This window comes from Rahnella sp. PD12R (assembly GCF_019200965.1).
Classification (GTDB): domain Bacteria; phylum Pseudomonadota; class Gammaproteobacteria; order Enterobacterales; family Enterobacteriaceae; genus Rahnella; species Rahnella laticis.
In genome coordinates, this window is sequence record NZ_JAHTMS010000003.1 from 1 (window position 1) to 56,695 (window position 56,695).

At 52.4% G+C, this 56,695-nt stretch carries 57 protein-coding genes and 3 pseudogenes (1 of these 60 cut by a window edge); 27 read left to right on the top strand and 33 right to left on the bottom strand.

Translation table 11 applies throughout. The annotated features are described in order from the left end of the window. The 4 genes and pseudogenes from KWG64_RS07085 to fhuE form a co-directional block, all read right to left on the bottom strand. Window positions 1-82: pseudogene (locus tag KWG64_RS07085) on the bottom strand (IS200/IS605 family transposase); the annotation flags it as partial. Window positions 83-278: 196 nt separating this feature from the next. Beyond that, entirely contained in the window at window positions 279-539 is a 261-nt protein-coding gene (locus KWG64_RS07090; RefSeq protein ID WP_218521395.1) for a helix-turn-helix transcriptional regulator, read from the bottom strand. Between the two features lie 445 nt (window positions 540-984). After that, the gene (locus tag KWG64_RS07100; protein ID WP_218521397.1) at window positions 985-1,329 is read right to left on the bottom strand and encodes a nitrous oxide-stimulated promoter family protein; all 345 of its coding nucleotides are present in this window, start codon (window positions 1,327-1,329) and stop codon (window positions 985-987) included. 150 nt (window positions 1,330-1,479) lie between these two features. Further along, window positions 1,480-3,678 (bottom strand): ferric-rhodotorulic acid/ferric-coprogen receptor FhuE, encoded by a 2,199-nt coding sequence (gene fhuE / locus KWG64_RS07105; protein WP_218521398.1) that lies wholly within the window; start codon window positions 3,676-3,678, stop codon window positions 1,480-1,482. Between the two features lie 411 nt (window positions 3,679-4,089). Between fhuE and KWG64_RS07110 the strand changes: the two genes are divergently transcribed. Both KWG64_RS07110 and KWG64_RS07115 read left to right on the top strand, forming a co-directional pair. Then, on the top strand, window positions 4,090-5,733 hold the full coding sequence (locus KWG64_RS07110; protein WP_218521399.1) for a methyl-accepting chemotaxis protein: 1,644 nt from the start codon (window positions 4,090-4,092) through the stop codon (window positions 5,731-5,733). A 19-nt stretch (window positions 5,734-5,752) separates the two neighbouring features. Then, window positions 5,753-7,084, top strand: coding sequence for a sugar ABC transporter substrate-binding protein (locus KWG64_RS07115; protein WP_255562108.1), 1,332 nt, complete (start codon window positions 5,753-5,755; stop codon window positions 7,082-7,084). 62 nt (window positions 7,085-7,146) lie between these two features. Here the strand turns inward: KWG64_RS07115 and KWG64_RS07120 are convergent, their stop codons facing one another. Further along, window positions 7,147-8,538 (bottom strand): aldehyde dehydrogenase family protein, encoded by a 1,392-nt coding sequence (locus tag KWG64_RS07120; protein ID WP_218521400.1) that lies wholly within the window; start codon window positions 8,536-8,538, stop codon window positions 7,147-7,149. Window positions 8,539-8,638: 100 nt separating this feature from the next. Here KWG64_RS07120 and KWG64_RS07125 point away from each other — a divergent pair, with 100 nt between their 5' ends. Both KWG64_RS07125 and KWG64_RS07130 read left to right on the top strand, forming a co-directional pair. Next, on the top strand, window positions 8,639-9,523 hold the full coding sequence (locus KWG64_RS07125) for a LysR family transcriptional regulator (RefSeq protein WP_218521401.1): 885 nt from the start codon (window positions 8,639-8,641) through the stop codon (window positions 9,521-9,523). Window positions 9,524-10,059: 536 nt separating this feature from the next. Continuing rightward, window positions 10,060-10,467, top strand: a complete 408-nt coding sequence (locus KWG64_RS07130) for an H-NS family nucleoid-associated regulatory protein (protein WP_152326686.1) — start codon at window positions 10,060-10,062, stop codon at window positions 10,465-10,467. A gap of 107 nt (window positions 10,468-10,574) precedes the next feature. On the opposite strand, the gene KWG64_RS07135 is transcribed toward KWG64_RS07130, so the two are convergent. Beyond that, the gene (locus KWG64_RS07135) at window positions 10,575-11,123 is read right to left on the bottom strand and encodes an inclusion body family protein (RefSeq protein WP_218521402.1); all 549 of its coding nucleotides are present in this window, start codon (window positions 11,121-11,123) and stop codon (window positions 10,575-10,577) included. A gap of 533 nt (window positions 11,124-11,656) precedes the next feature. Here KWG64_RS07135 and KWG64_RS07140 point away from each other — a divergent pair. Beyond that, window positions 11,657-12,190 (top strand): cytochrome b, encoded by a 534-nt coding sequence (locus KWG64_RS07140; protein ID WP_218521403.1) that lies wholly within the window; start codon window positions 11,657-11,659, stop codon window positions 12,188-12,190. 343 nt (window positions 12,191-12,533) lie between these two features. Here the strand turns inward: KWG64_RS07140 and panE are convergent, their stop codons facing one another. After that, a complete protein-coding gene (gene panE, locus KWG64_RS07145; RefSeq protein WP_218521404.1) occupies window positions 12,534-13,451 on the bottom strand; it encodes a 2-dehydropantoate 2-reductase in 918 nt (305 codons plus the stop codon). Window positions 13,452-13,634: 183 nt separating this feature from the next. On the opposite strand from panE, the pseudogene KWG64_RS07150 reads away from it, so the two are divergent. Beyond that, a pseudogene (locus tag KWG64_RS07150) lies at window positions 13,635-14,396 on the top strand (Fic family protein); the annotation flags it as partial. A 48-nt stretch (window positions 14,397-14,444) separates the two neighbouring features. Here the strand turns inward: KWG64_RS07150 and KWG64_RS07155 are convergent. The 4 genes from KWG64_RS07155 to rhaS (KWG64_RS07170) form a co-directional block, all read right to left on the bottom strand. After that, the gene (locus KWG64_RS07155) at window positions 14,445-15,410 is read right to left on the bottom strand and encodes an ABC transporter permease (RefSeq protein ID WP_370628631.1); all 966 of its coding nucleotides are present in this window, start codon (window positions 15,408-15,410) and stop codon (window positions 14,445-14,447) included. Window positions 15,411-15,454: 44 nt separating this feature from the next. Next, window positions 15,455-16,468 (bottom strand): ABC transporter permease, encoded by a 1,014-nt coding sequence (locus KWG64_RS07160; protein WP_218521406.1) that lies wholly within the window; start codon window positions 16,466-16,468, stop codon window positions 15,455-15,457. Continuing rightward, entirely contained in the window at window positions 16,465-17,979 is a 1,515-nt protein-coding gene (locus tag KWG64_RS07165; protein ID WP_218521407.1) for a sugar ABC transporter ATP-binding protein, read from the bottom strand. Before KWG64_RS07165 ends, KWG64_RS07160 begins: the two co-directional genes overlap by 4 nt. Window positions 17,980-18,046: 67 nt before the next feature. Next, on the bottom strand, window positions 18,047-19,039 hold the full coding sequence (gene rhaS, locus KWG64_RS07170; RefSeq protein WP_218521408.1) for a rhamnose ABC transporter substrate-binding protein: 993 nt from the start codon (window positions 19,037-19,039) through the stop codon (window positions 18,047-18,049). 400 nt (window positions 19,040-19,439) lie between these two features. On the opposite strand from rhaS (KWG64_RS07170), the gene rhaS (KWG64_RS07175) reads away from it, so the two are divergent. The 3 genes from rhaS (KWG64_RS07175) (at window position 19,440) to KWG64_RS07185 (ending at window position 23,238) form a co-directional block, all read left to right on the top strand. Continuing rightward, a complete protein-coding gene (gene rhaS, locus KWG64_RS07175; RefSeq protein ID WP_218521409.1) occupies window positions 19,440-20,258 on the top strand; it encodes an HTH-type transcriptional activator RhaS in 819 nt (272 codons plus the stop codon). A 238-nt stretch (window positions 20,259-20,496) separates the two neighbouring features. After that, window positions 20,497-21,936, top strand: a complete 1,440-nt coding sequence (gene aldA / locus KWG64_RS07180) for an aldehyde dehydrogenase (protein WP_218521410.1) — start codon at window positions 20,497-20,499, stop codon at window positions 21,934-21,936. Between the two features lie 210 nt (window positions 21,937-22,146). Next, entirely contained in the window at window positions 22,147-23,238 is a 1,092-nt protein-coding gene (locus KWG64_RS07185; RefSeq protein WP_218521411.1) for a hypothetical protein, read from the top strand. A gap of 36 nt (window positions 23,239-23,274) precedes the next feature. Here the strand turns inward: KWG64_RS07185 and KWG64_RS07190 are convergent, their stop codons facing one another. Beyond that, a complete protein-coding gene (locus KWG64_RS07190) occupies window positions 23,275-24,033 on the bottom strand; it encodes an alpha/beta hydrolase (RefSeq protein WP_195813123.1) in 759 nt (252 codons plus the stop codon). Window positions 24,034-24,786: 753 nt separating this feature from the next. On the opposite strand from KWG64_RS07190, the gene pqqU reads away from it, so the two are divergent. Continuing rightward, window positions 24,787-26,940, top strand: coding sequence for a TonB-dependent receptor PqqU (pqqU, locus tag KWG64_RS07195; RefSeq protein ID WP_218521412.1), 2,154 nt, complete (start codon window positions 24,787-24,789; stop codon window positions 26,938-26,940). 191 nt (window positions 26,941-27,131) lie between these two features. Continuing rightward, a complete protein-coding gene (locus KWG64_RS07200; RefSeq protein WP_195824254.1) occupies window positions 27,132-29,525 on the top strand; it encodes a glucose/quinate/shikimate family membrane-bound PQQ-dependent dehydrogenase in 2,394 nt (797 codons plus the stop codon). A 60-nt stretch (window positions 29,526-29,585) separates the two neighbouring features. Here the strand turns inward: KWG64_RS07200 and KWG64_RS07205 are convergent, their stop codons facing one another. Further along, complete coding sequence (locus KWG64_RS07205) at window positions 29,586-30,044, bottom strand: acyltransferase (protein WP_218521413.1); 459 nt, start codon at window positions 30,042-30,044, stop codon at window positions 29,586-29,588. 165 nt (window positions 30,045-30,209) lie between these two features. Here KWG64_RS07205 and KWG64_RS07210 point away from each other — a divergent pair, with 165 nt between their 5' ends. Beyond that, the gene (locus KWG64_RS07210; RefSeq protein ID WP_218521414.1) at window positions 30,210-31,013 is read left to right on the top strand and encodes a hypothetical protein; all 804 of its coding nucleotides are present in this window, start codon (window positions 30,210-30,212) and stop codon (window positions 31,011-31,013) included. 118 nt (window positions 31,014-31,131) lie between these two features. Here the strand turns inward: KWG64_RS07210 and KWG64_RS07215 are convergent, their stop codons facing one another. The 5 genes from KWG64_RS07215 to KWG64_RS07235 form a co-directional block, all read right to left on the bottom strand. Then, window positions 31,132-31,401: a hypothetical protein gene (locus tag KWG64_RS07215; RefSeq protein WP_218521415.1), complete on the bottom strand. Its 270-nt coding sequence runs from the start codon at window positions 31,399-31,401 to the stop codon at window positions 31,132-31,134. Window positions 31,402-31,552: 151 nt separating this feature from the next. Beyond that, the gene (locus KWG64_RS07220; RefSeq protein WP_218521416.1) at window positions 31,553-32,584 is read right to left on the bottom strand and encodes a methionine synthase; all 1,032 of its coding nucleotides are present in this window, start codon (window positions 32,582-32,584) and stop codon (window positions 31,553-31,555) included. A 26-nt stretch (window positions 32,585-32,610) separates the two neighbouring features. Beyond that, window positions 32,611-33,594 carry a DUF1852 domain-containing protein gene (locus KWG64_RS07225; protein WP_218521417.1) on the bottom strand — a complete coding sequence of 328 codons (984 nt, stop codon included), beginning with the start codon at window positions 33,592-33,594 and terminating at the stop codon, window positions 32,611-32,613. Between the two features lie 369 nt (window positions 33,595-33,963). Then, complete coding sequence (locus KWG64_RS07230; protein WP_218521418.1) at window positions 33,964-34,209, bottom strand: DUF1272 domain-containing protein; 246 nt, start codon at window positions 34,207-34,209, stop codon at window positions 33,964-33,966. A 122-nt stretch (window positions 34,210-34,331) separates the two neighbouring features. Further along, window positions 34,332-35,753 (bottom strand): MFS transporter, encoded by a 1,422-nt coding sequence (locus KWG64_RS07235; RefSeq protein WP_218521419.1) that lies wholly within the window; start codon window positions 35,751-35,753, stop codon window positions 34,332-34,334. A gap of 136 nt (window positions 35,754-35,889) precedes the next feature. Here KWG64_RS07235 and KWG64_RS07240 point away from each other — a divergent pair, with 136 nt between their 5' ends. Continuing rightward, window positions 35,890-36,795, top strand: a complete 906-nt coding sequence (locus KWG64_RS07240; RefSeq protein ID WP_218521712.1) for a LysR family transcriptional regulator — start codon at window positions 35,890-35,892, stop codon at window positions 36,793-36,795. A gap of 9 nt (window positions 36,796-36,804) precedes the next feature. Here KWG64_RS07240 and KWG64_RS07245 read toward each other — a convergent pair whose 3' ends face one another. Together KWG64_RS07245 and KWG64_RS07250 are read right to left on the bottom strand one after the other, a co-directional pair. After that, on the bottom strand, window positions 36,805-38,181 hold the full coding sequence (locus KWG64_RS07245; RefSeq protein WP_218521420.1) for an amidase: 1,377 nt from the start codon (window positions 38,179-38,181) through the stop codon (window positions 36,805-36,807). A gap of 1 nt (window position 38,182) precedes the next feature. Further along, window positions 38,183-39,022: an MBL fold metallo-hydrolase gene (locus tag KWG64_RS07250; RefSeq protein WP_255562109.1), complete on the bottom strand. Its 840-nt coding sequence runs from the start codon at window positions 39,020-39,022 to the stop codon at window positions 38,183-38,185. Window positions 39,023-39,114: 92 nt separating this feature from the next. Between KWG64_RS07250 and KWG64_RS07255 the strand changes: the two genes are divergently transcribed. Further along, entirely contained in the window at window positions 39,115-40,062 is a 948-nt protein-coding gene (locus tag KWG64_RS07255; protein WP_218521421.1) for a LysR family transcriptional regulator, read from the top strand. A 23-nt stretch (window positions 40,063-40,085) separates the two neighbouring features. Here KWG64_RS07255 and exoX read toward each other — a convergent pair whose 3' ends face one another. Further along, entirely contained in the window at window positions 40,086-40,748 is a 663-nt protein-coding gene (gene exoX, locus KWG64_RS07260; protein ID WP_195824249.1) for an exodeoxyribonuclease X, read from the bottom strand. Between the two features lie 398 nt (window positions 40,749-41,146). Here exoX and KWG64_RS07265 point away from each other — a divergent pair. After that, window positions 41,147-41,788: pseudogene (locus KWG64_RS07265) on the top strand (enolase C-terminal domain-like protein); the annotation flags it as partial. Window positions 41,789-41,871: 83 nt separating this feature from the next. Here KWG64_RS07265 and KWG64_RS07270 read toward each other — a convergent pair. From KWG64_RS07270 to KWG64_RS07325, 12 genes are all read right to left on the bottom strand, one after another. Next, on the bottom strand, window positions 41,872-42,996 hold the full coding sequence (locus KWG64_RS07270; protein ID WP_218521422.1) for a site-specific integrase: 1,125 nt from the start codon (window positions 42,994-42,996) through the stop codon (window positions 41,872-41,874). Beyond that, a complete protein-coding gene (locus tag KWG64_RS07275; RefSeq protein ID WP_218521423.1) occupies window positions 42,980-43,222 on the bottom strand; it encodes an excisionase in 243 nt (80 codons plus the stop codon). Before KWG64_RS07275 ends, KWG64_RS07270 begins: the two co-directional genes overlap by 17 nt. 291 nt (window positions 43,223-43,513) lie before the next feature. Then, entirely contained in the window at window positions 43,514-44,170 is a 657-nt protein-coding gene (locus KWG64_RS07280) for a hypothetical protein (RefSeq protein ID WP_218521424.1), read from the bottom strand. Continuing rightward, on the bottom strand, window positions 44,167-44,655 hold the full coding sequence (locus KWG64_RS07285; protein ID WP_218521425.1) for a class I SAM-dependent methyltransferase: 489 nt from the start codon (window positions 44,653-44,655) through the stop codon (window positions 44,167-44,169). Before KWG64_RS07285 ends, KWG64_RS07280 begins: the two co-directional genes overlap by 4 nt. Then, window positions 44,655-45,287: a hypothetical protein gene (locus KWG64_RS07290; RefSeq protein WP_218521426.1), complete on the bottom strand. Its 633-nt coding sequence runs from the start codon at window positions 45,285-45,287 to the stop codon at window positions 44,655-44,657. Before KWG64_RS07290 ends, KWG64_RS07285 begins: the two co-directional genes overlap by 1 nt. Continuing rightward, complete coding sequence (locus tag KWG64_RS07295) at window positions 45,287-45,742, bottom strand: hypothetical protein (protein ID WP_218521427.1); 456 nt, start codon at window positions 45,740-45,742, stop codon at window positions 45,287-45,289. Before KWG64_RS07295 ends, KWG64_RS07290 begins: the two co-directional genes overlap by 1 nt. Further along, complete coding sequence (locus KWG64_RS07300; protein ID WP_255562110.1) at window positions 45,739-46,095, bottom strand: hypothetical protein; 357 nt, start codon at window positions 46,093-46,095, stop codon at window positions 45,739-45,741. The genes KWG64_RS07295 and KWG64_RS07300 overlap by 4 nt, the downstream gene beginning before the upstream one ends. Window positions 46,096-46,108: 13 nt before the next feature. Beyond that, on the bottom strand, window positions 46,109-46,627 hold the full coding sequence (locus KWG64_RS07305) for an HD family hydrolase (protein WP_218521428.1): 519 nt from the start codon (window positions 46,625-46,627) through the stop codon (window positions 46,109-46,111). A gap of 80 nt (window positions 46,628-46,707) precedes the next feature. After that, entirely contained in the window at window positions 46,708-47,628 is a 921-nt protein-coding gene (gene rdgC, locus KWG64_RS07310) for a recombination-associated protein RdgC (RefSeq protein WP_255562111.1), read from the bottom strand. Window positions 47,629-47,697: 69 nt separating this feature from the next. Further along, window positions 47,698-47,853, bottom strand: coding sequence for a DUF3927 family protein (locus tag KWG64_RS07315; protein ID WP_112198251.1), 156 nt, complete (start codon window positions 47,851-47,853; stop codon window positions 47,698-47,700). Further along, the gene (locus tag KWG64_RS07320; RefSeq protein ID WP_195817290.1) at window positions 47,850-48,275 is read right to left on the bottom strand and encodes a tellurite resistance TerB family protein; all 426 of its coding nucleotides are present in this window, start codon (window positions 48,273-48,275) and stop codon (window positions 47,850-47,852) included. The genes KWG64_RS07315 and KWG64_RS07320 overlap by 4 nt, the downstream gene beginning before the upstream one ends. Before the next feature lie 471 nt (window positions 48,276-48,746). Next, window positions 48,747-49,415 (bottom strand): LexA family transcriptional regulator, encoded by a 669-nt coding sequence (locus KWG64_RS07325; protein ID WP_218521429.1) that lies wholly within the window; start codon window positions 49,413-49,415, stop codon window positions 48,747-48,749. A gap of 88 nt (window positions 49,416-49,503) precedes the next feature. On the opposite strand from KWG64_RS07325, the gene KWG64_RS07330 reads away from it, so the two are divergent. The 12 genes from KWG64_RS07330 to KWG64_RS07390 all read left to right on the top strand — a co-directional run. Then, a complete protein-coding gene (locus tag KWG64_RS07330; RefSeq protein WP_208952392.1) occupies window positions 49,504-49,719 on the top strand; it encodes a YdaS family helix-turn-helix protein in 216 nt (71 codons plus the stop codon). Between the two features lie 25 nt (window positions 49,720-49,744). After that, entirely contained in the window at window positions 49,745-50,251 is a 507-nt protein-coding gene (locus KWG64_RS07335; protein ID WP_218521430.1) for a YmfL family putative regulatory protein, read from the top strand. Window positions 50,252-50,438: 187 nt separating this feature from the next. Then, complete coding sequence (locus KWG64_RS07340) at window positions 50,439-50,627, top strand: DUF4222 domain-containing protein (protein ID WP_152326560.1); 189 nt, start codon at window positions 50,439-50,441, stop codon at window positions 50,625-50,627. Beyond that, window positions 50,617-51,543, top strand: a complete 927-nt coding sequence (locus KWG64_RS07345) for a helix-turn-helix domain-containing protein (RefSeq protein WP_218521431.1) — start codon at window positions 50,617-50,619, stop codon at window positions 51,541-51,543. Before KWG64_RS07340 ends, KWG64_RS07345 begins: the two co-directional genes overlap by 11 nt. Beyond that, the gene (locus KWG64_RS07350) at window positions 51,525-52,229 is read left to right on the top strand and encodes a replication protein P (protein WP_218521432.1); all 705 of its coding nucleotides are present in this window, start codon (window positions 51,525-51,527) and stop codon (window positions 52,227-52,229) included. The genes KWG64_RS07345 and KWG64_RS07350 overlap by 19 nt, the downstream gene beginning before the upstream one ends. Beyond that, window positions 52,226-52,567 carry a hypothetical protein gene (locus tag KWG64_RS07355; RefSeq protein ID WP_218521433.1) on the top strand — a complete coding sequence of 114 codons (342 nt, stop codon included), beginning with the start codon at window positions 52,226-52,228 and terminating at the stop codon, window positions 52,565-52,567. The genes KWG64_RS07350 and KWG64_RS07355 overlap by 4 nt, the downstream gene beginning before the upstream one ends. Beyond that, window positions 52,564-54,870, top strand: a complete 2,307-nt coding sequence (locus KWG64_RS07360; RefSeq protein ID WP_255562112.1) for a phage N-6-adenine-methyltransferase — start codon at window positions 52,564-52,566, stop codon at window positions 54,868-54,870. The genes KWG64_RS07355 and KWG64_RS07360 overlap by 4 nt, the downstream gene beginning before the upstream one ends. After that, entirely contained in the window at window positions 54,867-55,028 is a 162-nt protein-coding gene (locus KWG64_RS07370) for a hypothetical protein (protein ID WP_218521434.1), read from the top strand. Before KWG64_RS07360 ends, KWG64_RS07370 begins: the two co-directional genes overlap by 4 nt. Then, on the top strand, window positions 55,021-55,479 hold the full coding sequence (locus KWG64_RS07375; protein ID WP_218521435.1) for a hypothetical protein: 459 nt from the start codon (window positions 55,021-55,023) through the stop codon (window positions 55,477-55,479). The genes KWG64_RS07370 and KWG64_RS07375 overlap by 8 nt, the downstream gene beginning before the upstream one ends. Continuing rightward, complete coding sequence (locus KWG64_RS07380) at window positions 55,476-55,751, top strand: hypothetical protein (RefSeq protein WP_218521436.1); 276 nt, start codon at window positions 55,476-55,478, stop codon at window positions 55,749-55,751. Before KWG64_RS07375 ends, KWG64_RS07380 begins: the two co-directional genes overlap by 4 nt. Beyond that, complete coding sequence (locus KWG64_RS07385) at window positions 55,748-56,122, top strand: RusA family crossover junction endodeoxyribonuclease (RefSeq protein ID WP_218521437.1); 375 nt, start codon at window positions 55,748-55,750, stop codon at window positions 56,120-56,122. The genes KWG64_RS07380 and KWG64_RS07385 overlap by 4 nt, the downstream gene beginning before the upstream one ends. 14 nt (window positions 56,123-56,136) lie before the next feature. Then, window positions 56,137-56,695: the 5' portion of a phage antirepressor KilAC domain-containing protein gene (locus tag KWG64_RS07390; protein ID WP_218521438.1), read on the top strand. Its footprint extends 137 nt past the window's final position; 559 of the gene's 696 nt are visible here — the first part of the coding sequence; it begins with the start codon at window positions 56,137-56,139; its stop codon lies off the right edge, out of view.

Consider the following 56,695-nt stretch of genomic DNA (forward strand, 5'->3'; position numbering starts at 1 on the left):
CCTTTCTTCGGTACTTCGGCGCAAAAACTATGTGATATTTACAGTTCCATCGCGTGTGCGCTAAGCTCTTTTCGTCCCTCATTGGGACCCCCTTTTGATTTCTTGTTGAACCTTTGCAGTTGCCAGACCGCAAACTGTTTTAACAAATCAAAAGGGGTTTTTATAACTGGCTCAAAGCTGAAAGCTTTACTGAACCCCCAGCCTAGCTGGGGGTTTTCTGTGCACAACAAATTAAAGGGCGCATTTCGCACCCTTAATCTTATTCTCTCAACCTGTTTTTAAATCCGGTTCGCCGCGCGTGGTGGTCGCTGCATCAGCTCATGGGTGGCAGGATGGTAATAGCGGCTCGGCCAGATGACGGACGGGGAAATACCCAGCGCCTGACCGATCAGGATTTCACCTTTCGGCCACGGTCTGGAAAGCGCATTTGAAAGCGTCGAAGAACTCAGACCGGCAGCGCGGGAAACGGCGGCAAGCGTGGTGCCTTTCTTGCGTAACGCAGCAATGATATCGGCCTGATGCCAGTCCTGATTATTCATGACGGTTTGCTCCTGTGCTGGCTTGCGCAGGAAACACGGTGCAGAAGGGCAGAAAAGTGGGGCTATGCGATAGTTTCATTGTCTTGCTCTCTGGTTTGTTAGTTTAACCACCGCCAGAGCTGCGAAACTCTTAATGGTGGTAGCTCAGACAAGGTTCGCAGTACCGGTACAAACCAGAAACCCGGCCAACCCGAGGGTTGCCCTGCCTGAGCCACCATTGAATGTGCAAACACTAAAAGGGTGTTTGACAGGTACAAGGAAGCCCAACACATAATTATCACATATGTGTTTCTGGTTTAGTATTCAGGCTGCGAAACCCGGCTGCGGATTTTGCCGCAGCGGGCGCACTATAGCGTAATACAAAGAAGTAAACCAACAGGCTTAATGCGAAATTGAGGTTTGCTTTCCAGAGAAATCTCAAGCGTTGCAGTGAGTTACATCAGGCTCATTTCTTTGGCCGGTATTTCTCCGGAAGCTCCGGCACGGGGCGGCGATCGTCGATCAGATGGCGGATTGTCAAAACCGGATGACGCCACAGCATACGCGGCCCAGCCCAGCGCATGATTTGCTTCATCTCTTCGCGTTTTGCGGGCTGATAGCAGTGAACCGGGCACTGTTTGCAGGCCGGTTTCTCCTCGCCAAATACACATTTATCCAGCCGTTTATCGGCATAGGCATTCAGCGTCTGATAGTACGCGGCGTCTTCCTGTGCCTGCGGGCAGGCGTGCTGATAAAGGTAGATCATTTTGCGGATAGTGAGTTTTTCGCGGGCGATGCGTTTGCCGGACATAGACGTAACCTGAAAGTTAAGGTGTATTAATAATACCTGTTCAAGATTTCCCCGCAGATGACCTGACTCAATAATTCAGTTCATGAATGCTTTCAGGAAAAAAGAAAGCCGCAGGCACGATACCTGCGGCAGAACGTTCATCGGGTCAAATCAGAACGCGTAAGAAAGGCTGACGGAATAACTGCGCGGCTGGCCGTAAACGGCGTAATCGCTCAGCCATGAGTAATAGCTGCGGTCAAAGAGGTTATCGATATTCGCCTGCACCGCGAGCTGACGCGTGACCTGATAACGGGTGAACAAATTAACCAGCGGAATGCTGCCCTGATACACGCGCACTGTGTTGCCGTCTGGCCCGGTGGCATCCTGGAAGGTCCGGTTTTGCCAGTTCACGCCACCGCCGACGGTGAGATCCGGCATCCACGGCAACTGATAGCGGCTGAACAGTTTGAGCTGCGTCTGCGGCATATTGCTGTTGAGACGCCCGCCGGTGTTATCCCGCGCAACATAGCGCGTGGCGCCGAAAGTCATTTGCAGGTTGTCAGTCACTGCGCCGTTAATCTCGAATTCAGCCCCTTTGCTGACCGTGCCCTGCGCGGCGTAGTAGGCCTGTTCGCTGGTGTCATTGACGAAGTTGTCGCCGTCGGCTTCTGCGACATTATCCTGTTCGATGCGGAAAACGGCGAACGTGGCGGTCAGGCGGTCGTTCATCCAGCTGGATTTCAGGCCGGTTTCGTAGTTTTTCCCGGTGGCTGGTGCCAGATAATGGCCGTCGCGGGTGCGGTAGGTTTGCGGCTGGAAGATGGAGGTATAACTGGCGTAAGCCGACCAGGTATCGTCGATGTCGTAAACCAGGCCGCCGTAAGGCGTGAGGTTATTTTTACTCATGTTGCCGCTGCTGCCGGCGGTGCTCCACTGCGTATAACGCGCGCCGATAATCAGTGAGAGCGGGTCGGCCAGCGAGAACCGGGTCGCCAGATAACCCGCTTTCTGGCGCACCACATCGTCGGCGTTCAGATACCAGTCGTCCCATTCCGGTTCCGCGACGTCGCCGTTCCAGTTGTTGAAACTGCCCATGGTGCCGCTGTCGATCGGGCCGTTGGCGCTGTATGTCGAGTTGTGCTGACGGCTGTAACTGACGCCCGCGACCATTTCATGCTGGCGGCCAAAGAGCTGGAAAGGACCGCTGGCGTAGGTATCCACCGAGTCCAGTTTGCGCGTTCCGCGGTCTTTACTGCCGAATCCGGAAATCCCTTCGCCCGTTGTCGCGTCCGGGAAGTCTTCGATATACAGCAGTTTATCGTCGAATTTCTGTTCGCCGTGCGTGCCGTTGACGCGGAATGTCCAGCCGTTATCGAAATCATGTTTCACGTTGGCGAAGACTTTGCGCGATTGTGTGTTGTAGTGCGTCCAGTCTGCGGAAGTGTTGGTGCTGCGGTCGAAATGCGTGCGTGCGCCGTTGCTGTACCAGGTCGGCAGCCCGCCCCACGTCGGATTGCCGGTATTATTTTCCTGATAATCGTAGCCGAGCGATACCGTGGTGTTATCCGTCACGTCGGCATCGACCACGCCATAAATGAATTTCTTGGTTTTATGGTAACGGTCGAGCCAGCTGTCCTGATCCTGATAACCGGCCACGACGCGGCCGCGCACCGAGCCTTCTTCGTTGAGCGGGCCGGAAACGTCGAGCACGTAACGCTGTTTATTCCAGCTGCCGTAGCTGGCGCTGATATTGCCGGTGAATTCTTTGCTGTCCGCCTGTTTGCGCACCATATTGACGGACGCCGCCGGATTACCGGCACCGGTCATCAGCCCGGTTGCGCCGCGAACGACTTCGATACGGTCATAAATGGCGGTGTCTTCGGCGGCATCGCCAAAGTTCCAGGTATCGCTGACGGAAGAAGGAATGCCGTCGTAGGTGTAATTATTGATGTAGAAACCGCGTGAGAAATAGGAAACGCGTTCGCTGTCGATCACTTCCGTCGAGATGCCGGTGGTGTTATCCATCACGTCGCCCACCGATTGCAGGTTTTGATCCTGCATGCGCTGTTTGGTGATCACGCTGACGGACTGGGGCACGTCTCGCGGCGTCAGCAACATTTTTGTGCCCGCGCGCGTGGTTTTGACGTTGTAATCCTGTGACTCATCGGCGGTTCCGCCCGTCGTTCCTTCCACAACCATATTCTCATCGGCGGCGGGCGCAGCGGACGAGGTGCTGGTGGCGGCTGCGGCGTGAGCAGCGGAAGAAGCCGTCATGACCAGGATCGCCAGTGCCGACAATGAGGTTGAAAGCTTACTTTTGTTCTCCGGCGCAGACGTTTCCGCGCCGTAATCCCTGCCACTGAAAGACATAATGTATCCCGTAAAAACCACATTAATAGAAAGCGCCGCCGCTTCTTTTCATTGTCTTTAAACAGGATCATCTGACCGCAGCCATCAGCCTGAATCGCAAATTTTAAGAAGCGCACGCAATGAGAATGTGAATAGTAATCATTTGTGTTTTATTCGTCTCAAAATCTTTTGTCGTCGTAAAGTAACAAAATATGTTTGCGTCTTTCCGGCAGCATAAATCCCTGATTAAACGTAAACCGTTGCCATCTAAAATCGCCAAAGTCGTCATTGCGGCGCGGACACAGGCGACTGAAATAACTGACTAAACATTCTTCAACGACTGCCGATAAACCGTGCAAAGGGCGATCACCCATTTGCCATGCGATGCTGACGCCTTCCTGTTGGATTACCGCTGTTATCAGAGGAATTGATATGGGATTTACCATCAAGAGCCGGTTGATTGGCATCGTGGGATTGTTATGCGTTCTGCTGACTGTCGCCGCCGTCTGGGCTATTTTGGGGTTGCGCGCCGCCGATCAGCGGGCGATTTCGACCTACCGCACCGAGTTATTACCGTTACAGCATTCAGCAAAATTATACCGTCTGGCACAGATGCAATCGGCGACGCTGTTTGAATCGCTGCGCTACTGGACCGATCCGGCAGAAGTCGATCAGCGTGTCGCGCAGATTGATGCTTACGGCAGGCAAATTGCCACCGAGCGCAAGGCGTATGAAGCCACGTTTGCCGTGCCCGGCAGCGAAAAACTCCGTACCACTTTTCTCGATGACCTGAACGGTTATCAGGCCGCCATCAGCAATGCTGCAAAACTGGTCGCCGGAGGCAATCCGTCCGGTGCGCTGGTCATTATCGAAACGCGTCTGAAAAATGGCAGTCAGGCATTGCAGCAGGATATCGACGGGCTGGATAACCTGATGCGAAGCCATGCCGAAAACAATTACGCCACCAGTTCAGCGGCTTACGCCACGATGCGCAACAGCATGGCGGCAATCCTGGCCGTCGGTTTACTGGTCGCCGGGATTGCGGGCTGGTTACTGGTGCGTTCGATTACCGGCGCAGTGCGTCGCGCACGTCGTCTGGCTGAGTCCATTTCCGAAGGCGGCCTGAATCACCGTCTGGGCGCAATCCCGAAAGATGAAATGGGCGAACTGATGCAGGCGCTGGCGAAAATGGACGCCCGTCTCAGCGGCATTGTGCGCGAAGTCGGGGAAAGCGCGCTGGCGCTGAGCAGCGCAGCCGGGCAAATGGCCGACGGCAACAATGATTTGTCCTCGCGCACGCACGCGCAGGCCAGCTCGCTTGAACAAACGGCGGCGAGCATGGAACAGATGACCGCCACGGTGAAATTCAACGCCGACAATGCCGCGCAGGCCAGCGAACTGGCGCAGACCGTCCGCAAACAGGCGCAGCAGAGCAGCGGAATTCTGGACGATGCGGTGACCGCAATGCGCGACATCGAAGAATCCAGCAATAAAATTGCCGATATCAACCGTGTAATCGACGAAATTGCTTTCCAGACTAACCTGCTGGCGCTGAATGCGGCGGTGGAAGCCGCGCGTGCAGGCGAACAGGGGCGCGGTTTTGCGGTGGTCGCCTCAGAAGTGCGTCAGCTGGCACAACGTTCTGCCACGGCGGCGCAGGAAATCAAAACCCTGATCCAGACCAGCGTCAGCAAAGTCGATGCGGGCAGCAAACTGGTGCTGCGTTCCGGCGAAACGCTTCAGGAAATCAACGGCGGCATGGCGAAAATGGTGGAATACGTGGCTGACATCGCCGTCGCCAGCCGTCAGCAGTCCAGCGGTATCGATCAGGTCAACGTTGCCATCGTGCAGATGGATAGCGCGACGCAGCAAAATGCGGCGCTGGTGGAAGAGGCCAGCGCGGCCAGCCATACCGTGAACGAACACGCGGCACGGCTGGTTGAGAAAATGTCGTTCTTCCATCTTCGTCCGTCAGCACAGCTTGCGCCGGGTGCCGTGGAAGGCGTGCTGGAACCGCTGCCTGCGCTGAATTCGCCGGAAACAACGCCCCGTCAACCGCGTCTGGCGAATGCCTGAGCCGAAAAGGAGCACGAACATGTCAGGTCTCATGCTAGGTCTTTTTCAGCGACGGATCCTCAGTATTTTTCTGCCGCTGGCATTTTGCGCCAGCGCGCAGGCGCAAACCGTGGTCAAAATTGCCACCATCGCCAACGGTGACATGACGATCATGCAGCAGATGTCCGGTGAGTTTGAGAAATCACACCCGGACATCAGACTCGAATGGCACGTTATGGACGACGGCGAGCTGCGCAAACAGGTGCTCAGCGACATGAACAGCGGGCAGGCGAATTTCGATGTGATCACCGTCGGCACGTATGAAGCGCCACTGTGGGGCAAAAAAGGCTGGCTGCAACCGCTCAACAATTTGCCCGCTGATTACAATGTTGATGATTTGCTCAAACCCATCCGTAGCGCGCTTTCCTGGCAGGGCACGCTGTATGCCTTGCCGTTTTACGGCGAAAGCAGCATGACGTATTACCGCAAAGATCTGTTCGCGAAAAAAAATCTGACCATGCCGAAAAATCCGAGCTGGGATGAAGTGAAAGCTTTTGCGGCGCAGCTGACCGATAAATCACAAGGCGTTTACGGCCTGTGCCTGCGCGGGCTGGCGGGGTGGGGCGACAACGTGGCATTTATCACCACGATGGCCAATGCCTATGGCGCGGAATGGTTTGATGAAAACTGGCATCCGCGTCTCGACAGCGACGAGTGGCGTGCGGTGCTCACCGATTACGTGCAGATGATGCATGATTACGGCCCGCCGGATGCGAAATCCAACAGCTTTGGTCAGAACCTGAAACTGTTTGCGCAGGGCAAATGCGCGATGTGGATCGACAGCACCGTCGCCGCCGGAATGGTGATTAACCCGCAGATTTCGCCTGTCGCCGACAGCGCCGGTTTTGCACCCGCGCCGACGGCACTTTCCAGCAACGGGTCGCACTGGCTTTGGGCATGGGCGCTGGCCGTTCCGCAGCGCGCCAGCCACAAAGACGAAGCGCAGCAATTCATCACCTGGGCCACGTCGCAGGCGTATATTCAGGACGTCGCGAAAACCGTGGGCTGGGGCGCTATTCCACCGGGCAGCCGCTATTCTTCTTACGCGCAGGTGAATTACCAGAAACTCGCGCCTTACGCAGACGGTGTAAAACAGGCGGTGGAAACCGCGACGCCGGAACAGCCGACGTTATATCCCGTGCCGTATCAGGGCGTGCAGTACGTGAGTATTCCGGGCTTTGATCAGATGGGGGATGCGGTCGGGCGGAATATTTCGGATTTGATGGAAGGCAAGAAAACGCTGGATGAAACGCTGAGCGCCAATCAGCAGGTGGTCACCACAATTTACGCCGCGACGTCGCAGGGGAATTAAATGCAAAGAATCACAGGATGATGAAATCCTGTGATTCTTATTTTAACCACCGGCTTCAGTGATTACTTGCGGTCAGTCCAGACCGTCTGCACGTTGCAGAATTCACGCAGGCCGAAGTGCGACAGCTCGCGGCCATAGCCACTTTTCTTCACGCCGCCAAACGCCACGCGCGGATCCGATGCGCTGTATCCGTTGATGAACACGCCGCCGGTTTCAAGCTCTGCGGTCATCTGCTTTGCACGTTCTGCATCAGCGGTGAAAATCGTGGCGCTCAGGCCAAAATCACTGTCATTGGCCAGCTCGACCGCGTGGTCTGCGTCACGGGCAACCGTAATCGCTGCGACCGGCCCGAACAGTTCCTGACGAAATGCCGTCATTTCCGGTGTAACGTTGCCGAGAATAGTCGGTGCGTAAAAGTTACCGTTTCCGGCAATTTTCTCACCGCCCAGCAGCAACGTCGCGCCTTCGGACAGGCTGTCCTGAACCTGTTGATCCAGCTCATCGCGTAAATCGAAACGGGCCATCGGGCCGATATAAGTGTCGTCATCCAGCGGATTTCCTACGACCAGCGCCTGGGTAGCCGCCACAAATTTCGCAGTAAACGTGTCGACAACGCCTTCTTCAATGATCAGACGTTTTGCTGCGGCGCAAACCTGCCCGGTGTTCTGATAACGTCCGGCGACGGCGGCTTTCACCGCTTCGTCGAGACTGGCATCGTTCAGAACGATAAACGGATCAGACCCGCCAAGTTCCAGCACGCATTTTTTAACCTGTTTGCCTGCCAGTTCCGCAATCGCCGCACCGGCACGCACGCTGCCGGTGACCGTTACCGCCACCACGCGTGGATCGGCAATCAGTGTGGCAACGGCCGGTGTGCCGACATTGATCACGCCAAACGCACCCGCCGGGAAACCGGCTTTCAGCACGGCCTGTTTCACCCGATATGTGGTGCCCATGACGCTCGGCGCAGGTTTGAGCAGGAACGTATTCCCCGCCAGCAAGGCCGGAACCGCGCCGCGCAGGATCTGCCAGACCGGGAAGTTCCACGGCATAATCGCCAGAATCATGCCGGAAGGGCGGTAATGAATGTGCGCCTCGCCGTTATCGACCAGAGTCGGTTCCGGTGCCAGCATCGCCGGGCCATTTTCGGCATACCATTCGCACAAACCGGCGGATTTCTCCACTTCGGCGCGCGCCTGTTTCACCGGTTTGCCCATCTCAAGAGAAATACTGCGGGCGATGTCTTCGCTGGCCTCGCGCAGTGCGGCTGCCAGGCGGATCAGAAGGGCCGCGCGTTCATTGACGTCTGTTTTGCGCCACTGTTTAAATGCAGAAAAGCCCTGCGCAACGGCGGCTTCAAGTGCCAGATCGGTGTCGTACGCATAATCTGCGATGCGTTCGCCGTTAAACGGATTGACTGAGATTGCATGTGTGTTCGAAGTTGCTGTCGTCATTTCGGTGTCCTCGTTAAACCTGTGCGTTAAGAATAGAGGCTTGCACGATTTAATAAAAATGAATAAAAATAAGCAAACCGTTCACTTTTTGAGAAAGCCAATGAACCTGTCCCAGCTTGAGATGTTCCGCGCCGTGGCCGAAACCGGCAGTATCAGCGCCGCCGCGCAGCGCGTTCACCGCGTGCCGTCGAACCTGACGACGCGCATCAAACAGCTTGAATCTGAACTGGGCGTGGAGCTGTTTATCCGCGAAAACCAGCGTTTGCGGCTTTCTCCTGCGGGCCGGAATTTTCTCAGCTACAACAACCGCATTCTGGATTTAGTCGAAGAAGCGCGCGTGTCGGTGTCCGGCACTGAGCCGCAGGGAATTTTCTCGCTCGGCGCGCTGGAGAGCACGGCGGCGGTGCGCATTCCGGCATTACTGGCGCGCTATCATCAGGAATTTGGCAAAGTTGAACTGGCGCTGAGCACCGGTCCTTCCGGCGAACTGCTGGATAAACTGGTGGAAGGTGAACTGGAAGCGACGTTTGTCGACGGGCCGGTTTTGCATCCGGTACTCGACGGGATCCCGGTTTATCAGGAAGAAATGGTGATTGTGGCACCGCTCAATCACGCGGCGGTGACGCGGGGGAAAGAGGTTAACGGCGAAATTATCTATGCGTTTCGCTCGAACTGTTCCTATCGCCGGCATTTCGAAAGCTGGTTTGCCGATGATGGTGCCGCGCCGGGAAAAATCTACGAGATGGAGTCATATCACGGAATGCTGGCATGTGTGATTGCGGGCGGCGGCCTGGCGCTGATGCCGCGCAGTATGCTGCAAAGTATGCCAGGTAGCACGACGGTCAGCGTCTGGCCGCTGGCAGATAACTACCGCTTTCTGACGACGTGGCTAATCTGGCGCCGGGGAATGCTGACGCGCAATCTGTCTGAATTCATCGGGATGGCGAAAGTCGCTGCGGTCAGCCTTCAACCGTCTGTAAAATAACCTGCCAGTCGAGCGCCAGCTTGAGTAACACGCAGGCCGCGCAGACAAAAAAAATGGTTTTGAACATAATATGAGGGAAACCCTGTTTGTGACCGAAGTCACAGTCTAAGGCGAAAATTGTTAAATCGCGCCATATTTCTTGTGCAGGAAATGCGTTCAGACGGGGAAAAATCGGATAATTCTATCAAAACGCTATTTTCCCCGTGGCGGTTCGCACGAAAAGAAAAGAACTTGTGTCAATCGTACATAATAGCAACATCGGTTATTCACGCTGCGATACTATTAAGAAGATGCCTAAATTTAGGTTAATAATTCGCAACCTATTTCAAGAGGCTAAAGCGGAAAGTGGATAATTTTATTTATTCTCAGACGGCAAGCCCTTATAAAAATAGCGTATTAACATTCAATGAAACTAAACGGCAGGCAAAGGAATTGTGTAATCGGTTGTAATATTATCCTGACGCAATTGATATCATTATTTGTTTGTGTAGAATCAGTGTCACTAATTTAATGATACCCCCTAAAGTGAGCACATCATGGACAACGCGTTAAACGTTTTGAATAATATCCGTACACTTCGGGCTCAGGCTCGCGAAACCCCATTAAGCACTCTGGAAGAAATTCTGGAAAAACTGACCGCTATTGTTGAAGAATCCCGCGAGAACGTGAAAGCACGCAGCGCGCAACAACAAGAACGTGATGAGAAATTACTGAAATACCGCGAAATGCTGGCAAATGACGGCATCGCAATTGATGACCTGCTGGGCCATCAGGCGGCGAAAGAAACCACCAAAGCAAAACGCAAGCCGCGCCCTGCGCTGTATGAGTACACCGACACCGACGGTTCCAAAAAAACCTGGACCGGCCAGGGTCGTACTCCTTCAGCTATCAAAGCCGCTCTGGATAAAGGCGCTGCGCTGGAAAGCTTCCTGATCGCGCGTTAATCGTTTCTCCGTTTTACTGATGTGCTCTGATTGCATGCGCTGTTAAACCAGCGCATGCAATCAGTTGTTAACATCGACGTTCTTATGACACTAAGAAATTACCGATATCAGTTGTTGACTGTAATTGTCGGATCCCAGCTGAAATAGCCAAACAACTCTTCCGCGCCACCACTAGGTCGATAATAGAGAGCAAACTGAACCATGTAATGTTCAGTACCTGTATTACTAATATCCGCCTGAATAAACCAGTAAGATTGTGGTGTGAATGCCACAGGAAAAATGGTGTTCTGCGATGGCAACATCGAACTCTTCGTATACATCTTAAATGTCGGGTTCGTAAATACCTGAGTACCAGTGCCAAACTGTGGCAAACCATATACCAGCACGCTGGAGTCAAAGTTGTTTGACTCAGAAGTACCAGTCCAGCGAATAACGTCGCCCACGTTTGCGGAGAGATTCAAATCAGCAGTACCAGTACCGCTAATTGCGGAAGGGGTTGTCACCACCATATAGGAATACTGGTGACCAATGCCTGTTGGATTCGCAGAGTTCTGGCTGGGACTCTTGCCTTTATAATCACTAATGATGGAATCAGTATCGATGACGACCAGAACGTTGAGGATATTATTACTGGAGTTCAGTTGAAGATCAGACATAGGTAAGCCTCACGATTGATTGCTGTGAATAGTTTAAATAACTACAAATGTTTTTTGCCCCCACGCGAATGTCTGAAAGCGTCTCCCGAAAGAGCGCTAAAAGATAAAATAAATTTATGCAATGAGTGGCAGGAATAAGCGTAGTGCAGAGCTGAATCGGGCACCATGAGCATCATATTTTGGAAGGGCGCTAAAACATCACCGCTAACCATCTGAAACAGATGGTTTATTTTTTCCGCCACTCCGTTCAAAGCGCCGCATTTTTTAACGCTAACTCCTTGTTCGATAATGCCCAATACATAAGTAAATTTGAATTTTATTCGATTGCGCCTAAATAGGATTAACTGCTGTAAATTCCTTTTAAATAATTTTAAATACCGGCTGACGATCTATAAAAGGCAGAGATACTGAAAAACCAGAGATTTTCAGCGGCTGTCTTTGACACTTTCATGACAACACAAAGCTGACGTCTCTTAATGTACTCTTAAGTCTCAACAAGTAAGGTAACGGTAACTTTGTTTACCGGAACTTCTATGCGTACCCGATATTCTTATCCGCAAATTGTGCTGCACTGGCTGGTGTTTGTTTTGGTCGTTCTGACCTATGCCACGATGGATATAAAAGACGCGTTCGCCAAAGGTTCACTGGTACGAGAACTATTAACGCTTACGCATTACAGCCTGGGATTTTGCGTATTATTTCTGATGTGCGTACGCCTTTTTGTTCGCGCGATGTACGTCACACCCGCCATTAAACCCGCTCCGCCGCGCTGGCAACATTGTTTGTCGGCCATCACGCATGGCTTTGTTTATCTGATGTTTATTGGTTTACCGGTTCTGGGCATTTTGTCGCAATATTTTGGCGGCCATGACTGGACGATGTTTAACATCAGAATGCCTAAAAGCTATCTGGCCGATCTGCCATTACAAAAACAGTTAAAAACCCTGCACGAATGGCTGGCGAATGCCGGATATTATCTGAACGGATTGCACGCTTTCGCTGCCCTCTGGCACCATTACCGCCGCCGCGATAATACGTTGATACGCATGTTGCCGGGGAAGAATTAGCGGGCAATAAAAAAGAGGATCCGGAAGAATAAAATTTCCCGCGGTGGATTTTTTATTGGATATCACGTCAGGCGGTTTTATTGAAATAACCTGTTTGATTTATACAAGTGACTGAATTTATGGCTCAACTTAACTCAAATTAAAGCCATGAAAGATATGCCAGAAAAATGAGTTCGCGCGATTTGTAGCCGGCTGCGTGAATCTGAGTTGATCACCTCCCCGCAGGTCGCCTGTTTGGTGTCAGGCCGCTAACCGAAGCACCACAAAATTCCCGCCTTTTGGCGGGTTTTTTGTTTTTATCGTTTGAAGCTTCTCTGGCCTTCAGATTTGGCAGAATCAGACATTATTCGCGGATCTTCTGATACACACACAAATGCGTATACGCAGCCTGTAAAAGCGGAATGCTGATCCCCACACGCGTTGCGCGTTCGACTAAATCACCAATAATCTGGTCGGCCTCGATAGGATATCCCTGCGTCATATCGCGATACATCGACGACGTTTGAGGCGAATTTTTGTCGGTCACCGCTTCCCTGACTTTCGCCACCGCCGTCGCGCGTTCCGCGTAGCCAAAGGCTTTCATGGTCGTTAACGCTTCGCTCACGATGGCCTGCGCAAACTCCGTTCCGCCCGGCGCAGAGGCGACCTGACCGATGTTGCCGCGCATGGTGCAGGTGATGGCACCGAAGCTTGAAAGCAGCAGCCACTTCTCCCACAGATCGCTGATGATGGTTTCCGAAAGGATGGCATCGATACCGGCGCTCTGAAATGCCTGATCGACTTTGAGAATACGTTCGGTTTTCTCGCCGGAGAGCTCGCCATAGATAATCTGGTGCAGTGGTGTCATCTGGTGGATATGGCCGTCGGCATCCAGCGTGGCGTTGATTTTGCACAGTCCGCCAATCAGCGCGTGTTCACCAAACCGCTGGCTGAGCGTTTCCATATGCTTCATACCATTGAGCACCGGCATGACCAGCGTATTTTCGCCAACGACCGGTGCGATATCCTTGATGGCTGCTTCCAGCCCGAAACTTTTCACCGTCAGCAGTATCAGATCATAAGGGCCGGTCAGCTGAGAAGCCTGTACCACGGCGGGTTGCAGGTGAAAATCACCGTGCGGGCTGTGAACTGTCAGTCCGTCTTTCTGCACCGCCAGCGCGCGCTTCTCGCGCAGTAAAAATGTCACATCCTGCCCGGCCTGAGCCAGTCGCGCACCAAAATATCCGCCCGTCGCACCCGCGCCTACCACTAAAATCCGCATATGTTTTCCCCATTGTTTCAAGACATTCAGAAACCAAGCTGTGGGTTTAAACTACGGGAGTCATAGCCTTTTAATCAAGAGGTGGCGGCACAAAGGATTCAGTGGCTGGAGAGAAAAGAAGAATTTTTGATGATTTTGTCGCGTGATACTATTACGCATCACTATTTCTAAAAGGAGCACTGAATGGCAGGTTATCAGCCACCGTACAGTATTACACCTGCCATTCTGAACCGGGTCGTTGAGGTTGGGGAATTACTCGGGCGCTGGGCCGCGCATGCGGAACAATCATCGGTGCTGCTGCGAAAAGAAAACCGCATACGGACCATTCAGGCTTCACTGGCGATTGAACATAACAGCCTGTCCACCCAACAGGTGACGGCTATTATGGAAGGCAAGCGCGTGCTCGCGCCGCAAAAAGATATTCAGGAAGTTCGTAACGCGATCCTGACTTACGAACAGCTACCCATGTGGAAAAGCTATGTTCTCGACGATGTCCTGAAAGCTCACCGGCTGATGATGACCGGCCTGGTGGATGCACCGGGTCACCTGCGTAGTGGTGATGTCGGGGTTTATCGCGATAATCAGCTGATTCATATGGCGCCGCCGGTCGGGCAGCTTCCGCGCCTGATGGCCGATTTGCTGAACTGGCTGAAGGAGACCGAGATTCATCCGCTGATTGCCAGCTGCATTTTTCATTACGAATTTGAATTCATCCATCCGTTTGCGGACGGCAACGGAAGAATGGGGCGGTTGTGGCAAACGCTGATCCTGAGCCAGTGGCGTCCTGAACTCGCCTGGCTGCCGGTTGAAACCCTGATCCATAATCAGCAACAGGATTATTACCGTGTATTGGGTGAATGCGATCGCGCCAGTGACTGCACGGCATTTATTGCATTTATGCTGGAAAAACTGGTTGAAGCATTACGCGAAGGCATTGAAACCCAACTCTCCCCCCACAATCCCCGCCCGTAAGCGGGAATTGCAGGCCAGACGCTATTTCCCCCGCGCTGCCATAATCCTCCGATAGAGCACCGGCAGCGAAATCACCACAATCAGCATCGCGCCGACGATGACTGACATCACGATCCCCGGCACGTTGAGCAGGCTGAGGCCGAAGGTCAGCAGGCCCATCAGGAAGGCGGCAATAATGACGCCCGTCATGCTGCCTGAACCGCCCAGCACGCTGACGCCGCCGAGCACTACCATCGTAATCACGCTCAGTTCCCAGCCGAGTGCCAGCGTCGGGCGCGTACTGCCGAGCCGTGACGTCAGCAGAACCGCCGCCAGCCCGGACATCACGCCGACCAGCACAAACAGCGTCAGGTTGTGGCGCTTCACGTTAATGCCGGAATACCAGGCCGCCACCGGATTATTGCCGATGGCGTAGGTACGGCGGCCAAAATTGGTTTTGTGCAGCAGGAAGTAAAAGACGGCGCCCAGCACCAGAAATAACGCGAACTCAAACGACAGCGGCCCCCAGACATAACCCTGTCCGAACCACGCAAAGCTGGCCGGATATTTATTCAGTGACTGATCGCCGAGCAGCACATACGTGATGCCACGGAACAGGCTCATGGTCCCGATGGTGATCACAATCGATGAGAGATTCAGGCGTGTCACCAGCAGCCCGTTAATCAGCCCGCACAATAATCCCACGCTCAGCCCGACGCCCACCAGAGCCGGTGTCGGCAGCCCGGCCTGCGCGCAGAATCCCATTATGGTGGAACTCAGTGCCATCGTTGAGGCGACGGATAAATCGATTTCACGGGCGATAATCAGCATCGCCATCGGCAGGACAATAATGGCCTTTTCCGTGAAATTGAACGTGGCGTCCGACAGATTCCAGATATTGAGGAAGTACGGCGAGGCGAGGGCGTTCACCACGAACACCAGCAGCGTCACCCCCAGCAAAAAAACCTCCCAGCACATCAGGCGGCGGAAGAACGGTGTTACGGCCATCGGCACACTTTCCCGTGCAGGCGTGCGCGAAGTTAAGGTCTTATTCATGATCTGGCCTCTGATTCAGGTCCTGATGCGTGGACGGAAGGATAATGGCGTAAAATCAGTCTTCCTTTACGTTTATTGCCGCGTTCGTTGAGGATCACCGCGATGACAATCACCGCGCCAGAAATGGCCATCTGCCAGAACGGCGACACTTCAATCACCGGCAGGGCGTTATTGATGACGCCGAGGAACAGCGCGCCGAGCAGGCAGCCGACCACTGAACCGATGCCGCCCATGGTGCTGATCCCGCCGATGACGCAGGCGGCGACAATCTGCAATTCAAAGCCGTTGGCGACGTCCACGTAGGCGACGGCAAAACGTGAAATCCACAGATATCCACAGAAACCCGCCAGAGCGCCGGAAAGGCAGAAGCTGATGAACTGCATTTTGCCCGCGTTGATGCCGGTGTAATACGCCGCCGTGGCATTGCCGCCTGCGGTATACAACGCGCGGCCTGTGCGGCTGTAGCGCAGGAAATACGCCACCAGAATCAGCGCGGCAATCGCGCACCAGCCGAGCAGCGGCAGGCCAAGAAACGGTGCGCGCGGCAGGCTGAGGAAATCAGGGCTCATCTGATGGGCGTTAATCCAGCCGCCGTTCGAGAGCAGGAAAATAATCCCGCGATAAATACTCATGGTGCCCAGCGTCACCACAATCGGCGGAATCCCCACTTTCCACACCAGCAGGCCATTAATTGCACCCATAATCAGGCCGAGAACCGTCGCCAGCACGACCAGCGACCACACCGGAATGTCAGGGTGATGGAAGTTGATCAGCGCAACAATCATGCCGGTGAGCGCCAGATTGGCGGCCATCGACAAATCAATACCTTTAGTCAGCAGCACCATCATCTGGCCGAGCGCGAGAATGATCAGAATCGAGGTGTCGTTGAACATCTCAAGCAGGTTTCCGGCGCCGATAAACTCCGGTGAGCGCGCGCCGACGCCGAGCACCATCAGGACAATCACCACCGCCAGCAACAGCTCACGGTACTTGAGTAAATTCTTGATCATGCCGCCTCCTCGCCCGCGCCGCTGGCGGCACTGACAATCATTTCGGCGGTCGCGTCACCCGCGTTGAATTCCGCCACCATCAGCCCTTCGTGCATCACAATAATCCTGTCCGCCATGCCCATAACTTCCGGCAATTCGGAAGACACCATAATCACCGCCAGCCCGCGTCCGACCAGCTCGGACATAAACTGGTGCACCGCTGCTTTCGAACCGATATCAATCCCTTTGGTCGGTTCATCGAGAATGATGATGTCCGGCTGCGTCGCCAGCCATTTTGCGATCACCACTTTTTGCTGATTACCCCCGGAGAGCGTGCCCACCGGCTGTTTCCAGCTCGAGGCTTTCACCTGCAACCGGCGCGCATAATCGTCAGCCAGCGCCCACTCTTTTTTATCATTGAGCACGCCGCGCGGGTTGAGCTGGCTGAGCTGCGGCAGGCTGATGTTCTGGCTGATCGGCAAATCGATAATCGCGCCCTGTTTCTGGCGCTCTTCCGGCACGTACACAATGCCCGCGCGGATGGCCTGAGAAGGGCGGGTGAAATGATGTTCTTTGCCATGGATCAGAATCTTGCCGCCGCCCGGTTGTGTCACGCCAAACAGCGCCTGCATCAGCTCGGTTCGTCCCGCGCCAACCAGCCCGTAGAATCCGAGAATTTCGCCCTTGCGCAGTGAGAAACTGATGCCAGAAAATTCGGTCGGATGGCTGAGATTCTGCACCTGTAACACCGTTTCACCCGGTTCGCAGTTCACTTTCGGATACGCCTGGCTGACTTCGCGCCCGACCATCATCTTGACCATCTGCGGCTCGCTGATATCACAGATTTTGCCGGAGCCGACATAACTGCCGTCGCGCAGCACCGTGTAGTAATCGGAAATCGCGAAAATCTCGTCGAACTTGTGCGAGATAAACAGGATGGCTTTTCCTTCATGTTTCAGGCGTTCGACAATCTGATAAAACTCCACGATTTCATGCTGCGACAGCGCCGCCGTCGGTTCGTCGAGGATCACCACCTGCGCATCAAACGACAGCGCGCGGGCAATCGCCACCATATGGCGCTGCGCGATGCTCAGTTCTTTCAAAATGGCATGCGGATCGATGTTCACTTCCAGACGTGTCAGAATATCGCGCGCCTGCTGATGCATCGCCGGCCAGTTCAGGCGCTTAAAAATCCCGCCGTAAACGTAGTGGCCGACGAAGATATTTTCGGTCACGGAAAGTTCGTCAAACAGCACGGTTTCCTGATGGATGGCGGTAATACCGACTTTGTGCGCGGATTCCGGATTGGGCAGTTTTATCGGAATCGCTTTATAGCGCAGCTCGCCTTCTTCCGGCTGATAAATGCCGGTCATGACTTTCACCAGCGTGGATTTACCCGCGCCGTTTTCGCCAATCAGGGCCGTCACTTTTCCCGGATACAAATCCACATGCACGTTATTCAGCGCCCTGACACCCGGAAAGACCTTGCTGATGCCCTGTAATGACAAAAGCGGAGTCGTGGAATCTGTCATTTCGTTTCCCCTGTCTGGCTAAGCACAACAAAACGGCTCACCGCAAAACGATAAGCCGCCGTCAGGATCAGAATAATTTCGAAAATTTGTCGATGTTGCTGGCGTCATAAACAAACGGTTCAGCCATCGCGCCGCTGCCGTCCGCGTCCAGTTTCACTTTGCCTAAACGCCCCATGCTGGCTTCGGTTTTGGTGGCGGTGCCTTTGACCAGATCGTCGGCCAGATAGGTTGCCGCGTAGCCAAGATCAATCGGGTTCCAGATGGCAAAACTCTTGGTCGCGCCGGATTTCACCGCGCCCGCCATTTCAGACGGCAGACCGAGGCCGGTGACGTAAACTTTGCCGATTTTGCCCTGATCTTTCACCGCCTGTGCGGCGGCCACAATCCCGACCGAAGACGGGGAAATAATGACTTTCAGATCCGGATAAGATTTCAATAAGCCGATAGTTTCGCGATAACTTTTATCTGACAGATCATCGCCATATGCCACAGTCACCAGATTGACGGAAGGATACTTTGGCAGCACCTTTTTCATCTCGGCAATCCACAGATTCTGGTTGGTCGAGGTCGGTGTGGCGCTCAGTATCGCGACATCCCCTTTTTCGACATTCAGCGCTTTCAGTGCATCGGCGGCCAGTTTGACGTTGGTTTCGCCAATCAGCGCATTGTTGGACGGATTCAGGTGGATCTGACGGCCCTCTTTGGCGACGCCGGAATCCCAGGACACCACTTTAATGCCGCGCTGCATGGCTTTTTTCAGCACAGGCACCAGCGCGTCCGGGTCATTGGCGGAAACCGCAATCGCATCAACGCCCTGTGCAATCAGGCCGTTCAGCACTTCAATCTGCGCTTCGGCGGTGGTAGTGGTCGGGCCGGTGTAAATCACTTTCACATCGCCCAGCTCTTTCGCTGCCTGCTGCGCGCCAACGTTTGCCGCTTCAAAGAAACCGTTGCCCAGTGACTTTGCCACCAGCGCAATTTTCACTTCTGCCGTTGCCGCGCCTGCCAGCAGGATGCTGCTCGCGATCAGGGTGAGGCTCAGTACGTGTTTTAATTTCATTGTTTGTACTCCGCATAAGTCTGCATAAAGTTTAACGACCCAAAATTGCCGACGCGCCAGGCGCATGATCACGACTCTAGGAGGTTGCTGAGGATCTGACCTTTCCGCGAGTGCCAGTTCTGCGCTAACTATGGCAAAGCTGCAAAGGTTTAAGAGAACAACCTCACAAATTGATAACAATCTTGTGTAGACCCACGGAAATGCCCCGAAAAAAACCGATTTCGGGCCGGGAAAAACCGCACTGAAAGAGGGCGTAAACCAGCGTCATACGCCGGATTGCGCAAGATTGTGCCGGGAAAGAAAGGTTTTGTTCAAAAGCGGCTGGCAGATCACAATTTCAGCCCGATGGCGGCGTGAGTGACGACTAAGATATTACGATAATGTTAATAAGGAGTCGGAAATGACCGTGTTACGCAGTAGTGATTATTTCCCTTCAGGAAATTTCCCGGTCGCCATTGAACCCCGTTTCCCGCAGGAAACTTTTCCTGAGCATCATCACCAGGATTTCAACGAAATTGTGCTGGTCGAGCAGGGCACCGGGACGCACGTTTTTAATGACCATCCGCTGATCCTCAGCGCAGGCAGCGTCTGCTTTGTGCGTCACTGCGACCACCATCTTTACGAAGATACCGACAATCTGCATCTGACCAACGTTCTGTACCGTGGCCCGAATGCGTTTCGTTTCCTCAATGGCGTCAGCGATTTATTGCCGCAGGAAGTGGATGGCATTTATCCGGCGCACTGGCGTATCAGCCCGAATCTGGTGACGCAGGCCAAAACGCTCATCGACCTGCTGGCGCGCAAAACCGTCAGCCAGACGCCGGAATCGCAGGCTCAGCAGGAGCTGTATTTTATGCAGCTTTTATTGCTGCTGCGTCAGGGCAGTCGTGATGTTGGTTATCGCGGGCAGGGTGGCGACCTGAATAATTTGCTGGACTGGATGAACGAGCATTATGACGAAGAGATCAACTGGCCGGTGCTGGCGGAACAATTCTCCATGTCCCTGCGCACGCTGCATCGCCAGATGAAACAGCAAACCGGCTGCACGCCGCTCAATTACCTCAACCGCCTGCGCCTGCTCAATGCGCGCAACATGCTGCGTTTCAGCGACAGCTCGATAACGGACATCGCCCATCAGTGCGGTTTCTGCGACAGCAATTATTTCTCAACTCTCTTTAAGCGCGAATTTGGGTATGCGCCCCGCCACGTCCGCCAGTAAATACCCTTCATATTTCGAGCTACAATTTTGGGTATTACGAAGGAAAATACTCAATTTGCAAAAATGTTATGTCGGGCAGACCGACCATGACATTTTTGCCATTTCTCAAAACGAACTGGCAATCACGGAAAGGTAAAAACGTCACGGATAGAACAGGCTGTTAGAACTTTACAAAAAAGAGCTTATTTTTTAACAACTCGTTCATCATCCCTCTATCCGTTCTTTGGAGATTTCTGACATGGCCACAGTTCAAAAACGTATGTACATCAACGGCGAATTCGTTGAAAACACCGGCGGCAAGTGGATTGACGTGGTCAATCCGGCCACAGAACAGGTGATTTCGCAGATCCCTGAAGGCTCTGCCGAAGACGCGAAAAAAGCCATTGATGCTGCCGAAGCTGCGCAGCCGGGCTGGGAAGCCTTGCCCGCGGTAGAACGGGGTGTATGGCTGCACAAAATCGCCGCCGGGATCCGCGAACGTGAAGCCGAACTGACCGAAACCATTATTGCGGAAGGCGGCAAAACCTACGGCCTGGCGCAAACCGAAGTGCTGTTTACCGCCGATTATCTCGATTACATGGCCGAATGGGCGCGCCGCTACGAAGGCGAAATCATTCAGAGTGACCGGCCAAACGAAAACATCTTTGTGTTCCGCAAAGCCATCGGCGTGACTACCGGCATTCTGCCGTGGAACTTTCCGTTCTTCCTGATTGCGCGCAAAGCCGCACCGGCGCTGATCACCGGCAATACCATCGTGATTAAACCGAGTGAAATCACACCGAATAACGCGGTGATTTTCGCTGAAATTATCCACAAAATCGGCCTGCCAAAAGGCGTGCTGAACATTGTGACCGGCTACGGGCCAACCGTTGGACAGGAACTGGCCGCCAACCCGAAAGTCGGAATGGTCAGCCTGACCGGCAGCGTCGCCGCCGGTATCGCCACCATGACCGCCGCCGCGCAGAACGTGACGAAAGTGTCGCTGGAGCTGGGCGGTAAAGCCCCGGCCATCGTGATGGACGACGCGGATTTGGATCTGGCGGTCAAAGCCATCGTCAGTTCACGCGTGATCAATACCGGGCAGGTGTGTAACTGTGCGGAACGTGTTTACGTGCAGGAAGGCGTGTACGACGAATTCATTTCGCGGATCAGCGAGGCGATGAAAAAAGTGACCTTCGGCAATACCGCCGAGCAAAAAGAGCTGGATATGGGGCCGCTCATCAGCGGTGCAGCGTTAAAACGCGTCGAGGACAAAGTGGCGAAAGCCGTTTCACAAGGCGCAAAAGTGCTGCTGGGCGGCAAACGTCACGGCGACAAAGGCTTCTTCTATCAGCCGACGGTGCTGGTGGATGTGAAACAGGACATGCCGATCATGCACGAAGAAGTGTTCGGCCCTGTGCTGCCGGTCGCGACATTCAAAACGCTGGAAGAAGCCATCGCGATGGCCAACGACAGCGAATACGGGCTGACGTCTTCGATCTACACCTCCAATATCAATACTGCGATGAAAGCGCTGAAACAGCTGAAGTTCGGGGAAACCTACATCAACCGCGAAAACTTCGAAGCGATGCAGGGCTTCCATGCGGGCTGGCGCAAATCCGGCGTCGGCGGCGCGGACGGCAAACACGGCTTGCAGGAATATCTGCAAACCCACGTCGCGTATCTGCAATTCCATTAATTTCCGCATGAAAACAGCCGGAGCCGGGGAAACCGGGTTCCGGCTTTTTTTATCTCATGAACTCTGCCATTAATCCCTCAAAATATCCGCTTAAAATAACTTCGATAAATAAAACAAATCCTATCTGATACAATGAGTAATTAGAATCTGATGCACCTAAGGTCTGCATCATGCGTGTCCTGAATACATCCTGCGAGCGAGCACGACAAAATGAGCGTGATACAGAGCCTTATCAAACAAGCATTTGGAACCGGAAACAGTAATGAAGCCGCGAGCTTTCTGGCGAGCGCCTGTAACCGGATGAAGGCGATGGACAAAACCACCATCGCCCGCGAGGTGGAAAGTGCGCTGAAAGGCGTCAGTTTCGGCCGCTCTGATGCAGATAAGGCAAAGGTCAAAACCGTTTTTAAAGACACCGCCGTCACGCTGGAAAGACTGGCCTCGCTGGAAAAACAGGTACGCAGTCTCACCAACGAACTTGCCGTTGCGCGCAATAAACCGGCCACCGTTAATTCTGCCAGTGGTAATACAGAAGAAATCGGGCGAATGAGGGATGAAGCATTTCGCCTGAATGCCCGGATTTCTGAGTTACAACGTCAGGCTGAAATTCAAAGGATCCAGCACGCGGATGAACTGGCGCTGCTCCGTTCACGTCAGCGCAACGCCGGGGCTTCGACCTCGGTTGAGCTGGATGCCGCCAATAAGCTGATAAGCTACACCGGCAGCCAGATGGCTGCGATGGCTGCCGCGCGCGATAAACTGCAACAGCGTTTAAATCAGATGGAAAGTGATACAGAACACCGCGTCGGCGAAGAAGAAAGTAAACGCCATGCCGCTAACCGTCGCGCCGATGGCAATTACGCGCTGCTCGAACAGCAAAAAGAACTCACTTCCGAGGCGAACCGGAAAATCACCCAATTGCGCGTCAGCCTTAAACGCGAAGAGTTTGAAGGGCAGTCGGCGAAAGAGAATCTGGTGAAATTGAAAAGGCTGCTGGCTGAACGGGATGACGAAAACGCCCGTTTAACCGAAGGTTTTCGCCAGAATGAAGAAGATTGCGAAAGGTTAGGCAACGCGCTGGAACGCACGCAGCAGGAGTTCGCGGCGTACAAAGCTAAAAAAGAACGTTTCAGCCGATGGATCCACATGCCCGGTGCCATGATGGGCATCGCCGTCTCGGCGGTCATACTCTATACCGGCGCCCAGCCGGGACATCTCTATGACAGCCTCGCCCCCGCCGCCTTCCTCGGCTGCGTGGTGTACGCGCTATCGCACATGATCGCGTACAGCCGAAAAGCATAACCTCCGTAAAAGCCGGTTCTCACCGGCTGATCAGGCTTATTTCACTGCGCCTTTCGCCGCCTGTTCGATCAGTGCGGCCACTTCTTTTGGATGTGACTCGTACACTGAATGGCTGGCGCCCGCGATTTCAACGGTGTGGCTGTGAGCGCGTTTGGCGTACATCCGTTCTAAATCCGGGTTAATGATCTTGTCGGACTTCGCGACCATGTACCAGCTTGGCTTCACCTTCCATGCCGGATCCGGGATGTTGGCGGTGAACACGCTGGCGGATGTCAGCATCTGTGCCTGCGCTTCGAATTCGGCTTGTTTAAGAGGTAAATCGGCGGCGAAGTCAGCCGGGAAATTCGCCGGGTTGATGTAAAGGAAACCGTCCGGCGTTTTGGCAAAAGGGTGCGCGGAGTTTGGGAATTTCTTGCCGTTTATCGCTTCGGTTTCGCCGTTATCCAGGGCATGCGCCGCGATATAAACCAGCCCCGCGACGTGCGGATCGTTACCCGCTTCCGTAATAATCGCGCCGCCATAGCTGTGACCGACCAGGATCGCCGGGCCGTCCTGCATATCTAAAATACGTTTGGTGGCGGCGACGTCTTCCGGGAACGACGTCAGCGGTTCCTGCACCAGCGTCACTTTATAGCCGTCATGCGTCAGGATGTCGTACACCGGACGCCAGCCCGAACCGCCGACAAATGCGCCATGAACCAGCACGATATTTTTGACCGGCGCGGCCAGTGCAGCCTGAGAACCGAACGCGGCTGCGGCGGCAACCAGTAATGTAGAAGCTAAACGTAAACGCATGGCATGACCTCTTTGCTTTAAATCAGAAGGAACATCGGATGTGTGATTCACTCTGAGCCTGCGGCTCTGACAGGCGGGTGACGGCTTCATGACAAAAACGTCATGTGTGAAAACGTTTTCCCCCAGCAAATCCGCGCGTCACCCGTCATCCGGTTCTATTTGTTTTGTAAAGGCAGGGCGTGGCCATATATCGGAACATTGCGCGTACGAAAATGCCGCGACTTATTCCCGCTTGCGCAAATCGTGGTCTATATTCATTCAGTAAGCGGAATTTTCTGAGGGAAATGAAACAGGATATTCCGAATTATGAGGCGCTGTCTGAACAGAATTTATCGTGTTCTCAGGCTATGCAGGTTTTTTATAAATTACTTTTTAATCAATGCCTTGAATTTACTGTAACCGCTACCATGAAAAATAATTAATAACCCCGTGGTTATCGGGTTAATTTTCATGTGAAACAAGCCGTTTATTTCATATGGGAGAAAAAACGCCACTGGTTGTATATACACGCAGGTTTTGCGCGGAGATTTAAAATGAGATTGGCCCTCAGATGTACTCTGCGTGCGGTATTTTGTTAAAAAGTTATATTTGTAAAGTTGCGTATGTACTAACAGGAAGAAAAAAACTATAGTGACGCCCTTCACCGCTCTCAATCAGATTGGTCGATTTGTGTCTACTTCTAATGTCTAAAATTGAGATGTGCGTCGTCTTTTTTGACTCAGCCTTTTAACTTAAAACAAAAGAACTCATAAAGTGAACGCCAAAACCTCTGCTTTTATCATCACGTTTTTATCAGTTTTGAACCCGGTTTCAGTCAGTTACGCACAGTCAGCGTCGGGCACTTCCGCGAAAGATTCTGACGATTCGTCAGATTCTTCTTCGCTGATGGTCATCAGGCGTGAAAGCACCGGCGGATTATCCGAGCTGGATACCCCTGCGGCAGTCAGCGTGATTGATGGTGACGATTTCAGAAACAGCAAAGCGCAGGTCAACCTGTCTGAAAGCCTCGGCAGCGTTCCGGGTTTACAGGTTCAGAACCGCCAGAACTACGCGCAGGATTTACAACTTTCCGTTCGCGGATTCGGCAGCCGTTCCATGTATGGCGTGCGTGGCGTGCGCATTTATGTTGATGGCATTCCGGCCACCATGCCAGACGGGCAGGGGCAGACGTCTAATATCGACCTGAACTCGGTCGACCGCGTGGAAGTGCTGCGCGGCCCGTATTCGGCGCTTTACGGCAACTCCTCCGGCGGCGTGGTGAACGTGGATACTCAAACCGGTTCCCAGCCCGCCAAACTTGAGGCCGGTACTTATTTCGGCAGTTACGGTTCTTTCCGTAACAGCGTAAAAGCCAGCGGCGCAACCGGCGACGGCACGCACGCGGGCGATGTGAATTATCTGATTTCCGGTTCGCGTTTCACCACCGACGGCTACCGCGACCACAGCGGTACGCAGAAAAATCTCGGTAACGGCAAACTGGGCGTGCGTATCGATGACGCCAGCACCCTGACGCTGATGTTTAACAGCGTGTCCGTGGATGCGAACGATCCGGGTGGGCTGACCGAATCCGAATGGCACGACAACCCGAAACAGGCGACCCGCGCCGATCAGTACAATGCGCGTAAATCGCTGGATCAGACGCAAGTCGGCCTGCGCTACCAGCGTCAGATGGGCGAGAACGACGAGTTCAGCCTGATGACCTATCACGGCGAACGCCATACAACGCAATACCAAACTATTCCTGCCGCGTCGCAGAAAAACCCGCTGAACGCAGGCGGTGTGATTGTGCTGGAGCGTAAATATTCCGGTGTGGATACCCGCTGGAAACATGACGATCAGATAGGTTCCGTGCCGTTCTCCGTCACCGGTGGCCTGGATTATGAAACCATGACCGAGCGTCGTTTCGGTTATGAGAACTTCGATTCTGATGGCGATCTTGGCGTGAAGGGCAATGAACGCCGTAACGAAAAGAACGTGATGTGGAACCTGGATCCGTATCTGCAAACCACGTGGAACCTGACGCCACGCTGGACGCTGGATGTCGGCGCGCGCTACAGCACCGTTAATTTCGATTCGACGGATTACTACATCACCGGCAGCAACCCGGATGACAGCGGTTCACGCCGTTATCACAAACTGTTGCCGATGGCGTCCCTTAACTTCGCGGTGACGCCAACGCTGAATACTTATGTCTCCGCGGGCCGTGGTTTTGAAACGCCGACCATTAACGAGCTTTCTTACCGCACTGACGGCAAGTCTGGCCTGAACCTGGATCTGCAACCGGCGACCAGCACAACGGTTGAAGTCGGCAGCAAATGGCGCGTCGGTAACGGTTTAGTGACGGCCGCCGTGTTCCAGACCGATACCGATGACGAGCTGATTGTTGCCGAAAGCGTCGGGGGCCGTTCGAGCTACATGAACGCCGGGAAAACCCGTCGTCGCGGGCTGGAGCTGTCATTAGATCAGCAGTTCGAAGAGAACTGGCGTTTGAAAATGGCCTGGACGTTGCTCGATGCGACATTCCGCAATGAAACCTGCGGCGCGGGCGACTGCACGCCAGCGGGTAACCGTCTGCCGGGGATCGCACGCAACATGGGCTACGCTTCGCTGGAATGGGCACCGGTTGATGGCTGGCACGCGGGCGCGGATGTCCGCTACATGAGCGATATCGAAGTCAATGATGAAAACAGCGAGCAGGCACCGGCCTATACCGTCGCCAGTGTGAGTGCGGGCTACCGCTTCAACTGGAGCAAAGTGACGCTCGACCTGTTCACCCGCGTCGATAACCTGTTCGACAAAAATTACGTCGGTTCCGTGATCGTCAACGAAGGCAATGGCCGCTATTTCGAGCCGGCACCTGGTAGGAACTACGGTGGCGGAGCTACGCTCTCTTATAGCTTCGAATAAGTTTTATGTTTTCAATCAGTCAAAGAAGTCCGTTTTAATTTTGTAAAAAAGTACCCCCGCGAAGCTGCCAGACGCCTGCACGTGTTAACGCTGGCAGCATTCGCAAGGCATGACGCCCGTGTAAACCGGGTGTTCTTGAAGATTCAGCGCACCTGAATCGACGATTATAAAAATCTGTAAGGTCATCAACTATGGAAACGAAAGCCTCGTTATCACGCATCGTCGTAATAATTACCGCTTTGTTCGCCGCGTTAAGCGGGATTTATCTTTTAGCTGGCGGTATCTGGCTGGCGAAATTAGGTGGTTCTCTTTATTACATTATTGCCGGTGTGATTTCGCTGGTCACCGCGTGGCTGCTGTTCCGCCGTCGCTCTTCTGCATTACTGCTTTACGCCGTGTTCCTGTTCGGCACCACGATCTGGGCTGTGTGGGAAGTGGGCACTGACTTCTGGGCGCTGACACCGCGTCTGGACGTGACCTTCTTCCTCGGCCTGTGGATCCTGCTGCCCGTTGTGTATAACCAGATGATCGCTAAGAACGCTTTCGCACGCGGCGCACTGGCGCTGTCGCTGGTGTTCACCGTGATCGTTCTGGGTTATTCCATCTTCAACGACCCGCAGGTCATTAACGGTACGATTAAAGCGGCAGATTCTGCGCCTGCAAAATCGGATTCCGGCATTCCTGACGGTGACTGGCCTGCCTATGGCCGTACTCAGGGCGGTACCCGTTACTCGCCGCTGAGCCAGATCAACGACCAGAACGTACATAAGCTGGATGTGGCCTGGACTTTCCGTACCGGCGACCTGAAAACAGCGAACGATCCGGGTGAAATCACGGATGAAGTCACGCCAATCAAAATCGGCGATATGCTTTATCTGTGTACGCCACACCAGAAACTGTTTGCTCTGGATGCTGCGACCGGTAAAGAGAAGTGGAAATTTGATCCGCAGCTCAAGCCGAACCCGACTTTCCAGCACGTGACCTGCCGTGGTGTGTCTTACCATGAGACTACGCCAGCCGCGCAAGGCACCGAAACCAACGGCGCAGCGCCTGCGGTTTGTTCACGTCGCATCATTCTGCCTGTCAACGATGGCCGTCTGTTCGCACTGGACGCTGAAACCGGCGCACGTTGCCCGGCATTCGGTAACAACGGTGAGCTGAACCTGCAAAGCAACATGCCTAACGCGGTTCCGGGCCACTACGAACCGACTTCACCGCCAATCATCACTAAATCTGTGATCATTGTTGCCGGTGCGGTAACCGATAACAACTCAACCCGCGAGCCTTCTGGCGTGATCCGTGGTTTTGACGTTGAAACCGGTAAACTGCTGTGGGCCTTCGATCCGGGCGCGTCTGATCCGAACAAGCTGCCTGCTGAAGGCGAGCACTTCGTGGCGAACTCCCCGAACTCATGGGCTCCGGCGTCTTATGACGACAAACTGGATCTGGTTTATTTGCCAATCGGCGTAGCGACTCCGGATATCTGGGGCGGCAACCGTACGCCAAATATGGAACGTTTCGCGAGCGGCCTGCTGGCGCTGAACGCGTCCACCGGTAAACTGGCGTGGTTCTACCAGACTGTTCACCACGATCTGTGGGATATGGACGTTCCGGCTCAGCCAACGCTGGCTGATATCACCGACAAGAACGGCAACAAAGTTCCTGCGATTTATGTACCGACCAAAACCGGTAACATCTTCGTGCTGGACCGTCGTGACGGTAAGCTGATTGTTGATGCGCCTGAGAAACCTGTTCCGCAGGGCGCGGCGAAAGGCGACCACGTGTCTCCGACTCAGCCATTCTCCAAACTGACTTTCCGTCCTGAAGCCAAACTGACCGGCAAAGACATGTGGGGCGCAACGATCTACGACCAGCTGATGTGTCGCGTGATCTTCCACAAACTGCGCTACGAAGGGACGTTCACGCCGCCTTCAGAGCAGGGCACGCTGGTATTCCCGGGTAACCTGGGGATGTTCGAGTGGGGTGGTATCTCTGTGGATACCGACCGTCAGGTGGCTATCGCTAACCCGATCGCTCTGCCGTTCGTGTCCAGACTGATCCCACGTGGTCCGGGCAACCCGATCGAGCCAGATGCTAACGATAAAGGCGGTTCTGGTTCTGAGTCTGGTATCCAGCATCAGTACGGCGTGCCTTACGCGGTTACCCTGAATGCGTTCCTGTCTCCGCTGGGCTTCCCATGTAAACAGCCTTCATGGGGTTACATCTCCGGCGTTGACCTGAAAACCAATGACATCGTGTGGAAAAAACGTATCGGCACCGTGCGCGACAGCTCACCGGTTCCGCTGCCGTTCAAAATGGGTATGCCAATGCTGGGCGCACCGATTTCAACTGCCGGTAACGTGTTCTTCATCGCGGCAACCGCAGACAACTACCTGCGCGCGTTCAACATGAGCAACGGTGACAAACTGTGGGAAGCCCGTCTGCCAGCTGGCGGCCAGGCAACCCCTATGACTTACTCTGTGAATGGCAAACAGTACGTTGTTATCGCAGCCGGTGGTCACGGATCGTTTGGCACCAAACTGGGCGATTACATCATCGCTTACGCACTGCCAGACGAGAAGTAATCCACGTTTGAAGAAAGTGTGAAATGAATGGAAAGGCCGCGAAAGCGGCCTTTTTTACGGCTATAGCAAACGCAGTAGTTTCGCCGGATTCCCCGCGTACACGCCTTTCTCTGTAATATCTTTCGTCACCACGCTGCCCGCGCCGATGACCGCGCCGTCACAAATGGTTACAGCCAGAATGGTCGCGCCGCTGCCGATCGAAACGTGGTTGCCGACCACAATTCTGGCCCATGAATCACGATCCGGATTGGGTTTCCCATCACGGAACATATCGTTAGCAAACATCACGCCGTGGCCGATAAAACATTCCTCACCGACGGTAACGTATTCGCAGATAAAACTGTGCGACTGGATTTTCGTTCCGCGTCCTATTTTGGCGTTCGCCTGAATTTCGACAAAAGGGCCGACAAAAACCGCATCGCCCAGTGTGCAGCCATAGACGTTGGCCGGTTCGATGATCACGACGCCGTTGCCCGTAATCACGTTTTTGACCTGTGCGTTGTGAGATGTGCAGGGCATCCGGTGCTCCTTTAAATTAATCAGAAGGATTCCACTCAACATTTCAGGCATAGTGCCGATGTCTTTTTAGTCTTTTAAAACAGACAATAATTTATACTTTATTGCGGAGTTCGTTTTGTAAGAAACGAATATCACTGAACTCATAAACTTCAGGGAAAATGTGAAATGACAGACATGGATGTAAAAATTGTAGAAGAAAATACGGTGCCTAAGGCGATCAATCGCCTGATCAAGAATGGCTGGGCGGGCGCAGTGGCTTCGGCACTGATCACCGTCGCGCTGGATGTCTATTTCTGGACAAGCGGCGTCAGAAACGTGCTCGTTTATTTAAACCTTATTTATGTGTTCGTAGCCTGTGGTTTGGCATACGGGATTTACCGGCGCAGCCGCACCTGCGCGGTGCTGATGCTTCTGCTGTTTGTACTGGATAAAGTCTACGCGCCTGTTGTTTACAGCAGCAGTAACATTCTTTTCTTTGCCATGTTTATGATATTTTTTTCCGGCGGGGTTGTGGGCACTTTCTGGTATCACTCAAAAGCACGTTCGCAGGATGTCAGCAGCACAAAAGTGCTGCTCCTGACGGCGCTGTGTGCAGCCGTCTGCATCGGATTCGTGGCTGGCGTGAAATACCTGATGACCGATTCCCCGCAGAAAGCCTGGCATGAATTCCATCAGCAACTCGATACAGTCAATGCGAAAGGCAGCTTCCCGGTCAGATTGGATTATTACACCGTCCTGCAAAGCGCCGAGCTCAATGACAAAACCCTCATTTATACCTACACCATCGAAAACACCCGCCTTGCCGATATCACCGATGCCCAACTTGAAACTCAGAGCCGGAATAATTTCACGGGGGCCTATTGTGCGGGCAATATGGTGAAGAAATATGGTTTGAAGGTTGAGTACGTGTATACGCAAGGGTTGACTGAAAAATCATATTCCTACAATAAAAATGATTGCATGAATTAAGGCATTGCCGGACAAAGTTTTCGCTATGTCCGGCACCCCGTCACCAGCGGGTAGTTACGGCAAATCTGGGAGAGTCAGCAAAAGTGTTAAGCCGTGATATAAAAGGCTCGGTCTGCTTCTATGTGAACAGGAATTTAATGGTCGATCCTACAAGATATAAAGCGAATGCGATCTGCAATACCCGGAATAAGCGCCTGACATAGCGCCATTGGTTGCGTTCTCTGGCGTTGGCTTTAGCGATTGAAACATCGGGGTTTTCTTTTTTGTTCCTTCTTTTCTGTAGCTCAGCATAGCCCCAATAGATAAGAAGAAGAACAACCAATATTTTCATAAGGACTGAGCTTTCTATATTGAAATGTGCTTCCCAATGCCAGTTTGTATTGTTCATTCCTTCTCATCTCTTCGGTTGACTTCGAGGGTTTATAACAAGTAATGGCCTTGATATCCATGCTTATTGAAAGGTTATTATGCATTCAGATAGAGACTCCGGGTTAAGCAATTTGCTTACTCAACCCGGACGGCGTTCTTTTCAGGCGGGGTTATTTAGCCAGCAGTTCTTTACGGACGATTTCTGCGCCTGCGCTTAACGCATCGAGCTTGCCTCGTGCGACGCCACGCGGTAACGGGATCATGCCGCAGTTGGTGCAAGGGTAGAGCTTATCGGCGTCGACGAACTGCAATGCTTTGCGGAGTGTCTCGGCGACTTCCTCAGGTGTTTCAATGCTATTGGTTGCCACATCAATCGCACCAACCATCACCTTTTTACCGCGAATGAGTTCCAGCAGTTCGATGGGAACATGCGAGTTATGGCATTCCAGTGAGATAATATCGATATTTGATTTTTGCAGTTTCGGGAAAATCTTTTCGTATTGTCGCCAGTCTGTTCCCAGCGTTTTTTTCCAATCCGTATTGGCTTTAATGCCGTAGCCGTAGCAAATATGCACCGCCGTCTCACATTTCAGCCCTTCAATGGCTCTCTCTAACGTGGCAATGCCCCAGTCATTCACTTCATCAAAGAACACATTAAAAGCGGGTTCATCGAACTGGATAATATCGACGCCAACGGCCTCTAATTCTTTCGCTTCTTCGTTGAGAATTTTAGCGAATTCCCAGGCCAGTTTTTCGCGGCTTTTATAGTGGTTGTCATAAAGCGTGTCGATCATCGTCATCGGGCCTGGCAGGGCCCATTTGATCGGCTTGTCAGTTTGCTGACGCAAAAATTTGGCATCTTCAACAAATACAGACTTTTGACGGCTGACCGGCCCAACGACGGTCGGCACGCTCGCATCATAGCGATCACGAATTTTAACGATCTCGCGTTTCTCAAAATCAACGCCGTTAAGATGCTCAATAAACGTAGTGACAAAATGCTGACGCGTTTGCTCGCCATCACTGACAATATCAATGCCTGCCTGTTGCTGATCTTCCAGACAAAGGCGCAGGGCATCTTGTTTACCGTCGGTTAATTCCTGATCTTGCAATTTCCAGGGTGACCAAAGGACCTCAGGTTGTGCCAGCCAGGAAGGTTTAGGTAAACTGCCCGCCGTTGAAGTGGGTAATAACTTTTTCATAATAGATGACCCTGTATTTTGGTTAATCAAAGAACGGAATTAGCAGTCCACTGCTCAAGAATTGCCTGGTAAGGTTTAATGAAATTATCTTCAGTAAACTTTCCCTGCTCAATGGCTAAATGGCTACGTTCTTCCCGATCATAAACAATTCGTGTTAATGAATAATCTTGTTGATTCAGGCTGGGCTGATAGCATATTCCTGCCGCTGAGTTCGCGTTATAAATCTCAGGACGGTAAATCTTCTGGAACGTCTCCATCGTGCTGATGGTGCTGATCAGTTCGAGATTGGTGTAATCGCTGAGTAAGTCGCCAGAGAAATAGAAAGCCAATGGCGCAACGCTATTTGCAGGCATGAAATAACGAACCTGTAATCCCATTTTGCTGAAATAGTGATCGGTTAATGAAGATTCATCCTGCTGATATTCGATACCCAAAACAGGATGCACATTACCCGTACGGTTATAGATGTTTTTACTTGAAACACTGAGACAGATTACGGGCGGTTTGGTGAAATTTCTTTTGTAACTGTCTGAATTGACGAAGTGTTTGAAGATATTCCCGTGTAATTCGCCGAAATTATCGGGAAGGGTAAACTGGTTTTTTCCCTTATTGTGCGCAGAAAGCAGCACGCTAAAATCATAATCACGTACATATGAGGAAAAATTATTCCCGACAATACCGTCAATGCGTTCGTTCGTTTTTTTATCAACGATATTTGTTTTTAATATTTCAATGACCGGGAAAGTATCGTTTTTGCTTTCAGCGTCAATCTTCAGCTCAACGGAAACAATTTCAAGTTTGACACAATAACGATCGCCTTTAGGGTTATCCCAATGCGCAAGAGAATTGAAACGATTGTCAATCATCATTAAGGCGTTGCGCAAATTCTCCTGGCGTTTCTCACCTCTGGCCAGATTCGCAAAGTTGGTGGTGATACGCGTACTTTCCGAAGGGTTATAATCCTCGTCGAAACGAATGCTCTTAACAGTAAATGCAAACTCTTTATTCATTGTATTCCAGCGCCCTGATGTATGAAATATAACCTGATATGTTGCTTGCCTTACAGGAATAAACCTTTTTCGTTTCTGACTTGCTACATCCTGTAGCCTTCAACATATTTACAGATAACAATTATGTAAAATTCTTGTATGCACAATTTATGCCTGAGTCATTGAATGAGGAAAAGTGATTTAATTTCACCGAACATGAACGATGTTCATGATCAGCCACAGGGCAGGAATGCGACAGAGCGCACATTACGATGATTTATGGCGTTGATGGTGAAGGTCAGAGAGGGGAAAGGAACCGGCTGGCAGCTGATTTTCCATCAGGGCACGCCAGCGGCTTAAACGCTGGCGTTGCCTTGTGCCGGCTAATCATCAGGAAGAAGCACAGCCCGCAGGATTAAATACCCGTGTTGTCGAGGCCGGATTATTGGCGAGTTTATTTTCCGGCCTGCGGGGGCGCGCAACCAATTCTCCGCCACAATTCGGGCAAATTCCGCCCAGTTTTGTGTCGGCGCACGTGACGCAGAAGGTGCACTCAAACGAACAAATTTTCGCGTCAGCCGACGTCGGCAGCAAATCGGTATTACAACACTCGCAATTGGGTCTCAGTTCCAGCATAGAAATTTATCCTCTGTGGGTTCACTTCATGATGAGCAAGCTTCAATTTTCACCGACGTGTATCGTCGTAAACATAACCTGAAAAAGCGGTTTGGGAAAAGGCTTAGCCAGTAGAACGCCCGTCATTTCTCTGCCTGCAAATCATGCCGCTGACCGCGCAACCGACTCACGCTGATCACAACCGCCAGAATGGTAGCAATCACGGCGACCCACAGGCTCAGTTTTACGGCGTGGGCTTCACGGATCACGCTGTTGGCGGCGTAGATGGACAGGATCACGCCGACGACTGCCGCGCCAAGGCACTGCCCGAAGGTGCGCATAATCGCCAGTACGCCGGAGGCGTAGCCGCTGTGTTCGCGCGAGGCATTCGACAGCATTTCGCGGTTATTCGGGCTCTGGAAACAACCGAAACCGAGGCCGCAGACGAAACTTCTCAGGCCAATATCCCAGAATTGCGGATGTTCAGGCAGCTGCGCGAGCAGCAATAATCCCACCCCGAAAACCGCCAGACCGATTGTTGAAATGATGGCGGCAGGATAGCGATCTGCGAGACGTCCTGCGTGGGGCGCGGCGAGTATAATCCCCAGCGGCCACGGCGTGAAAAGCAGGGCGGAGACAAACGCGCTGTAACCGTAAACGCTCTGGAACAGAAACGGCAGCGCCACGAAGGTAATTCCCTGGCTGACAAATGAGGCCAGCGAGGTCAGCGCCGCCAGAGAAAAGCGCGGGGAGGCGAAAATGCCGAGCGGCAAAAGAGGTTTTGTCGCGCGGCGCTGACGCCAGACAAACGCGACGCCGGTCAGAATAGCGATCAGTCCGTAGCTGACCGCCGTGGCTAAATCATCTGCACCGGGGCGTGAAAACGCGTCTGCGGCCATAATCAGCGCACCGAGCATCGCGGCGGATAACACCGCACCCGCAAAATCAAACGGCTGGCGCGTGGCTGCCGGATTCGCCGGAATGACGCGCAGCGCGAGGATCATCGCAATAATGCCCAGCGGGATATTAATCGCAAACAGCCATTGCCAGCTGAGCGCCGATAAAATGGTGCCGCCGAGCACGGGTGCGATGGCAGTGCTGGTGGCGATAATCAGGGCATTCAGGCCAAGAATTCTCCCCAGCAGACGGGTTGGAAATACGGATCGTAAAATCGCCGGGCCAATACTCAGCGTGGCCGCTGCGCCGATCCCCTGCAACACGCGCATGAACACCAGCACGTCGAGAGAGGAAGAGAGCGCGCAGCCCAGAGATGAAAGGGTGAATAGGGCCAGTCCGGCGACGAAAATCGAACGAAAGCCGATATGGCTGGCCATCGCCGCAAAAATCGCCAGTGCCATGGACGCTGAAAGCAGATAACCGTTGGAAACCCACACCGCCGCACCCGCCGAAATATTCAGCGCCCGCGCGATTTGCGGCAACGCGATATTCACCATCGAACCGTCGAAAACCGACATCGTAGCCATCGTCATGACGGCCGCCATCGCAAAACCGCGCTCGCGGCCCGGTAATCCTTCATCGCCGGGTCTGTCTGAAAATAATTCCATAATTAAAACCGTTCTCTCTCACAGGGGATGCAGGAAATATAGCGGGACGCCGGACATAGCGGAAGGCGCAGCATTTGCATTGAATACCTGCACCAAACGCCTTCTCTCCGGTTTCATGGCGCGTTACACTGCACGCATGACTGAACCTGACCTGAACTTACTCATTGCGCTGGATGTGCTTCTCGCTGAAAGAAGTGTAGCGGGTGCTGCGCGCCGTCTGGGATTAAGTGCTTCCGCGATGAGCCGTACGCTCAGCCGCCTGCGCTCGACCACAGGCGATCCTTTGCTGGTGCGCGCCGGACGCCAGATGGTGCTGACGCCATATGCCGAAGAGATCCGCGAACGTGCGCAGAACGCCAGTTTTGAAGCGCGTGCGCTGCTTCGGCCGTCTTCGGCAGAACTCCATTTAGCCCGGCTTGAGCGCACTTTTCTGATCCGCTCCAACGATGGTTTTGTGGTGGCGTTTGGCGCGGCACTGATTGCCGCTGCCGCGCAGGCCGCGCCTTCCGTGTGTTTGCGGTTCACGCCTAAACCGGAAAAAACGTCTAACGCATTGCGCGAAGGGCGGGTTGATCTCGAGATTGGCGTCGTCGGCGATATGGGGCCGGAAATCCGTTTGCAGACGTTGTTCCGCGACAGGTTTATTGGCGTGGTGCGCAAAGGCCATCCGCTGGCGCGGAAAAAGGCGCTTACCGCGCAGGAATATGTTTCGTTCGGACACATTGTTGTTGCCCGCCGTAACGGCACGCACGGTCCGGTGGATGACGCACTGGCCGAAGCGGGGCTGAAACGCAAAATCGCCGCCGTGGTGCCGGGGTTTTCCGCCGCGCTGGCGATTGCCCAAAACTCTGATCTGGTGGCGCTGATCCCCGCGTCATTCCTGATTTCTGATCCCGTCGGGCTTCACGCGTTTGAACTGCCGGTGAAAACCCGCGAAATCACGATTTCACAAATGTGGCACCCGCGCTCGGAAGTCGATCCGGCGCACCGCTGGCTGCGTCAGCTGGTGCTGGGCGTTTGCCGCGAAAAAGTGCCGCAATGAAAACAGGGACTAAATCGCCGGTGTAGTTCCGCACCGGCTAAACACAGACGCCGCTCTAATCAAAATATTTTCATTATTTTTTAATGCGAGCAGCTCCATCCCAACCGGGAAACCATTTTTTGTAAACCCGACAGGGATGCTCAATGCCGGCGCGCCCGTCACCGCTGAAAGTAACGCATTACTTCCTTCCTGCTGCTCTCCAATTTTCACCGGTGGATGACGAACGACGGGATAAATCAAAATATTGATACCGTTTTCGGCGAAAAACCGCTCCAGATCTGCGTAAAGTTGCTTTTGAATTTCCAGCGCCTGAGTGTATTCACCGGAAGATGTACCTTTGTGAAAAGCGCGACTTTTAAATACGGCGTCTAATTGCGGATGGTAAAGCTTTGATTCATAGATAGCCTTCAGTGATTTAAATTTTGCTTCGGTTCTGAGGGCCAGAAATTGTTCCAGCGATTCGGCAAATTCATAAGCAATCACATTCGCTTCATTGACCCGTTGTTCAAGGTCAGGAAACTCAACATGCGACACTTTGCCTGCATGGCGGGTGATTTTATCTGCGGCTTGCGTGATTAAATTCCTGATATCGGCATTCTCTGGCGTGGTTCCCGTAAACCACGCGTCCAGCAAACCGGCGCTGATTTCGCCTTTGAAAGGTGCAATCGGATTTCCTGCGAGTATTTCGGCTGCCAGCCACAAGTCTCCGGCATTTCTCACTAACGGCCCGGCAATATCCTGAGTCGGGGATAAAGGCACAATGCCTTGCATTGCGATGCTTCCCCGCGTTCCTCTCAGCCCGTAAAGGTTATTAAATGCCGCAGGGATGCGGACTGAGCCAGCGGTATCTGTGCCGATTGCCAGCGGAACGTAGCCTGCCGCAACCGCCACGGCGGAACCACTGCTGGAGCCTCCCGGAGAGTAGCCCGCGAGTAACGCATTCTGCGTAAAACCGGTTAGTGATGAAGCGCCGGTGATCCCGGCGGCAAGTTCGTGCATCGCCGTTTTGCCCAATAAAATTGCGCCTTCCTGCCGGAGTCTGGTGATCAACGGGGCGTCCTGGCTGGCGATAATCCCTTCTAACGCAACGGATCCGGCCGTGGTGGGCCATCCGGCCACATCGATATTGTCTTTAATCAGAACGGGAATACCTTCCAGCCTTCCCGGCGTCGCACCACGGGCGCGTTTTTCATCACTGCCGGACGCAGCAAGCCTGGCTTCATTTGCGAATAATCTTGTGATGGCATTGAGCGCCAGCCCGGTTTTATCGGTACTTTCAATGCGTGCAATGGCAAGCTCAACAAGTTCCTGAGAGGTGACGAGCCGATCATCGAGAGAACGCAGCAATGAAATGACAGACGCTTTAGCGTAATCATCCGGTGTCATTCTATTTTTCCTCATAAATTGCTGATGATTTCTGGCCGTGAGTGATCTCCAGAACACGGCCATAAGAAGCGCCCGGGAAATGGGAACTGAACCAGAGCGCGTGATGTTCTTTACACCAGTCTATGGCTTTTATTCTGGACTGTTCCGCCAAAGGCTTATTCTCACAAAATACAGAATTCCAGTGCGGGTACGCAAACTGCACCGGGTTATGCATGACATCGCCGGTAAAAAGCGCGTATTCCCCGGCGGATTGCAGGGTGATGGAGGCATGGTCGATACTGTGTCCCGGCGTGGGCATAAATTTTAAAATTCCGGCAAAAAGGGGTGAGGCCTGGATATCGATCGTTTCCAATTTCCCGTTTTCTATCAGCGGCAAAATACTGTCCTGATATAACGCGTGACGCTTTTCATCGGTTTTGCAGTGTTCTAATTCTGTTGCGGAGCAAACATAGCGGGCATTGGGAAACAGTGGTTTCCATTCACCTTCGCGGCCGTCAGTATTCCACCCGACATGGTCAGTGTGTAAATGCGTCAATAAAACATAGGTGACGTCTTCGGGTGAAAATCCGGCCTGTCTGAAGTTTTGCAGATAATTTGTATTTAACTGATGAAATAACGGAACGTTATTCCTGTTGCGGTGATTACCGGTGGCAGTATCAATAATGATAATATCGCTGGCGGTTTTAATGACCCAACTATGCACAGAGATTTGGATATATTTATCTTCATCGTCAGCCATATCACAAAGGTGATCAGGGAACAGCGACGTTAATTTAAATGATGCGGTTTGCTCGGTGATTTTTGAAATTCTACAATTTCCGACCGTTACTGGAATGTGCATATTACTCCCGATAATGTTGGTGGTGTTGATTGTTAACCCGTAAAAGTCGAAGTATGATTATGCTCATCTGATTATTCAAATTGATTAAAATAATGAAAGATATCAATGAAAATGATTTTGGTAAAATAGACCTTAACTTATTGATCGTACTGGTCATCATGGTGGACGAACGCAGTGTCACCAACACGGCGAAACGGCTACATCTGGGGCAGCCCGCAATGAGTGCCGCTTTAAAAAGATTGCGTGAGATGTTTGATGATCCGCTTTTTATCCGCACGTCTGAAGGCATGCTTCCCACCTCCCGCGCAGAGAAACTCGTCGCGCTTTTCAGGCCAGCACTTCAAAATTTTCATCGCGCTATTTTCGATTTCCCTGTATTCAATCCGGCTGCCGACAACTATAACTTTCGTATTGGGATGAGTGACTGGGTTGAACACTGGCTGATGGCGGACTTACTGGAAATAGTCAGTGCCGAAGCGCCGGGAATAACAATCACCGTATTAGCCTCAGACCCTTATAAAGATTTGCAAATGATCAAAGATGATAAAGCGGATGTGATTATTTCGGTCGGAAAGGATCTGACGCAGGAAGCGGGCAGAGAAAATCTGGTGCAATTTGGTTTTAAAACCGTTTGGGACAGAAAGCAGATTGATATTAAAAAACCGCTGAGCATTGATGATTTTATAAAATATGACCATCTTCTGGTTTCGTACAGAGGCGCAAATCAAAGTCTGATTGATAGCCAGCTCGCATTGTCAGAACGCCAAAGAACAGTGAAATATGTCACGCCAAATTTTGCATCACAGCCGCTTATTTTGTCGCGTCTGCCCGTGTTTACGACGGTGCCCGAGGGGTTAGTCGATGTCTGGTGCAAACTCCATCATTTTGATTTCGATGAGGTCCCGGTAGAAACATCAAAGTATCACCTGTCACTCTTGTGGAATAACCGGCGTGAAAAGGAACCGGCTATAGAGTGGATTTTACGCAAACTTAAAGCGCTGATAGTGGACAAAACAAAAAGCATTCATGCTGATGAATGAATGCTTCGCAAAGCCAGAAAACCCTATTGCGCATCCAGATAATGCTTAAGCGTCATCCGCAGGTCGGGTGTTAATTCTTTGATGTTTTTCAGCATCCAGCGCAAATAAGCCGGGTCGTCTTCGGCGATTTCTGCAATCTTTTTGCCGCGATATTTGCCGAACATCATGGTGCTGATCAGCGCAGGCCGGCCGGTGATCGTGACCATTTCTTCAGGCGTCCAGTCGGATTCATCCATGATGCGGATGAGTAACGCGGCGGTGATGTAGCAGTCAAAAAGCGCGCGGTGATGGTGCAGTTCCGCCGGGGTCTTCACGTCGAGTTTCAGGGATTTGTACAGCGCCATATTGCTGTACTTAATCCCCGGCCACAAACGGCGCGCCAGCTTAACGGTACAAATCCACTGGCCGGGCATTTCAGGCAGCATACGCTGGTCAAAACTGGCGTTATGGGCGACGTAATATGGGCTGCCGTGGTAGCGGGGAATGACGTCTTCAATCCACGGTTTATCGGCCACCATGGCCTCGGTGATTTTGTGGATTGCCATCGCCTGATGGCTTATCGGGCGATCGGGGCGAACCAGATCGCTCATGGGATTGACGATCCTTCCGTTCTCAATATCAACAGATGCCACTTCCACTACGCCACCCTGCAATCCGCAGGTTTCCGTATCAATAACTCGCAACATATTCCACTCCAGAGACCGCCGGACACGTTCTAAAAACGTTAGCCTAACGGAATGATTTCCTCATGCCCACTTTTCTCATCACCTCTTTTCACAAAAAAATACGCCCCGAAATATCCCACACAGTCCATCCGCCTATTTCCTGTACAGATCACACTTCGCCCCGCTTTCGTGAAAATGCTCACATCGTCCCGTGCAGATGCCCAAACTTACACGGATATTTTCGGCTTTTAGCCGTGGCAATGCGTGAATAAACTGGCTAACTTCAATAATGAAACGCTATTTTATTTAGGTTGGATTGCGGTTTTAACACAATGTGAGTGCGCTCACAAAGCGGGTGAGAACGCAGTCCGGGGGCGCTCTGATGAGCGTTAACTCTCTCAGTAATGGCAGGTATCGCTGTGAAAATAAGTTCTGTTGAAGTCACTGTTTTTACTTATCCGACCCGTCGTGTTTCAGACAGCGCAGGTCATTCGCATCCGGGTGAAGAAAGTCAGGCAAAAATGGCGATGCTGGCGATTACCACTGACGAAGGTGATTGCGGATATTCGTTCGCGCCGCCGGAAGTGGTGCGTCCGCACGTCGTGAATGCATTTTTTAGAAAAGTGCTTATTGGCCAGAATCCGTTTGACCGCGAACGTCTGTGGCAGGATCTGGTTCACTGGCAGCGCGGCAGTGCGCATCAGCTGACCGAGCGCGCGCTGTCGTTTGTCGAGCAGGCGTTGTGGGATCTGATCGGCCGCAAGCTGAATATGCCGGTACACAAACTGCTGGGCGGATTCCGCGAAAAAGTCCCGGCCTACGGCAGCACCATGTGCGGTGACGAGCTGAAAGGCGGCCTGTCAACGCCGGACGAATTCGGTCAGTTTGCCGAAAAACTGGTGGCACGCGGTTATCAGGCTATCAAGCTGCACACCTGGATGCCGCCGGTGGCGTTCGCACCGGATCCGAAGATGGACATCAAAGCCTGCGCCGCCGTGCGTGAAGCGGTCGGGCCGGACATCGAGCTGATGCTCGACGGTTATCACTGGTACAGCCGCGCAGGATGGTAATACACTGTTATTACTGATTAAACTACCTCTCCTGCAAAACCCCTGCTAAATTCCTCAGCAAAACTGCATAACAATTAAACCGCTACTTCCTTCCATTCCTTACCGCGATCATCGTGATATTTTTCTGTCATCTGGCTGGTTTTGTGGCCCAAGAGGCTTTGCGTATCTATCCCCTGAGCACTGTATAAGCGTTCACATAAAGACCGTTGCTCATGGAATGTTGGGGGCGAATTAGCATCAAATTTAATACCTGACTGGTCTCTTGCTTTCGCGAAACCACGAGATAAAGTATCCTGATTCAGCTGGCCACCGCGTTCGCAGTTACTTAATGATCTGTGATGATGCAGGATCCATTTACTCAGGACGACATCACGACATTCGGCGATGACGTCCCGAAGACAAATATCCAAAACGTCACAGCGAATAGACAATGGAATGGCTACCTTCGCCCCAGTTTTTTGCTGGATCACGTGAAGTTTGTCATCCCAAATATCTGAGAATTTCATGGCCGCAATATCCCCGACCCGCTGCCCGGTGAGTATTGCAATCATCATGCCGCGCCGAACATAAGCCGGCTGCTCTGATGCCTTCGAATATATGGCTTTCCATTCATCGAGAGAAAGCCGTTGCCTGGTAACTTTTGCCCTTGGTTGTCTTGTCGCAATCGCCGGGTTATAACCCACAGGGACTTCACCCATATGCTGAGCTTCTTTGAACAGATCGCTGAGAACGGAGCGCACCATTTGCGCCATTCTTCCTTTACCTTGCTCAATATAAATATCTAAAATGCTGGCAATATCGCGTGCGCCAATTTCAGGCAAAGGCTTAATTCCGCATTGCTCTACAAATGCCTTTAGAGCCGGTTCTTTTCCTGTTGCGGTTTTAGGTTTTATTTCTCCGTTTCTTACCTTTTCCTTCAACATCTTTCGATATTTATCTACCCACGAATTCGCTGTAATCCCCTTATTTGTTTCTCTGCTGATATTATTTCTGACCCTAATGAGATTTGTCATTTTCTGCTCATTCAGCTTCATATTTGCGTCGATGGCAATTGCTCGAGCCTCTTTTTCGCTGTCCCCTAATCCGTGAAATTTTCCAGTGACTGGGTGTTTATAACGCCAGTAAACCTTTTTGGTTCTGGCGTCGGTATAGCAGGAGAGTCCGGGGATATTCACATTATATTTACGTGGACGTGCCATCTTCGAGAATCCTCATTAAACGTGGATCTATGTCCTTGCTGATCTCGGGCTTCTCGGCCATGCCAATAAAACGCGCTGACGCTTCCACACGCCAGCACCGTCCTGCCTTAACGGGAAGAGGGTAAATCATTCCGTTTTTGGCATACCTCATCAATGTTGCTCGACTTGGTACTGGCGCTGAGAACTCTTCGAGAGCCCATTCATCTAACGTTAATGTTCTCGCCATAAATCACTCCACACGTTTAGTTATAGCCGGCTGCACACCGGCTTACTGGCTGATCCGAAATCGGCCGTAATATTTCCCAGCTCGCCACCAGAGCATTTTCTCCCCCAGTGGCATTGCTGGCGCAAATTCAGCGGGGACAAACCACAAATTCAGCATTCGTTCCACGTAAACCCGCCTGACAAAATGCGACCTCATGATTTTCTCTCTGCCTTAATTTTGTAGTAGGCCTGTTCGAAGCCTCTCCAGTATTTCCAGTACTGGAACCGCTGCTGTAGCCAGTGCGGCGCCATATCATTCACCATCCTTCACGATGCCGCCAGCGGCATTGATTGCTGCGTCACCGTAGATTTGTCCGATTAACTGAGTGCCTTCTATGGCTGCATCTGCGATGGAGTAAATCACTGCGCCTGTAGCTTTCACGACAAACAGGAACCCCACGGGCACGACCGGCTTTTGCGGGGCGGTGAATAGATATGCATGGTTGCGCGTCAAATCACCTGATTCAGAAACAAAACCTGATTCCACCGATTTATTGATACTGAATAGCACCGCGCTACCTTCAAGATTGAATAGGTGCTGATTATAAACACCCACCGGCACCTGATCGCCTTTCAGCGCTGCGAGTTCTGCCTCTGATTTCTCTGCACGTTCACGTTGTGCATGAAGCGCTGTGCATGCTTGGTCGTACGCCCATTGCGTAGGCGCACGATGCTCCCACTGGAATTCAAGTTTTCTGATTTCCTGAGCATTTGCATCAGCCCGCTGGCGTTCTGCTTCGAATGCATTTAGTGCCAGCAAAATATTTTGAGCCTTGAACGTGGTATCTGATTGGTCATATAAGTGAATGATTTCTTCACCATCAGAGTTTTCACCCTGGCATTCGACAATCCGATCGGCCAGGTCGCGCATATCACGCATCAGCGCCGCGATATCTGTTGTATCAGTCATACAGACTCCTTCAAAAACAGGATCCAGTGAGTTTTGTCGCCTTTGCCGGTGCGCTGCCAGATTGTTGGCTTCTGGTCAGTCAGGGCGATTACCTGGGCAACGGGTATCTGCGTTTCGTTCCATTTGAAAACGAGTGTGCCGTGTGGCCGCAACACTCTGAACGCTTCTCGGAAACCGGAAGCGAGGTCATCACGCCACGTTGCTTTGTCCAGCACGCCGTACTTTTTTCGCATCCAACTTTTCTCCCCGGCACGCGCAAGGTGCGGGGGATCGAATACGACTTGGGCAAAACTGTTATCTGCGAACGGTAGCTGGCGGAAGTCGGCAATCACGTCCGGGCTGATTACCAGCAGGCGTTCGTCGCACAGAGTGTGTTCTTCGCTTCGCACGTCGATGAATACTGCACGTTCATCCTGTTTATCGAGCCAGAACATCCGGGAGCCGCAGCACATATCGAGGATTGATTTGCTGGTTGCTTCAGTCATTATCGGTGCCCCTCGCACGCACAGTCCCGGCAGCCGTCAAAGTCGTAAGGGTTTTCCTGCCAGCTGATTTTTCCGCAGCATGGACAGTTCCAGCGGGTCTTGCCTGATGATTTACGGCGTTTCTGGCGCTTTAACCAAGATGGCTGGCGCAGGCCCGCGCTTTGAATCATGGTTCGGCGATCCAGCAGGTTGATGTTGAACGTCCTGCGTTTAACTGCGTCAGCAGTAGTGAACGGCAACCAGACCAGATCGGTATCGGTTGTATCAGGCTGAGCAAAAACTCTCGCCTTGCTGAAATCATCGGTTGGCAGCAGATCAGACAGCCAATAAACATCGTTCCCATTCCATTGCCCTTTCAGGAAAGCGACGTACCCTTTGCAGCCGTCTTTGATAACGCTTTCGCCCGGGATATGTTGGTGATCAACATGCCACACAGCGGCAGTGTCGATTGCATCTGCGGACACCGGCAGGTCGATGTCACGGCCACGATTCCAACTGTTCTGAGCTTCTTCCAGCGTGTAGACATGGGCTTTATTGATATCAGAGGCATAACCCTGTCCCTGATAGCAGTGAAACGACATGTTGCTGCCGACCGTGTCACGCAGGCACGCCAAATAGAAACGGTCAGCCATTACCATTCTCCCCAACTAAACGACGCTGCGACCGGCCCGAGTTCTTCCGCTGCCACATAAACGCTACCTTCCGGCGGCCTCACAGTTTCTGGACGCCACCCCTGGGTGATGTATCCACCTTCCTGCAACCCATCAAGACACAATTTTGCGGTTTCCATTGTCAGGGCCATGCGCTCGAGCTGATAGCGCTTGCGGTACACAAACGCGCGCAGAGCCTCTTCCTTGGTTAAGTGATAGCTTGAGCGAGCAGAGCCTTTCAGGCAGCGTTTAATTCCATTTTTTGACCGAGATTCCATCTGTTTCAACTGCTCGGTAGTCATGTGCGGATAGTCATAGCAATGCCAAAAAGTTTTGGCGGTTTCGCGGATAATGACGCGCTCACGTAGCATTACGATTGGCCTCCCATCGCTAGCGTTTCCGTCAACGTAGCGGTAGCAATATTTTTTCTCAGTCATGGCTGCTCACCTGCTGGCGCTGGTTCATCCGGAATTGACGCCCAGTGAGTAATACGGACATCTTCGTGTTTCAGTGCTTCCAGTTGAAATGACCACTCCCATTCACCGGTTTCTTTCTGCCCCATTGCCATCCACATAGAACGCCATCCGATCACCCAGCCTTCGCCGTTGGCGTCAAATAGAAGGACCTCTTCATTCGCTGATGGCAGCTCCACATCAACGGATACAGCTTGATCATAAATCAGGTCCCGCCATGCCACGGCTACCAGCTGGCCACCGAGAATTCCGGTGCCGGCACCTACCACTGGTTCTTTCCCGTCTTCAAAATCAACAACCAAAGTAACTTTTCCCATGATTTCCCCCTGATCAGAACATCAGCTCTTCCCAGCGGCGCATAAACAAAGCTCTGGCCTGTACTGGGTTGAGAGGTGTGATAAGAATGTCTGTCGGTTTGATACCTTCCAGAATCGGCCAGAAGTTATCAGCATCTACTTCCAGATCCCGGCGTTCGGTCGCCAGCATGATCAGGTCAGCCGTTTTGACGATGGCGCTCATCTCCAGCGGTAGGTCGTACTTCTCACGGATCAGGCCATCAATCTGACGCTCGATGCGGGCATAGTCGGGCAGCATGCGTTTCAGTGGGGCAGGGATGTCCTTCATGTACGCTTCAGTGGCGTCGTGCAACAAGGCTTCGCGCTGGTATTGCGGTTCAACAATCATGCTGCACAGAACAGAGTGCTGAGCCACGCTGTAGAAGTCGGCAATCTGCCCTGCAAATCGGCATTCGTGGGACAGACCCTGCGCGATGTCGGCAATATTGAAGGCGAGCACATTAGGATTTGAGAAATCCAGATGCTGGCCGGAAAAGGTGGTTAACCAGGTCATAAAATTACTCCACACGTATATTTAGGTTGCGCGAATCCCTTGCCAGTGACGGCAATTAATAAAATTCAGATGTTTTTAAATTATCTTTGGGCTTCGCCGCCCAGCGCGGAAATAAGGGCCGATATCAGTGCTGAATATTCACTGGTGACCAGAATGAAATCAGCATCAAAGCGCGCGGCAAAATCATCGCGGTCGATGTCGTCGTTCTGATCGGCCAGGGTGTCGCTCGGTTTCAATTTTTTCAGCGTAAAAGCATCGTTAATCTGGAAGCTGACGCGTTCTTGCCAGTCCATCGAAACCTGAGTGACCAGTTTACCGTTTTCGATATGGCTGCTGATCTCGTCGCTGACCAATGCCTGCTTCTTACAGCGGATAGTGCCGCCTTCTTCCAGAATGGCTTTCAGCTCAGCTTCATCCTGCAGGGCAAATCCGGCTGGCGGCTGGCCGCTGCGCACCCATTCTGTAAGGGTGAGTTCGATCGGTGTTTCCATCGTCAGTGGTACAACAGGCAGCGAACCGAGGCTTTTACGCAGGAGTGCCAGCATGTCTTCTGCTTTCTTGGTGCTGACTGCGGCGACCATGATCAGGCGGTTATCCAGATCAATCCACATGAAGGTTTGGGTGAAGCGACTGAACGCGCGTGGCATCAGACTGTGCAACACCTCATCTTTCAGCGAATCTTTCTCGGTCTTCTTCAGCTTGCGGTGCTGCTCGTTTTGAAGCTGCTCAATCTTGTCAGCCAGTTCCTGCTTAATCACCGGCGCCGGAAGGATTTTCTCTTCGCGCTTCGCACAGATCAGCAGTTGGTGACCGGCTGCGTGCACCAGCTTTTCAGTACCGAACTTACCCATCGGGGAAACCCAGCCGGTTTTAGCCATATCCTGGCTGCCACACGGGGAGAAAATGAAGGCGCTCATCTGGCGTTGCATTTCCTCAGCATCGAGCGCGATATCCCGGCTCATGCGGTAAATCAGAATGTTTTTGAACCAAAGCTCTTTCACGTTTATTACTCCACTTTCCTACTGCACATAGGGTTTGAATCGATGCGGGCCGAAACCCGCATGGATTGATCAGGACTTCTTACTAATCACCGGCCAGATAACCACCAGTAGAGCCACAACCAGAAAACCATCGGCGACGGTTGACATAATGCGGCTGGTGAAGTCCACAGCGACGACCAGAAACAAGATCAGGCCAGCACCGGCCAGACGGAGTTTGCCAATCATAAGTACTGGTCTAAAGACAGTTGCAGTGACTGAGCGATTTTCTTCAGAGTGGCTTCTTCTTCCTCTCCGATGCCGTCCTGATCGGCGATGTCCAGACACAGGCACAGAACATCAACAGCATCAGAAGTGCCAGCGACATCAGACAACTCACGATAAGCCTGTGCGTTTGCGCTGCGTGGCGATGCTTCGTACCGAGCGCGGATGTTGCTGCTCATCTGGGCAATTTCGCCAGCGAATGGTGAGAATGCCGGTAAAGCACTGATGGTTTTTTCCAGAACAGCAATTTCTTTCGCGTCGCAGGTGCCGTCGGCATAAGCGATGGCGTATGCGCCCCAAACTGTTGCTTCCACTGCGTCGCGGTTTTCCATCTTTTTCACTTCAGCTACAGCTTTACGGGCTTTTTTCTTAAAGATTCCAAACATGTTCATTTCCTTCTCAGTTGGTTAACTACTCACACACATAGACAAGGGCTGCCGGTAATGCACAGGGCGTGCTGGGTGGGTGCCAGCGGCCCTTGTCTATGCCTGCGAAAAAATTGGCGGTGGTCATGATCAGAACACTATCTTCGCTCCCCCTGATGTTGGATGGTTGAAGAGTCATGCCACCGCCGAAAGACAACTACACACAGCAATTATCGAGGTTCCACGTCGATCTGATTGGGCGGCGGGAGTTGAACCCGCAATCGGGTAGGGAACCCGACCATCACCAGGATGCTTTGCACAACGGGAAGAACACTGGAACTGTGGTCAGACCGAGTTGATGGTAAGTGAGTCCCTCAACCCCCAGTGTTCTTCCCGTTGCGTTTGTTCCTTGTGGATACATTATGTATCTATGGGGTACATTGTCAAGGCGAAAAAAAACCTGCCGAAGCAGGTTGCGTGATAATAATTTTTTTAGGCTCTATAACGCCTTGGTTTTCCTGAGAAAACAACCGTGCCAATTATTGAACAATTGCCATCTATTTTGATGTATTGATCAGGCCAGTCCTTATTCAAGGCTTTAAGATATTTATTCCCAGCATCTTCTACGAGTCTTTTGAAGGTTGTTTCGCCAGAGTCGAGCAGCAGCGCAACTACATCATCACCGTGAACCGGTGCAACTTCTGGATCAACAAAAATCATATCGCCTGGTCGATACTCATCGATCATTGAATCGCCAATGACTCGAAGGATGTAGGTCATCGACCCACAAGGAACCGGACAGGGATATGTTTCGGATAAACTCAAATCTACCTCGGAATAACCAATTTCAGTCCAAGCCCCAGCCTGCACCCACGAGATTACTGGAACCATTTGTATGGTGAGTTCGGTGTCCGTGACATTCGGAGCTGAAGTTATATTGGAGGCTTGATGTTCCTTATCCAGCCAGCCATCAGGTAAATCAAAGCACTTTTCGATATGGCGTGCCAAATCATCCCCGATTTTTTTCGTAGGATTCTTTCCGATCACTCGGCTGACTTGAGTTGGTTCTCGGTCGATTAGGCCAGCAAAGGACGAATTTCCCCCGGCACTATCTCTGAGTTTCCTGGCGTTATCCCGCCGGATTTCATCGCTTGTCTTCATACACTCATTAAACTTCGTGTACCTGATAGGTACAAGTATCTTGCGGGTTCATTTAAATAGTGCATAATGTATCTCGGAGGTACATATGATCAAAAACTATTGGGATGCTTTAACAAAACCAGAGCAAAACGCTTTGGCTAAAAAAGTCGGTAGCAGCAGTGGTTATCTCAGGCTCGTTTTCAACGGTTACAAAAAAGCAGGTTTTTCGCTTGCTCAACGCCTTGAAGAAGAGACTGCTGGCGCTGTTACCAAGGGGCAATTACGGCCTGATATCTACGGGAATACTACCTCTCAAACGGCCTGAACATAACTACCCAAGGAAAAGCAAAATGGTAGACATCAAAGAGACAGTGAAAGCGATGTGCGATGCATTCCCCGGCGGCCGGTCTGCTATGGCTGGCGCTTTAGGGATGAGTAGGACCACTTTCGATAACAACCTGTATGAGAAGAACGGCTGTCGCTTTTTCGAATTTGCTGAATTGGAAGCAATGCAGGAAATGAGCGGGACCACGTTATTAGCTGAGTACAACGCTGACAAAGTTGGGCTTCTTCTGACGAGCATACCTCGGCCTGCAGAACTGGATCGTGTTGAGCTTTTTAATCAAAGCGTCGATGTGGCAGCCAAAAGCGGGCATGTAGATCAGCAAATTCAGGAGTCGATAGCGGATGACGGTGTGATTGATGCGGATGAACAGGCGGAGATCATGAAGTTGCACATGCAACACCTGGCGGCGCGGGATGAATACGTGCGGTCTGTTATTGCTCTGCACAAAAAAGTTGACGCCCGGAGTGTGCAGCTCCAGGCGTCGGGTGCATCAATCAATCGTGTGGAGTAATTGAACGCATGAACAGTTTACTCGTAAAAGCTGGCGTTCCGCAAATGCGCTGCAAGTCAGTGACTGGCGGAGCCGCGCGCTCTTTCTCGTATGAAGTGATTATCGATGGTGAGTGGATGCCCTGCAACTACCAGTTCGCTGCGTGGTGGGTAGGTTACGTCCGCCAGAGCAGCCAGAAGGTGACGGCATGTCTGAAGAAATCCAAAAGCTGGACAGGCGTTACAAGGATTGGCGGGGCGTTGTGGTACACGTCGTGGGCTTCGACAGAGCAGGGGATCGCGTCATCTTCATGCGTGCCGGTTACCCGCATGAGTGCGCCCAGCCCGTTGAGCTATTCAAGTCGCGGTTTGAGAGGGTGATGACCGATGAGCAATAAACTTCAGGGGCTGGTTTGGGATGCATGCGCGCCTGCTGGCTTATCCATTTCTCAGGTGGCGATCATGTCCCGTCTGGCTGACTACAGTAACGATGACGGTATTAGTTGGCCTGCTATCCCGCGCATTGCCCGCCAGGTTGGAGCGAAAAGCCCAAACACTGTGCGCAGCGCGCTGAGAGTCCTCGAGGCTGGTGGTTGGTTAAAAATACAGGAACGCAAAGTCAAAGGTCGCAACACCAGCCACATCTACCGAATTAACGTAGCAAAGCTGATTAAGGCCGCTGCGGAAGCAAATTCGGAAGATACCCCTTCAAATTTTGAAGCATCAAATTCTGAGGTATCAAAAATTGAAGCCTCAAATTTTGAGGGTTCAAATAACAAAGCTGTCGCGGCAGTTAGCCCTTCAAATTTTGAAGCCGATCCACAAGTAACTACAACACCTGATCCACAAGGTATTAAAACCCTTAGTCCGGCCGCTTCGCAGCCAGACGACAGCAGTGATGAAAGTTTTCTTGCCCTTCACCCAGAAGCGGTGGTGTTCAATGCCAAAAAACGCAAGTGGGGAAGTGCCGACGACCTGACCGCTGCTGAATACATCTGGGGAAAAATAATCCGCATGTACGAACAGGCTGCTGAATGCGACGGCGAGATTGCCCGCCCGAAAGAACCGGACATGACCCTGTGGGCAAACGAAGTCCGCCTGATGTGTACTGCCGACGGTCGCACGCACAAGCAAATCTGTGAACTGTTTGTCCGCGCTAACCGCGACCCCTTCTGGTGCAAGAACATCCTGAGCCCGTCGAAACTCCGCGAAAAATGGGACGACCTGACAATCAAACTTAGCGCGAATGTCCCGGCTGATACTTCGGCTGGCGGCCACTGGAACAGCGCTCAAGCATGGGAGAACACCCTGTGAACAAGATGATGATGGCAGTTAAAAACCGCGACGGCGCCGCGCTGGCTCAGCTGATTCCAGAAGAGCAACCGCAACGAGTAGTAAACGCTGACGCCGAGAAGTTGGTCGATGTGCTGTTCACTAACCTGATGCAGATTTTCCCTGCTGCCCGCCAGACCGCGCTGAGTACTCCGGCAGATATTGCGGCTGCCAAACGTCAGTGGATCCTCGCATTCGCTGAAAGCGGCGTGACCACGCTGGAACAGGTTAAAGCCGGTATGCGCGTTGCCCGCCAGCAGGAAACAGACTTCTGGCCGAGCTGTGGCAAGTTCATCGGCTGGTGTAAATCCGGTGCTGCTCAGGCCGCTGGCCTGCCGACCGTCGACGAGGTAATGACCGAGTTCAACCAGTATTGCGCGCGCCGCGGCGACTACAGCACACCAGCGGCTTACCCGTGGTCAGCGCCGATCATGTACTGGATTGTGACCGACGTCCGCCGCCTGATGCTGCAAAACAATTACACCGAGGGTGAAGTCCGTAAATCCGTACAGCACAACCTGACTCTCTGGGCAAAACGCCTGGCGAATGGTGAGCAGGTCCCGGCACCGGTTGTGATGCTGTCCGCGCCAAAAGCGCCAGCAGGCCCGACACCGGCACAGGTCATGTATGACGAGTATCTCCGGAAAAAACGGGAGGGCTGGTTATGAAAACCTATCAGCAGATGGCAATTGAAGAGTTGATGCGTGACAGAACCCCACGCACCTGCTCAGACATTGAAGCGGCCCTGACCGAGAACACCGGATTTGTACCGCCTCGCCATTCAATGTCATCAACGATAAACACGATCAGCAAGAAGCCTCAGTTCAACATCGTGACCGGGCATTGCGCCGGAAAGAAAACGTATTTCCTAAGCGAAACGTCAAAGGCCGTCGCGGCGCCAGCAGCTGATGAACCGGTTGTGCGTCCAGTGAAAACCAAGGCTGAGATCAGTGCTGAGTTTGAACGCAATCTGTGGGCAGTACGTCAGGGAAGGGGACAGGCATGAATATTCGATACGGATCTGTATGCAGCGGCATTGAAGCGGCTAGCTGTGCATGGGAATCGCTGGGCTGGCAGCCAGCATGGTTCTCTGAGATTGAACCATTCCCGTCAGCAGTGCTTGCACACCATTGGCCGGAAGTCGCCAACCTTGGTGACATGACCAAAATAGCCGCTGCAATCTCTTCGGGAGATGTTGAGGCACCAGACGTACTTGTCGGCGGTACACCATGCCAGGCCTTCAGCGTCGCCGGACTACGTGCCGGACTTGAAGATGCCCGCGGGCAGTTAACTCTTTCATATGTGGAATTAGCCAATGCCATTGACAGCAAGCGTCGCGAAAACGGACAACAGCCCGCAATCATCGTCTGGGAAAACGTGCCCGGAGTCCTCTCAAGTAAAGACAATGCCTTCGGGTGCTTTTTGGGAGCACTTGCCGGCGAAAGCTGTGAGTTGCAGCCAGCAGGGAGAAAATGGTCGAACGCAGGTTGTGTGTCTGGACCAGAAAGGACTATTGCCTGGCGAACCCTTGATGCTCAATTTTTCAGAGTGGCCCAACGCCGCAGACGTGTGTTCGTTGTCGCAAGTGCTCGTCAGGACGTCGATCCCGCCTCAATACTTTTTGAGCTCGAAAGCGTGCGCCGGGATACTGCGCCGCGCCGAGAAGCGCAACCGGCAGTTGCCGCCCTCACTGCTAATGGCGTTGGAACATGTGGTGCAGACGATAACCAAGCACAAGCAGGACATTTAGTCCCTGCGCATGTTTTTACCAGCAATGGTTATGGAAACTTTACTGAAGGTGTATCCCCATTACGGGCAAAAAGTGGTGCTGATCATGAATCCTTAGCCGTTTTCAATTGGCAGGCTGGCGGTAATACCTCGGCAACGCTGGGATTTGATGAACATGCCACTGGCGCGCTGCAGGCCAGCCAGCACCCTGCTATTTGTGTAACAGGGGATATAACTCACACGCTTAAAGGCGAGGGCTACGACGGCTCAGAAGATGGCACCGGCAGGGGACAGCTAATTGTAGCATTTGCAGAAAATAGCCGTGGTGAAGTCCGATATGAAAATAGAGATGGGCAAATAGCTGGCGCTTTATCAACGGGCGGTGGAAAGGCCGGACAGGGAACTCCCTGCATCATTTCTTTTAGTAGCAAAGATTACGCAGGTGATGCTGCAGCTGAGGTTTCGCCTACCTTGCGTGCAGGTAATTCCACAAACAGCAACGCGAACGGTGGGCAACCACCGGCAATAGTTTATGCGATCCCCGGCAACTGGATAGGAAGGCAACCACAAAACGGCGGAAATTCGGGAGTGCCAATGTTCAATATGTCGCCTTGCCTCACTGCCACTGACAAACACGCTGTAACCGATTCAGAAATGGTGGTTCGCCGATTGATGCCTATTGAGTGCGAAAGGTTACAGGGCATGCCCGACAACCACACCCTGATCCCTTGGCGTGGAAAGTCCGCTGATAAATGTCCAGACGGACCACGTTATAAAGCAATTGGCAACAGTATGGCTGTACCGGTAATGGCATGGATAGGAACCCGTATTGATATGGCGATAAACATAAGCGTTGAGTCCATAGAAAAAATCGTAACTGAAGAAATAAGCGAAATAGCCGAGTCGGATTCAACCGCGCTGAGTAACAAATATGTGCTGGCGTTGCATGAGTTGCGTGATAAGCCAGCCCATAAATTGAAAGAAGTTGGCGATCAATGGCGCACGCCGGACTCACTTTTCTGGGGTATCAATGCCATGTTCGGCCCGTTGGTTCTCGATCTCTTTACCGATGGTGAAAACAGCAAATGCCCGGCTTTCTATACCGCCGAAGACAATGCAATCACTCAGGACTGGTCAGCTCGCTTAAGTGAATTGAATGGTGCTGCATTTGCTAATCCCCCTTACTCCCGGGCCAGCAAACACGATGGTCAATACATTACCGGCATGAGCCATATCATCAATCATGCATTTCAGATGCGTGAGCTGGGTGGCCGCTACGTGTTCTTGATTAAAGCTGCAACGTCAGAAACATGGTGGCCAGAAGGCGCTGATCACGTCTCATTTGTTCGCGGGCGTATTGGTTTTGATGCTCCATCTTGGTTTGTGCCTGCAGATAAAGACCAGGTTCCGACTGGCGCTTTCTTTGCTGGCGCGATCGTCGTGTTTGATAAGACATGGCGTGGCTCGGCAATCAGTTATGTCAGCAGAGAACAGCTGCTGGCGCAGGGGGAGGCATTCCTTGAGCAAATCCGCTGGCAGGCGGCGCGCCTTAACAATTCAACGTCGGAGGTGGCTGCGTGAACGAACTTCAAAAAATCTGGCTCAATGCTTACAACGGCTGGCTGATGGCGGTCTCCCCTTCGGGGGAGCTGCATCCCACTGATTACACAGCGGCGCGGGAACATGCTGATGCTGTGCTGAATAGTCTGACCAAAGCAGGGGAGGTGAATTGTGATTGATGAACCGAAAGACGACAGCGAAAACGTTCTGGCCTTCACGAAGCGATTCGACAGCAATGCAGACATAAAAGACATGCGTAATTTTGTTGAATCAGATCAGGCAGTCCCGCGCTGCATGCATGGTGGCGTACTGGTGTCTGAGTTCGAGCGAAAGGTCACATGTCGCCGCTGCGGCGCAGTGCTCGATGCATTCGATCACGTTCTCTCCATTGCAAAACAGGAAACAAAACTGGATTGGGAACTGCGTCAGCTCCGGGGTGAAATCACCGATCATCGCACCGGCCTCGAAAAGCTGAAGCGTGAAGAGTTGAACACCAGAAATCGCATTAAAAATGCCGAAGCGAAGCTGGCGCGGATCAGCATGGAAATCGCCAACAAGAGCATAGCCGCCGGTATTCCAGTCGCCGCCGTCACCCGTGACACCTACACCGAATCGGAGGTCCAGCAATGAAGACTGCAACGGTAAATATAAATAACTACGTCAAAGTAAAACTGAACGAATTTGGCCTGTCTGTCATGAAGTCCAATCGTGAAGAACTTCAGCGCATGGCGCCAAGCCTGCCTGACTTTACACCACCATCTACTGATTCCGATGGGTATTCAAAATTTCAGCTTTGGTCACTCATGGAGACTTTCGGCCCGATTATTCATCTGGGTTGTGAGCTTCCATTTGATAGCGAAATCCTGTTTACGTGCGAGTCGGTTACCGAGGTAGATGAATGATCCTGACATTGCCATTCCCGCCAAGCGTCAACGGCTACTGGCGCTCCACCAGAAAGGGCGTGCTGATCAGCGAGCGCGGGCGGATCTTCCTGTCAAATGCGCTGGCGTCGATTTATCAGCAGCTGCGCAGCCGCCCGCCGGTGCTGCTGACTGAACTGGATGTGCATCTGGTTCTCTACCCACCGACCAGAGCGAAGCGGGATTTAGATAATTTCCAGAAGGCGCTGTTTGATGGCCTGACCCATGCGGGGATCTGGAAAGACGACAGCCAGGTAAAACGAATGACGGTCGAATGGGGACCGGTTATCAAAGAAGGAAAGGCAGAAATAACGATTACTGATTTCAAACCCGCCGGTGTGCAGCCGGCTTAACGTGTGGAGTGATTATGTCGAACAGTTTGCTGTCAGGAAAAGTGGTAACGATGTCGAGCCGTGAGATTGCTGAGCTGGTGCAGAGTAAGCACAGCAACGTGAAAAGGTCGGCTGAAAGGTTGGTTGTTGCTGGAATTTTAAGCGCGCCATTGGAGCACACCCCCTATTTGCACGAACAGAATGGGGAAGAATATCAGGAGTACTGGTTCAATAAGCGCGATTCGCTGGTGCTGGTTGCCCGGCTCTCGCCCGAGTTCACCGCCGCGGTAGTTGACCGCTGGCAGGAGCTGGAATTGAAAAACCAGTTACCCCAGTCATTGCCGGACGCGTTACGACTGGCTGCTGATCTGGCGGAAGAAAAGCAGGTACTCGAATCTCAACTGGCGCTGGCGGCTCCGAAAGTTGAATTCGTTGATCAGTACGTCATGGCTAAGGGCTCTATGGGATTCCGAGCGGTCTGCAAATTGCTGCATGCGAAAGAACCGGAATTCCGGATGTTCCTGCTCGAGAAAGACATTGTTTACCGGCTGGAAGGCCAGCTGACGCCAAAGGCCAATCATTTAGAGGCTGGCC

Coding starts and splice junctions, on each gene's coding strand:
- KWG64_RS07090 (WP_218521395.1), bottom strand. CDS start 539: ATGAATAATCAGGACTGGCATCAGGCCGATATCATTGCTGCGTTACGC.
- KWG64_RS07100 (WP_218521397.1), bottom strand. CDS start 1,329: ATGTCCGGCAAACGCATCGCCCGCGAAAAACTCACTATCCGCAAAATG.
- fhuE (WP_218521398.1), bottom strand. CDS start 3,678: ATGTCTTTCAGTGGCAGGGATTACGGCGCGGAAACGTCTGCGCCGGAG.
- KWG64_RS07110 (WP_218521399.1), top strand. CDS start 4,090: ATGGGATTTACCATCAAGAGCCGGTTGATTGGCATCGTGGGATTGTTA.
- KWG64_RS07115 (WP_255562108.1), top strand. CDS start 5,753: ATGTCAGGTCTCATGCTAGGTCTTTTTCAGCGACGGATCCTCAGTATT.
- KWG64_RS07120 (WP_218521400.1), bottom strand. CDS start 8,538: ATGACGACAGCAACTTCGAACACACATGCAATCTCAGTCAATCCGTTT.
- KWG64_RS07125 (WP_218521401.1), top strand. CDS start 8,639: ATGAACCTGTCCCAGCTTGAGATGTTCCGCGCCGTGGCCGAAACCGGC.
- KWG64_RS07130 (WP_152326686.1), top strand. CDS start 10,060: ATGGACAACGCGTTAAACGTTTTGAATAATATCCGTACACTTCGGGCT.
- KWG64_RS07135 (WP_218521402.1), bottom strand. CDS start 11,123: ATGTCTGATCTTCAACTGAACTCCAGTAATAATATCCTCAACGTTCTG.
- KWG64_RS07140 (WP_218521403.1), top strand. CDS start 11,657: ATGCGTACCCGATATTCTTATCCGCAAATTGTGCTGCACTGGCTGGTG.
- panE (WP_218521404.1), bottom strand. CDS start 13,451: ATGCGGATTTTAGTGGTAGGCGCGGGTGCGACGGGCGGATATTTTGGT.
- KWG64_RS07155 (WP_370628631.1), bottom strand. CDS start 15,410: ATGGCCGTAACACCGTTCTTCCGCCGCCTGATGTGCTGGGAGGTTTTT.
- KWG64_RS07160 (WP_218521406.1), bottom strand. CDS start 16,468: ATGATCAAGAATTTACTCAAGTACCGTGAGCTGTTGCTGGCGGTGGTG.
- KWG64_RS07165 (WP_218521407.1), bottom strand. CDS start 17,979: ATGACAGATTCCACGACTCCGCTTTTGTCATTACAGGGCATCAGCAAG.
- rhaS (WP_218521408.1), bottom strand. CDS start 19,039: ATGAAATTAAAACACGTACTGAGCCTCACCCTGATCGCGAGCAGCATC.
- rhaS (WP_218521409.1), top strand. CDS start 19,440: ATGACCGTGTTACGCAGTAGTGATTATTTCCCTTCAGGAAATTTCCCG.
- aldA (WP_218521410.1), top strand. CDS start 20,497: ATGGCCACAGTTCAAAAACGTATGTACATCAACGGCGAATTCGTTGAA.
- KWG64_RS07185 (WP_218521411.1), top strand. CDS start 22,147: ATGAGCGTGATACAGAGCCTTATCAAACAAGCATTTGGAACCGGAAAC.
- KWG64_RS07190 (WP_195813123.1), bottom strand. CDS start 24,033: ATGCGTTTACGTTTAGCTTCTACATTACTGGTTGCCGCCGCAGCCGCG.
- KWG64_RS07200 (WP_195824254.1), top strand. CDS start 27,132: ATGGAAACGAAAGCCTCGTTATCACGCATCGTCGTAATAATTACCGCT.
- KWG64_RS07205 (WP_218521413.1), bottom strand. CDS start 30,044: ATGCCCTGCACATCTCACAACGCACAGGTCAAAAACGTGATTACGGGC.
- KWG64_RS07210 (WP_218521414.1), top strand. CDS start 30,210: ATGACAGACATGGATGTAAAAATTGTAGAAGAAAATACGGTGCCTAAG.
- KWG64_RS07215 (WP_218521415.1), bottom strand. CDS start 31,401: ATGAACAATACAAACTGGCATTGGGAAGCACATTTCAATATAGAAAGC.
- KWG64_RS07220 (WP_218521416.1), bottom strand. CDS start 32,584: ATGAAAAAGTTATTACCCACTTCAACGGCGGGCAGTTTACCTAAACCT.
- KWG64_RS07225 (WP_218521417.1), bottom strand. CDS start 33,594: ATGAATAAAGAGTTTGCATTTACTGTTAAGAGCATTCGTTTCGACGAG.
- KWG64_RS07230 (WP_218521418.1), bottom strand. CDS start 34,209: ATGCTGGAACTGAGACCCAATTGCGAGTGTTGTAATACCGATTTGCTG.
- KWG64_RS07235 (WP_218521419.1), bottom strand. CDS start 35,753: ATGGAATTATTTTCAGACAGACCCGGCGATGAAGGATTACCGGGCCGC.
- KWG64_RS07240 (WP_218521712.1), top strand. CDS start 35,890: ATGACTGAACCTGACCTGAACTTACTCATTGCGCTGGATGTGCTTCTC.
- KWG64_RS07245 (WP_218521420.1), bottom strand. CDS start 38,181: ATGACACCGGATGATTACGCTAAAGCGTCTGTCATTTCATTGCTGCGT.
- KWG64_RS07250 (WP_255562109.1), bottom strand. CDS start 39,022: ATGCACATTCCAGTAACGGTCGGAAATTGTAGAATTTCAAAAATCACC.
- KWG64_RS07255 (WP_218521421.1), top strand. CDS start 39,115: ATGAAAGATATCAATGAAAATGATTTTGGTAAAATAGACCTTAACTTA.
- exoX (WP_195824249.1), bottom strand. CDS start 40,748: ATGTTGCGAGTTATTGATACGGAAACCTGCGGATTGCAGGGTGGCGTA.
- KWG64_RS07270 (WP_218521422.1), bottom strand. CDS start 42,996: ATGGCACGTCCACGTAAATATAATGTGAATATCCCCGGACTCTCCTGC.
- KWG64_RS07275 (WP_218521423.1), bottom strand. CDS start 43,222: ATGGCGAGAACATTAACGTTAGATGAATGGGCTCTCGAAGAGTTCTCA.
- KWG64_RS07280 (WP_218521424.1), bottom strand. CDS start 44,170: ATGACTGATACAACAGATATCGCGGCGCTGATGCGTGATATGCGCGAC.
- KWG64_RS07285 (WP_218521425.1), bottom strand. CDS start 44,655: ATGACTGAAGCAACCAGCAAATCAATCCTCGATATGTGCTGCGGCTCC.
- KWG64_RS07290 (WP_218521426.1), bottom strand. CDS start 45,287: ATGGCTGACCGTTTCTATTTGGCGTGCCTGCGTGACACGGTCGGCAGC.
- KWG64_RS07295 (WP_218521427.1), bottom strand. CDS start 45,742: ATGACTGAGAAAAAATATTGCTACCGCTACGTTGACGGAAACGCTAGC.
- KWG64_RS07300 (WP_255562110.1), bottom strand. CDS start 46,095: ATGGGAAAAGTTACTTTGGTTGTTGATTTTGAAGACGGGAAAGAACCA.
- KWG64_RS07305 (WP_218521428.1), bottom strand. CDS start 46,627: ATGACCTGGTTAACCACCTTTTCCGGCCAGCATCTGGATTTCTCAAAT.
- KWG64_RS07315 (WP_112198251.1), bottom strand. CDS start 47,853: ATGATTGGCAAACTCCGTCTGGCCGGTGCTGGCCTGATCTTGTTTCTG.
- KWG64_RS07320 (WP_195817290.1), bottom strand. CDS start 48,275: ATGTTTGGAATCTTTAAGAAAAAAGCCCGTAAAGCTGTAGCTGAAGTG.
- KWG64_RS07325 (WP_218521429.1), bottom strand. CDS start 49,415: ATGAAGACAAGCGATGAAATCCGGCGGGATAACGCCAGGAAACTCAGA.
- KWG64_RS07335 (WP_218521430.1), top strand. CDS start 49,745: ATGGTAGACATCAAAGAGACAGTGAAAGCGATGTGCGATGCATTCCCC.
- KWG64_RS07340 (WP_152326560.1), top strand. CDS start 50,439: ATGTCTGAAGAAATCCAAAAGCTGGACAGGCGTTACAAGGATTGGCGG.
- KWG64_RS07345 (WP_218521431.1), top strand. CDS start 50,617: ATGAGCAATAAACTTCAGGGGCTGGTTTGGGATGCATGCGCGCCTGCT.
- KWG64_RS07350 (WP_218521432.1), top strand. CDS start 51,525: ATGGGAGAACACCCTGTGAACAAGATGATGATGGCAGTTAAAAACCGC.
- KWG64_RS07355 (WP_218521433.1), top strand. CDS start 52,226: ATGAAAACCTATCAGCAGATGGCAATTGAAGAGTTGATGCGTGACAGA.
- KWG64_RS07360 (WP_255562112.1), top strand. CDS start 52,564: ATGAATATTCGATACGGATCTGTATGCAGCGGCATTGAAGCGGCTAGC.
- KWG64_RS07380 (WP_218521436.1), top strand. CDS start 55,476: ATGAAGACTGCAACGGTAAATATAAATAACTACGTCAAAGTAAAACTG.
- KWG64_RS07385 (WP_218521437.1), top strand. CDS start 55,748: ATGATCCTGACATTGCCATTCCCGCCAAGCGTCAACGGCTACTGGCGC.